The organism is Agarivorans sp. D1326 (assembly GCF_056958115.1).
In genome coordinates, this window is record NZ_JBTWEN010000005.1 from 173,014 (window position 1) to 230,684 (window position 57,671).

Here is a 57,671-nt window from a genome sequence, read left to right on the forward strand (position 1 = left end):
TTGCATTGTGGTGGTCACCATATGCAAGTGAAACTAATTTAATTTCTACTTCTGGGTGAAGCTTCTTGTATAGCGGAATTGCTGAGTTTACCGCTTGGTCAAAGCTTGGGAATGAAGCAACTGTTAGGGTAGTTTTTGCCCATGCTGACGTTGCGGTTAACGCCAGCGTGGTGCCTAGGGCTAACGCTACTGTTCCAAGTTTCTTTTTATTAAACATCCTATTCTCCTAAGTACATGAACTTTATTATTATTCAATGTCGCAATTGGCTAGTGCGCCTACGCTTTTACAAGCGCTGGGAGTAACTAGTTCATTTTTGGCAAGATTGCCTTTCCGGTTTCATTGTTAAACAAGTGGATCCGCGAGATATCGAAGAACAACTCCACTTTATCGTCCATATCAGCGTTTACATCATCAGCAATTGCCACTTCAGCAATAAAACGTGCACCATCCAGCTCACACTGCACGTGGTAGGTAGAACCAAGAAGCTCGACGCCGATAACATCAGCTTTCACGCTACCAATTGTTTCTGATTCAATAGAACGTTGATGTAGATACAGGTCACTTGGACGAATGCCCAAGGTACATACTTGGTTGTCTTCGCTGTACATCGCAGGTAAGTCGATGTGTTGGTCAGAGAATACCAAGCTTGATACTGTGCCAGCTTTCTTAATAGTTGCTGGGATCATATTCATTTCTGGCGCACCAATGAATGAAGCCACAAACTTGTTGGCTGGCTCTTCAAAGATTTCTTTTGGTGTACCAACTTGCTCAATGTAACCGTCTTTAAGAATCACGATGCGATCGGCCAAGGTCATAGCTTCTACTTGGTCGTGGGTTACATAGAGAGTAGTTGTGCCTAGCTTGTCGTGCAGAGTTTTAATCTCAGCACGCATAGAGCCACGAAGTTTGGCATCTAGGTTAGATAAAGGCTCATCAAATAAGAATACTTCTGGAGTACGTACCATTGCGCGGCCCATTGCCACACGTTGACGCTGACCACCAGATAACTCTTTTGGCTTACGTTGCAGCAACGGTGTTAGCTCCAACATGTCTGCCGCGTATTTAACACGCTTAGCAATCTCATCTTTTGCTACGCCGGTCATTTTCAAACCAAAGGCAATGTTTTGCTCAACGCTCATGTGTGGGTATAGCGCATAGCTTTGGAACACCATGGCGATGTTACGTTCCATTGGGTGTAGGTCGTTAACTAATTCATCGGCGATGAAAATTTCACCGTCTGAAATATCTTCCAAGCCAGCCAGCATTCTTAGCGTTGTTGATTTACCGCAACCAGAAGGGCCAAGCAAAACCACAAACTCGCCATCATTAATGTGCAAGTCGAAGCTTTTCACTACTTCCGTTTTACCAAAACGTTTTTTCAAATTATTAAATGTAACTGCTGCCATGATGTTTCATTTCCATAAGTTTTAATGTGGAGAGGCGTTAATATGAGCCAACAGATTCGCTCCGTTTCAAATCCCATGTAAGCGCTTTCTTGGAATCAACTTTAGCTAAGCCTGAAAAGGTCTTCAAACGAATAAAGGTTAAGATTTGAGGCCTGTCATAAAAAAAGCCAGTATCATGACAAATAGCAACAATTAAACTATAAAACATAATATTTACTGGCTAAAACCGCAGAACTGGCGGGAAACAGCCACCAAAAAAAACTCAATTATTTGTCTTAAGAAAGGCTTTCATAGTGTGAAAAACTATGTCAGAGGGGTATCACGCAAACTTTTGTCTGTATTGATTGGGTGTCATCTCCATCTCCTGCCGAAACAAATAATATAAGTAGTGCTGGTTAGAGAAGCCCGCAGCATCGGCGATGGCATCCACTGAAGAAGAGGTTGAAGTCAGCTGCTGCTTAGCAAATTCCATACGTACTTGGTGTAATTGCTGGTGTACCGTTTTACCAAGAACCTGTTTGAATCTTGTTTCAAGAGTTTTGCGAGATACCGCACAATAGTCGACAACTTGCTCCACTTTGATCCGGCGGTGAAAATTGCTATTTAAAAAGAATAGGGCCTTAGTGATCAAGGGATCGGTTTGGGTAACGTTGTCGGCAGAAGCGCCACTCACCAACTCGGTAGCGGGTACCAAAACTTCACGTGCTGGCTTACCTTCGATTTGTTCTTGCAGCACCGCTAAGGCTTGTTCACCAATTTGTCGAATGGGCAATACCGCAGAGCATAATGAAATGGGTGATAAAGCGCTTTCAGTAGGGTCTGCATCAATACCAATTAACGAATAGTGCTCAGGTACACTGATGTTTTGATCGTTGCATAGGCTGGCAAACTGCCTGGCCTGAGTATCAGAAGCTGCTACCACACCTACCGTGCTCTCTGGCGTCACTAATTCAGGAACGGTTAACTCTACATATTCGAGGCGATATTTAAGGGCGATTTTGGCTAAAGCAAATTTACGCTCCTTTACCCAAGGTGCAGTAAATGCTGGCACCCCGCTAAAGAAGCCAACACGACGAATGCCTTTAGCCAAAAACGATTGTACGATGAGTTCTACAATGGCGAAGCTATCGGGGCTCACTCTCGCTAAATGAGCTTGAGAAGGAAGGCTTAAGCGAGAACCAGAAATAGCCACTAAGGGCAGTGAAAGTTTTTCACAAAAGGCGGCCACTCCGGGCTTATCAAAATCGGCAATCACCCCACAAAAGCGATCAAGTTTCACCAAATTGGCTTCTGAAATAGTCATTACTTCAGGCTGCATCCAACGAGCCATAGGACTAGGGTTATGCGTAATGCCCTGCAATATCTCTCGGTCATAGGGATGTTTAACATCCAATAATAACAATACAGCGTTATCTTTACGCATTTAAAGGCTCCTTTGCTCCACACTAGCGGCCAATACCAGTATAAGAGTATTAGTACCTGTAACTTGGCTTAGCGGCTAGCGCTAAGCCAAGAATATTTGCAGTGGTACTAATTATTCGTTCAACCATAGGATGTTGGTCACACAGCGCGGATAATACAAACTACCAATTGGCTTACCCGAACTGAACTGATCACAACATGCGTGTTTGCTTGCACCTAGTGTTTGCCAGCGTTGGTGAGCTGCATCAGCTTCCACGCTATTGGCTAGATCAATGTTTAATACTTTACGCGCAACGTATTGGTTTAAATAAATTTTACTTACCCAAGAATTATCTGCGGTTGATGAGAGCTTCCATGCGCCATCAGGGTACAAACAATGCTCATCGTTTAATATGTATTTTAGATGAGTTTTAAGTACTTTAATGTATTCCCCATAAGGGCCTTGTTCTGACACAGCTTCTAACAAACCCATCTCATAAGGGTAAACCAGGGCTTCAATAGCTGGAATAATCGCACTGGTGGAATGCCCATCAAGCACTGCGGGAATATAACCTAGTTGTGTATCAAAGCTGTTGCTTAACTTATCCGCGCAACGTTTAGCGGCGGCGAGAGCAATCTCTGCTCGCTCACTTTCACCCAGTTCTTGTAACACTTTAGCAATGGCTAAATACGCCGCCCAACTCTTACCTGCAAGGTAAATGTTGCCACGCGCTTGGCCTAAACTGTGATCGAGTGAATCGTAGGTGGTAATCTCGCCGCCTTGCTCGGTGCGAGCTGACTCAAAGCTCATGATGCCATCGCGCTGCTCAGCATCTGGGTGGTCACGATTAAGCAAAGACTGTAAACAATCAATTAAAGTACCGCGCTGCTCAGTGGCAAAGTCTTGGTCATTGGATTTGCTTATGTAAACCCCACAACACAATACCCAATTGGTTAGCTGCTCATAGGTCATATGACTAAAGCACACACGATCTAAACCAGCGACCTCATAAGAACTATGGCCTTTTGGACTCCAGTTGTTTGATACACCCATGTCGTGAGTGAATGAGATACCGCCCTTGTAGTTTTGTTCTGGATTAGTCGGATCGAAGATCTCGTCATAAAAACTATATTGCTTAAGGAACTGCTCTAAGGTGTTTTTCACGGTCCACGGGTTTTGCTGCATCTCAAAAAACAGCATATCAACGGTTAGGTCGAGAGTATTCATCATCAAATACTCGCCTTCATTAACCACCCAAACTGGCTCGGTGCCATCAAATAACCACTGAGTAGAGCCATAATAACTGCGGGTAGCATGCGCTAACAAAAACTGTTGATGGCTATTTAGCTTGCTCGCACGTAGTTGCTTGTCTGACGCTTCAGCGATAGCTGCATAGTTGTCAAAGTGCTTTAGGCCGTAAGCAAGCACATCGGTTAAGCCAGTAAAATGCTGGGTGTAGTAATATTGCATAGCGCGGTTAAAAGTAACATTTCCGGCCAAGTAAAAGCCTAGCGCTAAACGCAGCGTAACTGTTTCACCGGCTTTCACGTCAATCATTACCCCAGCTGTGGGGCCCAACATAAAGCAGTCATTATTTCCCATTTTGCTCAAGGCACTTTGCACAGAAAAGTGGCTAAAAGCACGAGCGCCCGGGCTTTGTGTAGCAATACCTATGCTGTCACGGCAAGTTACCCCTACCATGCCATTGGCATCGCCATCTAATAGTTTGTTCCAGCGTAACTCGTCACCCTGCAAGGCAAAAAAGCCGGTCCAGTCTTTATCGGAAGCATTATTAAAACTCAGCTCAACATATACTGCAGGACAGCTAGCTTGTTTAAGCTTTTTGTGTTCTGCCAAGCTAGGATCAGGCACTTCAAAAAACGGACTCAACACCTTAAAAGAAATACCAGGTGCGGCAAAAGTATCGCTAGCCCAAGCATAATCACGCTGGATATCGTCAAACAAGCGTTCCGTTAAGCTAGAAGTATCATCCTTTTGCACATAGCGTTCACTTTGGTCGTTGGCGCCTTTATAAAATGGAAACGCGTTAACTACACCTTCACCGTCTTGATAACCCACAAATACGTTACCGGCAAAAGGCGCACCTAACTCCAGCCCCATTCCTCCATGCTCGCCAAACTCCCCTACTGTAAAACTCGCTAACGCGCCCATAGGCGAGTGGTGTGCATGAAAAAACTGCTGATTTTGTTCCATAATAACTCCCAAGGAATTAAGGCGCCGGCAAGCTAAACCTCACCAATTACTTTAAATAATTAGCGAAATCCACGCATTTTAGCGACCAAGATTAGTCAAAACTGTTAGCGCTAACAGAGCTACAAAACAGTGTAAGCGCTTTCATGAGATTTAATCTACCCAAGCTAGATAAGCGATTCAAAGAAATAAGCGGCAAGATTTGAGTTCTGTCATAAAAAGCTGAGGCTTTATGACATAAGGAAATAGCAGATTGAAAAAACGTAAAGGCATGTGGCAAAACAAACGCCGCAAGCGACTTCACTTTAGCCCAGAAATAAGGTGTTAAATAGTAGCTAGAGATTGCTAAGCACAGCTGACAAAGCCTTACAATAAAGCCTCTGAAGCCATAATCAAATTTCTATCAGTACTGTATATTGAAGACCTCAACCTTGCTCGGACGCATCAACAGGCTAAAAAGGATTCTGCGCCAATGCCCCTATTCAACAAATACTTATCGATAAAAACTGCTGTTAGCCTGCTAAGCGCCTTAGTACTCGCTGCTTGTGGCGGTGGAGGGAGCGAAACTGCGGCCCCAGAGCCTGTGGCTCAAGTGCCGCAAAACAATATTGGCAATGCCTATATTCTTGATACTCACCCGGATGCAGGTTTGTTAACTGGCACTATAGCCATCACGCTAAACCAACAAACTGAAAATCCTAATGCAGCTGCAGATTCGGTGTGGGTTTATTGGGCCGATGAACATGGACAAGCCACTGGTGAAGCGTGGTTTAAAAGCAGCTCGAATAATCCCTATTCTATTGCACTACCACCACAAAGCAGTATTCCAGCAAATACCAGCGCGCTAGTATTGCACCCAGCTAATGCTCAAGGTCTGTCTGAGCAAGGCACACTTGTTCAATTTCACGACTTTAAAGGTAATGCACAATTATCCGGACCAGGGGGGAGCTACTTAACCCCATGGCAATATGGCGACGACCGCCCATACATTGCAGTGCAACGCATTGATCATCAAGGTGGAGTATGTATTTTTGATAATGGCTTAGTCAGTGTGATTGATATGCAAAATCAAACCGACCCTCGCGCCCACGATGGCGCGCAAGCGGCACTCACAGCCAACGAGCAAGCCTACCCGGCCTATGAGTTTTTGTGCAGCGACAACCCGGTTAATACTCACAAACCCTTAGCCGATGACCAGGGCATATGGACTTACTCGGCCATTAATGACGCCATGTTCTACGGCACAGTTGTATACAAGGTATTCTTAGAGCAACTCAAAGAACCGCCTTTGGCAGACAAATTACGCATTAGAGTGCATTACGGTAGCCAGTCCTCCCAGTATATTTTTTGGGATGGCGCTTACGCCAACTTTAGCGATGGAGTACCTCTGTTTCTAAATTTAGCCACCCTCGATCATATCGCTCATGAAGTAGCCCACGGGGTGTTAAATAGAATTAGTCCACTTGATGGATTTGAGCAGAACATTAGCGTAGACGCACAAACAGTGCATGAAGCCTTTGCCGACATATCAGGAGCAATGGTGAAACATGCCTTTAGCGGCGGTGATGATGTATGGGTTCATGGTGAAGAATCTGCCGGTTATACCCGCCAGTTAGATCAAATCGAAACAGAAGGTGGTGCGATTGCCAGTTATCTAGATTATGAGGATGCAGGAGACAACTACTACCTGCGTATTGGCATGCTAAGTTACCCCTTCTACCTTCTAGCAAATAAGTGGGGAATTACGCCAACTTACCAAGTTTATGTGAATGCTGCTAAACATTGCTGGCAACCAAACTTAAGCCTTGAAAGTGCCGCCCAATGTATCAAACAACAAGCACTAGCGGCAGGTTATGCTGCTGATGATGTGAATCAAGCTTTTAAAACGGTGAAGATAAAACTGTTTGATGAAGGTGTATTAAGCCACTATCGCTATCAAGCAAATGAGCAAGGCATTCAGTTTAGCGACAACAGTCGCAGCACCAGTGAGGTTGTGAGTTGGCATTGGGACTTTGGCGATGGCAGCAGCTCAAACTTGGCTAATCCTTCGCATACTTTTACAGAAGGCCGCTACCAAGTGACTTTAACCGTCACGGATCAATCCAACGACCAAGACAATTTTACCCGTACCTTAGCGGTAAGCTCTAACTAAAAATGACCAAACGCTAATAGAAAAAACTCCCCGCAGGAAGGAGGCGGGGAGGAAACAAAGTTGTAGGCTGAACCACTGATAGAGTCACACTAACAGCGATTGTTGTTGTCGGAGTTTGCTATGGGATTATGAGCAAGGCGCCTACAACTTGTTCAAACTTAATTCACACTCGTTAAACGAATGTTCTTAAACGTATAACTCACGCCCGGCTCTGCTCCTCCAACAAAAAACGCAAAAGCCGTTTTAGGATCAGAGTGGTCGGCGGTAAAACTAATATCAATTTGTTTGGGTGTATTATTTACTGCAACATCTTCGGCAAAATATGTTGCGTAATCACCCGAATCTTTTTGCAACATGATAGTCAGTGGGCTTTGCTTGCTTGCGCTTACTTCAGCCACTATTTGATAAGCCTGCCCTTTTGTCAGGTTTACTCTTGGACGCTTTAATTGGATCTGCCAAGGGTTACTGGCTTTATCTTCTATGGTAATAGTGACGCTATTGCCGCTAAAATTAAAACGGCCAGAGCCATCGCCCCAACCATCGGTTCCGGCATTCACTGGTTCCCAACGTTTACCTCCATCTAAGGCAATGTCTAGGCTTGCGGCGTAGCCCGATGTGGCCACGGTTACTAAGCCAAACGCTAAAATACAAGGCTTTAAAAAATTCACAATTGGTTCCTTAAGTTGGGTGCCCAACGCTCTAATAAGTTGAATTAAACTTAATATTGTTAAGGCTATAGCTCACACCCGGCCGTCCTTCGCCAAACATAATCGCAAAAGCAGCATGTTTCTCATCGTTAGGCATAGTGAATTCATAGCTATATAGTTTTTTCTCTACACCAACTAATTCGGTGCGCTGGAAGTAAGTTGTGTACTCTCCGCCATCTTGCTGTACCGTAAAACTAAGGTTGCTAGGTTCACTGGCCGAAGCCTCCACAGAGATTTCGTACGTAGTATCTTCAAACAAATACAAAGGGCGTTTAAGCTGAATATGCCAAAGATTACTGGCTTGTTTCTTTATTCGAACATTGGCCTGTTCATTAGCTAAACTAAAATCTGCAACACCATCTCCCCAACCTTGCAGGCCTGCGCTTATTTTCTCCCAGTCTTTGCCATCATTGAGGGTGTAAGTCACCATGATTGACGGAGAAATCTGTGCTTCTGGCTCTGAGGTGGTACTTGCACAAGCCGCTAAAAATACAGCGCTAACAACAGCAATAAAAACATAAAAACCTTTCATCTTCATATTCCTCTTTGTTAAACCACGCTAGCACTTTAGCTTGCGTGGTTAACTAGCAATTAGTTACTCACAAGACCACTCAACCGCGCCAGCTGGCACTGTTACTGTTTTCTCAAAAGCCACTTTTCCAATTTCGTAGCTAACGCTCTCGTTACCACGAATATCAAAGCTCATTAAATCGTTCACTTTTGTAATATCAAATGCACCGGTGGCGTCCTGTATCGAGAAACAGCTCATAGGTACCGCTACAGTTGTCCAACCGTCGGCTTCAAGGTCGGCTAATTGCGCTTGGCTAAAGTAAAAAGCTTGGCGATTTTTGTAGTCTTCGCCGGCATCAGTATTGGTTTGCATGAAGATCTGGTGAGAAGTTTCGCTAGTGGTAGCCACCAATACCGACAGGTCAATTAACAACAACCCATTTTGGTATTCGCTAAGATCTAGCTGGTTCTCTGCGCTACCCACAATAAAGTACACTTCAGCTGGGCCATCTTCGCCAGCCGAGAAGGTATCAACTTGCCAAGTTGCAACGCCGCCAGTTTCTTTTGCAGTTACCTGTAAAGAATCCGTTTTAGGGTAGCCTTCACCACGTGCCAATACTTGGCGGTTATAGGAATCTGAGTTTGAGCCAACCATAACAGAGAAGTTGGTGGCTGCTGTTCCATCATTAAGAATGACTAAAGCTTCACTTACAGGTGGCTCTACCGGCGTCTCATCTACTGGTGGCGCCACTGGTGTTTCTTCAATAGCATCCGTACAACCAGCCAATGCAACAGCACCCGCTAACATAGCTACTTTAAAAACTGTTTTTTTACTCATATTCATTTCCCTTTGAAATTGTTAAAGGTCAATTGGTGAATTCACCAATTGAGCCAGCGGGAGCCATGTTAACGAGGAAAATAAAATAAAAAACAGCCTAAACGCTATATGAAAAGGGATTCATAAAGAATCATAAAATAATACAAAGCGGGTCAAATAATCCAAAAAAATGTCGAGCAATAAACTCAACAAGTACTTATAGGAGTGATGTTAACCTTACCAACAACCAATAAAATCAGGCTGCAAAGAAAGCTGTAAGCCTTTGTTATTGGGTGACTAAAGCTGTTTCATAAAAAAACCCCGCAGAAGGTGCGGGGAGTAAACAAAGTTGCGAGCTAAGCAACAGCATGTAGCTAATCCAGCTGTTACTTAAGTTGTCGGAGTTTGCTTTTGGGATTATTAGCAAGGTGCCCGCAGTTTTGTTAAAAACTAATTCGCACTCTTTAGGCGAATATTTTTAAAGCTATAAGTTACACCAGGTTTTCCACCACCTACAAAAAATGCAAAGGCCGCTTTGGAATCACTTTTAGGCGCTTTAAAAGTTAAATCAAATGTTTGAGCATTAGGGCTTACTGATAAATCTTCTGCGTAATAAGTTGCATAATCGCCGGAGTCTTTTTGCACAATAATAGTTAATGGGCTTTTCTCAGTAGCGGTTACTTCAGCAGTAATATTATAAGTTTGGCCTTTCTCTAATTTCACTCTTGGGCGCTTAAGTTGAATATGCCAAGGGTTACTGGCTTTATCATTAACGGTTACCGTAGCGGTTTCACCATTAAAACTAAAAGCACCAGAGCCATCACCCCATCCGTCGTCACCAGCATTAACCTGGTCCCATCGATTTCCACTATCCAAGCTAATATCTAAGCTTGCTGCTGTTACACCTGTTGCAACGGTAAACAAACCGGCTGCTAATGCTAAGGATTTAAGTAATGTCATGATTTATTCCTGTACTGTAAAAAGCTGTCTAATAAAAATGACTAGTAGGTGGAATTCAGTTTGATATTACTTAGGCTGTAGCTCACCCCACGGTCAGCCTCGCCAAACATAATAGAAAAAGTTCCCTTCCTCTCGTCATTGGGCATGGTGAATTCGTAGGTATACAGTTTGCTATCGGTGCCAACCAATTCCGTACGATAGAAATAAGTAATGTACTCACCGTAATTTTGTTGAACAGCAATCACCATATTGCTTGGCTCACTGGCAGAAGCCTCAACACTTAACTCATATTTCATATCTTCTAATAAAGCCACGGGACGCTTTATTTGAATATGCCAAGGATTACTCGCTTTCTTTTTAACTCTAATATTGGCTTGTTCATTCGCTAAACTGAAATCAGCAACACCATCTCCCCAACCTTGCAAACCGGCACTTACTTTGTCCCAGCCTTTACCATTGTTAAGGGTATAGGTGACCATCATTGGAATTGCGAATTGATCATCTTCGCTGCCGCTCCCGGAGTTTTCTGTATTGGCACACGCCACTAAAAAACAACTAGCAAGGACAGTGAAAAAAACATAAAAACCTTTCATTTTCATATTCCTTATGAGCCATATATCCATAAAACGCGCACGGTAAAAATACTGTGCGCGCTCAATCTAGCTGTGATTAACTACAAGTCCACTCAACGGCGCCGTCTGGTATCATCGTTTCATCAGCTTCATACTTCACAGTGCCTAGTTCATAAGTTACTGATTCGTTGCGAATATCCATACGGAAAACTTCGTTAACTTTAGTGATGTCGAAGTTACCGGCATCATCTGGAGAGAAACAGCTCACCTTAACGGCGAAGGTTTTCCAACCTGCCGATTCTTCAGCCGCTAGCAGATCTTGGCCAAAGTAAAATACATTACGGTCTAACCAAGGGGTTGAGCCACCACCGGTTTCCATTACGATCTGGTGGCTAGTGCTACCAGTCGCTGTTGCGTTAGTTACAGACATATCAAATAACAATACACCACCAGCATAGTCAGTCATGTCCATGGCTGTATCGTTACTTACGATAAAGTAAGCTTCACCCGCACCATAGGTATCTACTTTCCAAGCGTATTCCTCACCATTAGCACCTGGGCTAACTGTAATACCATTTGCTTTGGTATAACTCTCGCCTTTAGCTAAAGCGCTTTTATCATAATCTTCACTACTACCAGCAAGAACACCAAATCCAGCAGCTGCTACACCATCATCAATAACAACAAATACATCACCTTCTGGTGGCTCTACTGGCGGGTCAACTGGATCTTCAATTGAATCGGTACAACCGGCTAATGCAACTGCGCCAGCTAACATCGTGATTTTAAAAATTGCGTTTTTGCTCATGCTCATCTCCCTGTGAATTTGATAAGGCAGTAGGTCCGTGTTCCTTGTTGCCTATGGAAATTATCCTAGGGTTGGCCAGCAGCCAAAAAAACGATAATGATCACAATGTAAGCGCTAACACGACATAAAATTCAATATCGATGATTACATCAACAAATAACTAAAAGTAATGAATCAAATTACAAAGCTATTACCGCAAACATAACATGCTGTTTTTTAAAAGCTTTAATTCACTCATGCAAGCGATTTCATTAACATGTTTGATATTTAATCATCAAAAACCTTGAATAAAGTAAGCATATAAATTCACAACGCATTTACTAAAAATCACAGTATTCTAGAGGGTATATTTCGCAACTTTCATAGTGTGAAAGAATTTTCATAAGCCCAAAACAAAATCAAGAAACAAAAAAGCAGAACTAATAGTTCTGCTTTATCAAAGACTTAAAAATCTCTATTTAATCTTTAGCGTTAAGTTTTTCTTCCATTTCCGCGACCTTTTGCTCCAATGCAGTTAGTTTTTCACGAGTACGTAATAACACCTGAGTCTGCACATCAAAGTCTTCGCGATTAACCACATCAAGTTGACTCAACTTTGCTTGAATCACTTGTTTTACTTTACGCTCAAACTCATCGCCGGCATTTTTCAATCCTGGCGGCACCATATCGCTAACTTGCTTAGCAATCTCTTCAATTTTGGCCGGGTTAATCATGGTTATCTCCTTTATTTGGCCTCATTGTATAGAAGCTGTTTTATCGGCTCAAGCTAGCAAGCTGACTATTAGTTCTGTTTAGCCAGCACTGCATCTATAGCAAATATATCATCGAGTACGCCTTGCTCTCGCAGGCGACTAAGCGCTGTTTGCAAACGCTTAGCTTGCTCCATTTGATTAGACGCCCGTGACCAGTACAAATTGCCGTAACGAGTAGCAAGATGATACACAGGAGTAATACGTTCTGGCTCAACGTAGAGCTCTTGCAAAGAATGATTGATCGAGTAATTGGTGGCTACCATTACGTCTATACGCTCCAGTAATAACATCTGAATACCTTGCGCAGTATCATTAAAGCTTACTCGTTCAATATTGGGATTATCGTCAATATCAGGGCCATAAGCGGCGCCGCGAATCACCCCCACCCTTTTGCCATTTAGCTGTTTAATGTTATTTATTGGCTGCTCTCCAGCATTGGCAATAGCAACCACTTTCACTGTAACCACTTGACCTAAATCCACGGCAATTTGTTCAGCCTTAGGGCTAGCAAACATTACCGCAAAGTCGGCGGTGCCAGATTTAATTTCTTTAATTACTCTTGGGTAGGGCCGCATAACATTATTAAAGGGAAGCTCAGCTTCGCTGGCAAGCGCTCGCGTAAACTGAACTAACAGGCCCTGTTCATGTAGGTCAGTGCTTTTGTAGCCCCAAGGCTTTACTAAGCTGGTCGAAAACTTGGCAGGTGCAAGATCTGTGGCCAGCACATTCCAATTCACTAACAGTAGTAAGCAACACAGTAGCCGCATCCAACCCCTTATATAGCTATATCGCCTGTTATTGGCTAAGTTTAGCAAACTGCGCTCCCAACACGGTTTGCAACACACTGGCTTTAAGTTGCAAAGACAATCCTCGCTTACCAGCACTTACCACTACTTCAGCAAATTGCTCGGCACTACTATCAATAAACGTAGGCAGTCGCTTTTTTTGACCAAAGGGGCTAATGCCTCCTTTAACGTAACCCGTGGTTCGCTCGGCAATTGGCACTTCTGCCATGCGCATCTTCTTAATGCTAGCTGCTTTCGCCAGCGCCTTTAGATCAAGTTGGCCGCTTACCGGAACTATCGCCACCACCATGTTTTTGGGGTTGCTGTCATCACAGGCTACTAAGGTTTTAAATACCAGCTCTTCGGCTAAACCCAACTTTTCGGCGCTGGCTTGGCCAAAATTGGCTTGCTGCGGGTCACTCTTGTATTCCAGCAACTGAAAATCTTGTTTAGCTTTTTTAAGTTGTTGTACTGCGGGAGTCATCGCTACTACCTTAGTTTCGTGCGGCTATTTGCCAAAATCGCTGCATCAGCGGCTCGTGCAACCTTCTTGATAACATACAGATCCCCAAATCAAAAGGTTCAAGCTCTACCCCTACTGCAATACTTTGAATACGCTCGCGAACTGGGCTGTTATCTACCACTACCTCTGGTGCAATACCCACTCCACTGCCCAAGGCCACCATGCTCACAATCGCTTCATGACCAGCAACCTTGGCATACACATTAGGCGTTATACGCATTGCCTTAAACCAATGATCAATACGTGCTCGTGCTGGGCCATGCTCCGGTAAAATAAAGGGGACTTGATCCCAAGGAATAGGGTTACGCTCTAACAACTTACGCACATTGCACGACACGGTAGGGCCAATAATCGATAAAGGAATTTTACTAATACTAGCAAAGGCCATGTTTAAGGGTAATTGCTCGGGTCGCGCCGCAATAGCAATATCGACCTCGCCATTGGCTACCTTATCTACCGCCATAGCAACATCACCCGTGGCCAACTTAATGTCGGCATTTGGGCAAGATAAGCGGTACTTATCTAGAATATCTGGCAAGTGGCTATAACTGGCAGTAACCGAACAATATAAGGTGAGTTCACCAGCCAACTCGCTAGATTGCAAAGATAAATCCATTTGCAACATACGCCATTGCTCTAACCAATTTTCGGCAAAGCTACGAAAACGCTGCCCCGCTTGCGTGAGATGCACACTACGCTTATCACGAGTAAACAAGGCACTGCCTAACTCATCCTCAAGCCGCTGGATCACTCGGCTTAAAGTTGACGCACTCACATGCATAGACTGGCTAGTTTTAGCAAAGTGCAAGCTGTGGCTTAAATGCAAAAACAGCTCTACGCTTCGAACATCCACGGCATACTCCTTAACTAACTCATAAAATCACTATTTCACTTTCTGCAATACAATATCCCAAAATCATCATTTTACGCAATGCACCTTTCGGTTTATATTGAGCCCATCACGAGACAGGTATAAAGAAACGCGCTCATAAAAGAAGTGCATCGGGATCTCGTAAACACAACAACACCATCATCATTTGATTAACGCTATTTTTACGGAGTCGAACATGGCTAATTATTTCAACACCCTAAGCCTACGCCAAAAGCTAGAGCAATTAGGTAAATGTCGTTTTATGGATCGCAGCGAATTTGCTGATGGTTGTAACTTTATTAAAGACTGGAACATCGTAGTTGTTGGTTGTGGCGCGCAAGGCCTAAACCAAGGTCTAAACATGCGTGATTCTGGCCTAAACATTTCTTACGCTTTACGCGATGCTGCTATTAAAGAGAAGCGTGCTTCTTTTGTTCAAGCTACCGATAACGGTTTTAAAGTAGGTACTTACGAAGAGCTTATCCCACAAGCGGATATGGTTCTTAACCTTACTCCAGACAAGCAGCACAGCAACGTTGTTGAAACTGTAATGCCACTTATGAAGCAAGGTTCTACCCTAGCTTACTCACACGGCTTCAACATTGTTGAAGAAGGTATGCAAGTACGTGAAGACATTACCGTAGTAATGGTTGCACCTAAGTGTCCAGGTACTGAAGTACGTGAAGAATACAAACGTGGTTTTGGTGTTCCAACCCTAATCGCTGTTCACCCAGAAAACGACCCTCAAGGTAACGGCCTTGCGATTGCTAAAGCTTACGCTTCTGCAACCGGTGGCGACCGCGCAGGTGTACTAGAGTCTTCTTTCGTAGCTGAAGTTAAATCTGACCTTATGGGTGAGCAAACCATCCTTTGTGGTGTGCTACAAACTGGCGCTATCTTGGGTTACGACAAAATGGTTGCCGAAGGTATTGAGCCAGGTTACGCCGCTAAACTTATCCAGTTTGGTTGGGAAACAGTAACCGAAGCCCTTAAGCACGGTGGCATCACCAACATGGTAGACCGCCTATCTAACCCAGCTAAAATCAAGTGTTTCGACCTAGCCGACGAACTTAAAGATCTAATGCGCCCATTGTTTGAAAAGCACATGGACGACATCATTGAAGGTGAGTTCTCATCAACCATGATGAAAGACTGGGCCAACGACGACGTTAACTTGCTTAAGTGGCGTGAAGAAACTGGCGAAAGCGGTTTTGAAAACGCACCAGTATCTGACGTAGAAATCACTGAACAAGAATTCTTCGACAAAGGCATCATCTTAGTTGCCCTAGTTAAAGCCGGTGTTGAACTAGCATTCGAAACGATGGTTGCTGCTGGCATCATCGAAGAAAGTGCTTACTATGAGTCACTACACGAGACTCCGCTAATTGCTAACACCATTGCTCGTAAGCGTTTATACGAAATGAACGTAGTAATCTCTGATACTGCAGAATACGGTTGTTACCTATTCTCTCACGCTGCTGTGCCACTATTGCGCGACACCGTGAACAACATCAGCCTAGAGTACATCGGTAAAGGTTTTGAAGAGCAAAGCAACGGCGTTGATAACGCTCGTCTAATCGAAGTAAACGAAGCACTACGTAATCACCCTGTAGAAGTTGTAGGTAAGAAACTACGCGGCTACATGACTGACATGAAGAAAATCGCCGTTGGTGGTTAATCTTCTCCCTTTTGGCTAATGACGATTAGCTAATGGTGGATATAAAAGCCCTGAGCAATGCTCAGGGCTTTTTTGTTTTATATTAATTGGCATTAGCTAAAAGCTTTGGCGTTCAGCGCCATTCAGCCTATCTGCAGCCAAGGCGAAACCCGCACGACCAATACGCCACGATGTGTAACCTGAGTTGCAATCTAAAAGCAGAGCTTTCGCCTGCGGCGACGTCATTAAGCTTTGAGCGAGTGAAGCTCAACGAAGCAAAAAGAAAACTCGCCCTGCATTATCTTCTTCCTGCGTTGCTCGCGGCTAAGTGCGTTGAAAAATAACAACGCGGATCAATCCCCATCATCTTCGCCGAGTAGCGCAGTCAATCAGCGATAAAGCCGAGCATTGATTGAGCGAAGCGAGTTGCGCAGGCGCGCTGATTGATGAGCAACGCAGGATGCGAGAAGATGCGGGGTGGCCTTTCTTTTGTGTACTTTTCTTTGGCCACGCAAAGAAAAGTACATCGCCGTCCAGGCGAAACCAGCACGACCAACACACTCTTATGTGCAATTAGGGTAACAATTGAAAAGCAGAGCTTTCGCCTGCGGCGACGTCATTTTTCTTTGACGAGCAAAGAAAAACGAAGCAAAAAGAAAACTCGCCCTGCATTATCTTCTCCCTCCGTTGCTCGTATCCAAGTGCGTCGAAAAACTCGCTACGCTCAAACAGGTTTCGACTTATTCACTTGGACACTTGCGCTACTCAGCGATAATGAAGGATCTCTACCTTAGAAACCGAAAACCAAACAGAACACAAACCACCAAAGTAACACTTTGTTTTTAAATACTTTTACAATAACACGCGTTTTTGAAAACCATAAACTGTAGTGAGATAATATCACTACAGTTTGACCTAAAGAGCGCACGTAAATTGCAAATAGAAAAATGCTTGAATACTGCTACTGCTATATTTTTCCTTATAGGAACATTATGGTATTTGTTTGGTTGTTGGAGCAGTTCAACTACACCAAAATTGGAATCATTGATCATCAATTCTTTTAGTGCTGGCTTAGTGCCCGTAGCGGCAATTCTTATCGTTGCTGGATTTTACCCCGAGGTCATCCGTAACCTTAGTGGGTTGAACATATACTTCACTCTCGCCGGGGTATGCCTATTATACATAGTAATGGGACCGCCCCTTTAAACAAGCCGAACAATTCCCTTCATCTTCGCCGAGTAGCGTAAATAAACAAGGGAATAGAGTTGAAGTCTGTTTGAGCGCAGCGAGTTACTTCAACGCCCTTGTGAATGAGCAACGCAGGAGTTAAGAAGATGCGGGGCAGCCTTTCTTTTGCAACGTAAGCTTCGGTTGATCAAAGCTTATGACGTCGCCGTCAAGGCGAAATCAAGGCTAACAACCTGCCAAATAACTAACTAAGACTTATGAATTACCAACATCACCGTTCCCCATAAGCCAGTTAGCCAACTAAGGGCAAAGGTTAGCAACATAACTACCCTAACTATTACGGCAGTACATTAATCCGCTCTCGCCCATTAGACAAATTCTCCACCACTACTTTCGCGCCAATTGGCTGGCGTTTAGTTTTGGTTTCCAAAATGAACTTTTCACCGTCGTCCATTTGAACAACATATTGATAATGCAACTCTTCAGTTTTTGATACTTGGTGCCCAGCAGCGCCACCAGCTACCGCGCCAGCAACAGTGGCCACAGTTTTACCGCGCCCGCCGCCAACTTGGTTGCCTAACAAACCTCCAATGGCTGCACCACCAACTGTCGCTAAACCGCTAGATTTAGTTTTAGAAACCGTTTGTTCACTAATCACTTCCCCGTAAGAGGTGCGCAATACGGTAATCGGCTCAGAGGCACAACCTGCAAGAACAAAGCTACAAAAAAGCGATAAGATTAAGTTTTTCATGGTGTTAAGAGTCTCGTTTTTTTGCCGATTATACCCAAGCCAAAAACCAAGAAAGGCAAACAATAATCATATTTAGCTCACCTAAGCTCAAAACAATAGCAGGCTAGTTTTTACGGCAAAAAAGCCTAGTGATTTAGCCACTTTTTTCCGCTGCAGCAAAGGCAAGTTCTATTTGGCTGCACGGTGATTACCTAGCCATTATAAGTGCGCGTTTTGTGACTAAAACCTAGTTGACCCTAACTCAGTAATCACTGTCACAAATTCTGTATGACACATAGAAATTATGGGTTTATTGGTTATACCTAAAGTAAGGCTATTTAATAGCGAGACACCATTAGTGCGATTATTATCCAAACGGAAAACAATTCATCTACGCATTGCTTTGGTGTTTGTTCTCTTTAGTTTGTTAATAACATTTTTCTCATCGTTGGTTGGCTGGCATTACCAAAAACTAGCCATCTCATCACTGCTGGACGAGCGCGAGCAACTGGAAGATTTGCACACCAGAGAAGCCATAGAAGACATTATCTCTAGCTTTGAAAATACCTTAATCGCTATAAGCTCAAGTGATGCCTTGGACGCGGTATTAACCGCTAACCAAGCAACCACGCTTCCCCGCCTTAAACTGCGCCAGCTATTCATAGCCTTAGCCAAGGCGCGACCAGAGCTATTGCAACTGCGTTATATCGACCAGCTTGGTCATGAGCAAGTAAGAGTTAATCATTCCCCGCAAAGTCGCGACTTTCAACTGGTGCTAGATGATCAATTACAAGACAAATCTCAGCGCTATTACTTTCAAGAAACTAAGGCGCTGCTGGAAGGCGAGATTTGGCACTCTCATGTAGACCTAAATTTCGAAAACGGTGAACTACAGCGCCCTCTTCAACCAACTATGCGTGTAGCCACACCGGTTTACGTAAACCAGATGTTTCGCGGCATCATCATCTTGAATATTGACGCCGGCCCACTCATCGAAGCCTTAAAATATTCGTCGGTTTTTTTGGTTAGCCTAATCGACGCTCAAGGTGAGCTTTTAAGTCATCCCGACCCTAGCAAATCTTGGAGCGCTTATTTTCCCGAGCGAGGAGCATTAAGCGAAGTATACCCAGAGCTAATTGGCGAACTAAGCCCAGCCTTAATGGCTGCTAAACACAACTATCGTATGGACTTAGAAGACAGCTTTAACAACCAACAAGGTTTGTGGGTACTTAAACAACCTAAACAACATGCGCTTGAAGAACTCTATAAAAATAGCCGTTATGCGGTGTTAACCAGTACGTTGATTATATTGGTGATAGCTTTACCTTTAGCTTGGCTGGTCTCCATCTACCCGACTAATTTGCAAACCAAGCTGGTTGACACTCTGCATGCGCTGCGTGCTAGCCGCAAACTGTTAGACCAACACATTATGTCTAGTACCACAAACTCTAAAGGAGTTATCACCGAGTTTAGTAGCGCCGCAGCCAAAGCCTTTGAAGTAGATAGAAAATCGATGATTGGAAAAACTCACGCGGCAATTCGCCACCCTAGTACTTCAACCAAAGTACATAGAGATCTTTGGGACACTATATTAGCTGGCAAACCTTGGCAGGGAGAGCTAAAAAACCAAACCAGTTCAGGAAAAACCCTTTGGATAGATACCGTGATAACACCAAGAAAAGATAGCCACGGTGAGATTTACGCCTTTACTCAAATCTCTCACGACATTACTTTGCACAAAGCCATGGAAGCCTTAAGCAGCACCGATAGCCTTACCGAGACTCACAACAGAAGAAAGCTCGATCAACTGTTAGAGCAACAAGCTCAACGCTATAAGCGAGCAGATGAAGAATTTGCCATAATCATCATCGATATAGACCACTTCAAACAAATCAATGACATTTATGGCCACCAAGCTGGTGACAATGTGTTGATAGATGTTGCCGCGAGCCTAAAAGAAACAGTTCGGCAAATAGATGAAGTTGGCCGCTGGGGAGGCGAGGAGTTTTTGGTTGTCTGCCCACTTACCGATCTTGAAGGCGCATACAAATTGGCAGAAAAACTACGCGCCGCTATCGCAACCAAATTGTTTTTACCTGATAAGCAAATCACTGCCAGTTTTGGCGTGGCTCAATACCTCTGTGACGAAGCCACCAACCACTTAGTGCATCGAGCAGATTTAGCCTTATATGAAGCTAAAAGCCAAGGACGAAATAGAGTGACGACCGCTCCACAAGAGCTTGCTGAACAAGTTCAAAACAACCGATAAACCTGCTAGTTTAGTAACGCAGGATATTGATCGGTATACAGCCAATCATTATCACGACGTGGAGCATGACAAGCTTGGCATTGAGCGCGACTTTCGCTCACGTTTACCGTTGGTGTCGCGTCAAACATCGCCCACCCCCAACCTTCACCCCAATGAGGGTTATTAGCAAAACGGCCTTGCGTATCTTTTATCATGACAAAAAATACATCGTTAGCTTGCTGGTGATATACCAAACCAGTGGTTAAACGCTCACTACTGACTAACTTCACGTCTTTCACAAATAAGGTGCCATCGGGCCATTTCCCGGTACTGTTATATGCTTCGACAGCCGCTGCTTGAGTATAAATACCATTCAAATTTTGCACACGCATGGATTCACTCATTACCGCCGTTGTACCTAAATGAACCAGGTTACGCTGAAAATCAGCTGGAAAAGCAATCTCACCCTGCGTACCAACTAACTCAGCGTATACCTGATTTAATGCATAACTATTGGCATTAGCCATTCCGCTAAAACTAATACTCAAACCCAACAGCCCACTTACTATATATTTAAACATGCTTATTCCTCGGCAGTGACCAACACCACAACGCTTAACGATGGCGCTACTATTCCACACCTACTAAAGAAGCTGTAATTATCAGCTTTAAGTTTTACTTACAGGACTGAATTAAGCAGCCCCAAAACAACGGGGCCAGATAAAACCCTCACCAGCGCATTCGTACCAAAGTACGAGAAGAATGATTAGTTAATGATGATTTAACCAGCAAGCCTGTTAGCCATTGCTATATTCAACGTGCTCGCAGCAGTATTAATGGCGAGTTCATCTCAAAAACAATCCAAGGAAGGCAATATGAAAAATAAATCACTAAAAGTGATAGCTGGTTGGGTTTTGCTCTCGGTTTTCAGCTTCGCAGCGCAAGCCGCCGAAGAAGTAAGACTAAAGCATGCTCACTTCACCCCATACTTCGAAAATGGCTTTGATAGCGCCGAATTAGAGGGCGCAATTGAGGTAAAAAACATTGGCCCCAATAAACAGGTTTGGCTGCATTACCAATCATCCAACGGAGAGTGGTTAGATCACCCGGCCTTTTATGTGGGAGCAAGCCATAGCGGCTACGAAAATTTTGCATTTAGGCTGCCACTCGCCGGATCGGTTGCCGCTACCCAATTTGCCATTAGGTATCAGGTGAATGGGCAAACCTATTGGGACAACAACCAGCAACAGAACTACCAATTTAACGACTACCTGCAAACAAACCTCAGCCATCAAGCAATAGCACTTGATGACGCCTACCGAGCCAGTAGCTTAATCTCTGTTACAGCGCGCGCAAAATCACATAGCGAGCAAGATAAAGTGACCATGGTTTACTCTGACAACAACTGGAAAACCAGTTACCGCCGAGCGCTAAGCTTAAGTCACATTGTGGCCGACGAACATGGCCTTAGCGGAGTATGGAGTGGCCAACAGTACATCGAATACTACCGACATCTTGAGTTTTATTTAGAGTATAACGATGGACAAGATATCCATATTGATAACTACTACGGCAAAAATTATCGACTGTTTGATACCGGAGAACAAATTGGCCAAGGCCTGCTGTTACAGCGTTACCCACAGGTATATTTTCGTGGTCAACCAAGCGGCTGGAATTCGATTCCGATGACCTTAATCGACGACTACACATGGTCTATAGTGGTGTATTTTGATGGTACCACCGACTTTAAGTTTGACGTCTACGATGACTGGTCACGTAACTTTGGAGACAACAATAACGATGGTATTGTCGACTTAAACGGCGCTAACCTAAAGGTAAACAGTGCAGGCTCAACCAGAATCACCTTTAATAGCCTCACCGGCGCTTACCAAGCAACATTGCTGTATTAATACATCGTAAACACAAAAAAGCCTCGCTCTAGGGCGAGGCTCTATCATCACTAATTTGTCTAGCTGCTAATTATTTAGCGCTTAACTCAAACCAGTTAATGTTAAACAAATAGCCTGATGAACCTTTAAAGTTAAAGCGTAAGGTTTGCGCACCGGCTTCTAAATTAAGGGTATTTTCTAGGGTAACCCAGTTTTGCCAGCCACCTGTTCCTTTTACTTTTACCGTGGCTTTTTCGGCGTTGTTAGCCAGCACAACAAAGCGCCCGCCATTAGTATCACTGGCTACTCGCGCAGAAAACGTGTATTCGCCAGCAGCTGGAACATCGATGGCGTATTCCACCCAGTCACCATTTTCAATATAACCAACATTGTTTCCGCCATCAGCATCGGCCGTAGGTTCTGTTTGTACCCCTTGCTGTTGGCTAAAGTTTTCAGCTTTTACTTTAATCGCCGCATTAGCCGCTGTGCTTAGGCTAGCCATGGCAACTAGGGCCGATGTCAGCAGTAGATTTTTAATATGCTTAGGTAATACGCTCATTGATTTGCTCCCTCATTATCTCTATCAAATTATGTTCTACGACCAAATATCGATAAGGCTTGATACTGCGCTAAGCGGATGTTCAAAATTCGGCCTAAGGCCAAAACTACTCGAATTTATTTCATCAGTTAAATTTATTTAGCAGAGATTATGTGAACGCTCACACTAGTGGGTAATTTAGTTAACGCTTATAAAAAAACAGAACAGCATAACGGGATCAAAAAAGCCCCAAGTAAACTTGAGGCTTTCAATCAGGTTTAAGCGAGAGAAACTTAGATGCGACTACGACGACGCGACACAATGACTAAAGCTAAGCCTAAAATAAATAGCATAAAGCTTGAGCTTTCGCTTACCACTGCGGGTACTTGCGGTGGAGTCCAATCAAAACCATGGCTATGAAACTCTCTACCACCTGTATAGCTCTTGGCTGCTACACTTCCGTCAAATACAGCGCCACCAGTAATATCAGCATCTAAGGCTAGCACCGAACCTACAGTTGCTAAGTTATTGAAGTTGATTGATTCCGCTTCATAGAAGTTCCACAAAATATTCTCTGCGCCAAGGTTGCCTAAACCCGCATCAATGGCAAAGCCGCTCCCGGTAAGGTTTACCCCACCAGCAATATCTACAATGCTACCAGATACGTTAATGATCACTGTTTCAGCTAAACCGGCATCTAAAGACAAAGAATTGTTTTGGGCGAAGATACTAGAAAAATCAACATCAAACACCGCCACGCTATCGCTACCGGCATAGGACAAATGACTACCACTTAATACTGCGTTACTGGTTAGGCCAGCGAAGTAAGCAGAGTCTGCTCTTAGCTCCGCTTCTACGGCAGCAAAAGTAGCCTGCATATCCAGTTGATTCTTAGCGCTGATGCTTTGAACTGCTGAGCCGCCACCGTTAAGGTTAACATTGCCATTTACATTGTAGCTGCCGCCATAACTTAAGCTGCCAGCATTAAGGTTAATATTGGTAGCGTTAACGTCACCAACAACAGTCACGGTGTCTTTATTAATAACCGTGGTTTCTCGGGTTGCAAAAGTAGGCGAATGACCAGTAGCATTTAGATTGCCGCCAAGAAGAGTGCGACCTTCTACTTCTCCACCTTGGTAGTTGTAATCACCGGTAAGAATTAAGTTGTAGTCACTTAATACGCTGGCTTGAGAAGCAACAGACAAGGCCAATGAAAAGGTCACAAGCGTAAATCGACTTAACTTTGCAAAATACATAAAACATTTCCTACTACTACGGCAACGACCGAAAACTGATAACTATTTGACCAAGTTTATATTTTTCAAATACTTATAAATACAAACTATTAAAACTGACAGCTTAAAAGCAGGAATTAGGCCAACTAAGTAAAAGCTTTAATTTTCATAGCTTTATTCATCTGTATATATTATTAAACAATACAATAAGAGTTTAGTTGTAAAAAAATTCGACAAGATTAAAAATACAGTCTAGCGAACAACGATACTCCGCTGGAAACCTTGCTTAAAGCTAGGCGAGAACTACGCTTAATATACGCTTTAGCTTTTTTACTCAGCTGTGTTTATTACCAATAGAGAGTTACCATTATTTATTTGTTCCGTACCCTTCTCTGTTTAAGCCTACTGGTAGTCAGTAACCAGAGCGCTGCTGAAAGCATCACTATAGCCAGCGGTGAGCATCCACCCTTCACCTCTCAATACCGCGATGATGAAGGTTTAATAAATGCCATTGTTAAAGCCTCGTTTGCTGCCGTAGAAACAGAGGTGAGTTTTCGTTACTTGCCCTGGCAACGAGCATTAAACTCCAGCCGAGTAGGTAGTTATGTAGCCACTTCTTATTGGGCGATTAAATCTGAGCGTCAAGAGCATTTCTTTCACTCCGAGCCACTTTGGTACGGCGGAAGCGTATTAGTTAGCTTAAATTCAACCGGGGAGTTCACCAGCCTAGCCAGTTTGAAAGGCAAAGTCGTAGGCGCCGTGCGAGGTTACACCTATACCGAAGATTTTTGGCTAAATGGTGACAAAGGCCTATATGAAATCGAAGAGGTGAATTCAGACTTACAAAACCTAAAAAAGCTGTTTGCCAAACGCATCGATGCATTTTTAATTGATAGAGTCGCCGCAACTACCCTTATAAACCGTTACTTAAGTCCTCAACAACAGGCAGTTTTGTGTATATCTAATAATGATGTAATGAGCAGTAGCGTGCATTTGCTCATATCGCGTAAAACAGAAGGCGCCGCTAAGCTGCTTGAATCATTTAATCGTGGTTTAGCAATAATTGTTAACAACGGCCAATACCAACAAATAGCCGATCGTTACCCAATGATCACCCATGGCTTCTTAAAATAGTCCTTTCTCTGTCAGCTGTCGCTAATGAGCAACAGCTTAAACCCTCATTCTCAGCCCTTAAATAATATGAGATTAAAATTGATTGAAAAAATCAATTAAAACAATTAATTACAACTTTACATATTGATAATTAATTGCTCAAATCCTCGCTGACAAAAAACATTATAAAAAGTTAATCAATTTAAATACTCAACGCTAAGTACAAACGTTACAGACCAGACGACTGGTTTATCACTGATAAAGATAAGCCTTCTTTGCACTTTGTTGATCAAACAAACACAAGGAAAATCCAGTGAAACTACATAAACACAAAGCGAGAAAGACCAAGGATTTAGTAGGCTTCTTATGCCTTGTCTTTTCTTTATTTGCCAATGCCGGAACAGGCAGCCAAGGCATCAACTTAAATCAATTGTTAGATAGCTTCAGCGCTCAGCCTGCGTCAATACAACTTACTACGGTAAAAGGCGATGAATGTAATTTAACATCTGAATGTAAAAGCCTTTATGGTGAAACCGCATATGACTGCGTTAACTCGCGCAGTAACCAAAGCTATTGTATGTGTGAAGATGGAATATGTGCCGATCTTCAGCCTACTGCGCCGCCAGAACCCGAATATGGCGACGAATGTGATACTACCGCCCAGTGTAAAAACACCTACGGTAACATTGCCAACGACTGTGTAAATTCACGCAGCGACCAAAGTTACTGCCAATGTGGCAGCGAAGTATGCCGGGAAATGGATAGTAACGGTGGTGACAATGGGGGCGACACTGGCGGTGATAATGGCGGTGATAACGGAGGCAACAATGGCGGTGACAACGGCGGCAGTACTCCTTCGGTAAACACCCAATACCAAGAGCTGAATGGCCTAATTGTTATTGAAGCTGAAAATACTCAGTCAGAGTTGGGCGAGTGGCAACAAAAATCTGACCTCGCTGGTTACACCGGTAACGGCTACTTAGAATTTAACGGCAATAGCTATATTTCAGGTCCGGTAAATTCACCTTTAGAGTATACGTTTACCGCTGCCCAAACCGGCACTTATCACCTACATATGTACGTGGCAAGAGAGACCATAGACAACCGCAGCGATGTAGCCAACGACGGTTATGTGCGACTAGATGGTAACTATGAAGCCGTTGCAGGCGAAGGTAATGCCACTAAAGACATTTTAAGCTCAGATACTAAGTTTTATGGCGGTGCCGATCAGCAGTTTGTGTGGGCATCAGGTAAACGTTTAGATAAAAACCACGCTAAGCATAATGCGATATACAATCTGAAAGCAGGTGAAGAATATACCTTTACTCTGTCGGGGCGTTCTAAGTTTTTTAAAGTAGACCGCATCGTTTTTCGTCATAGCTCTGTAGCTAATGGCGAAGCTCAAGATTTAGAACTGCCAGAAACGCTCGCAACTACCACAGCAAAAACCTGTGAAGTTAGCGACCAAAACCAACAATGGCATCGCGTAGAGCTTACCTGTAAAGGCTATTTTGCTGATGAAGGTAACGACGCTACCTTTACTAATCATCGTTTTAACGTGACCTTTAGCCAAGGCAATCAACGCTTCGTTGTACCTGGGCACTTTGCAGCCAACGGTAACGCAGCCGATACTGGTGCTGGCCAAGGTGACGTTTGGCGCGCTTACTTTATGCCTCCAAGCACGGGTGATTGGAACTACCAAGTGTCTTTCCGCAAAGGTACTAACATCGCAGTAAGCGAACAGCTCAATGCTGGTCAGGCAATTGCTGATATTGATGGGCAACAAGGACAGTTCTCCGTTGCAGCGTCTACCGCTGATAGCCAAGACTTACGCAGCCAAGGTTTATTGCAACACTTAAACGGCGAACGCTACCAACGCTTTGCTGGAACAGGCAATATCTACATTGAAGCCGGCTTAGGTAGCCCAGAAAACCTATTAGGTTATGCTGACTTTGACAATACCGTAAAAGGCAGCGGCGGCTCTTGTAAGGGCATTTTGCACCAGTTTTCTGAGCATGAAAGTGACTGGCAAAGCGGTGACCCTAGTTGGGCCGGCGGCAAAGGCAAAGGCTTAATTGGCCTAGTTAATTACCTGGGTTCACGCAAAGTAAACAGCGCCTATATGATGCTTAACACGGTGAAAGGTGACGGTTGTGACGCTCATCCTTGGTTGGTTTACCAAGAAAATGGCAACAACAAACGCACCTTTGACGTAAGTAAGTTAGACCAATGGGAGCGCGTATTTGCACATATGACCAAGCAAGGTCTAATGCTGCATATGATGACTCAAGAAACTGAAAACGAAACCTTACTAAACAATGCCACTCTAGGTTTAGAGCGTAAGTTATATTACCGTGAGTTAATATCACGCTTTGCTCACCACCCTGCAGTTCAATGGAACCTAGGCGAAGAGCAAGATGCCACTTCAATTGCAGCGTTAAAATCTTACTCGGATTATATTCAAAATCTCGACCCTTATAATCATGGCATTACCCTGCATACTTACCCAGGCCAACACGATCGTTACGATGATATGTTAGGTCACGCTAGCTTCGGCGGGCCAACCATTCAATATGGCAGTATTCCCGAAAATGCGAGCGCTACAGCCACGCGTAATTCGGTATACGGCGAAACGATTAGTTGGCTAAACAAATCCGCTGCTGCCGGTAAGCAATGGTACGTTACGTATACCGAAGCCTCGGGTAGCCATGCGCCTAAACCTTATCAAGATGTAAGCTCTCGCCAGCGTATTTACTGGATGTGGGCAAGTGTTATGTCGGGCGGTGCGGGTTTCTCTTGGTACTTAAAAAATGATGGTACCCACGCCTATGACTTAGCGGTAGAAGACTTACGCGAGTTTGACCAACTATGGCAACAAACTGGCCATGTTAACTACTTCTTTAGCAATATATTGCAACAGCAGTTGGGTTTAAACCTGCAAGATCTTCAAGTAGACAACGGTGCGACGTCAAGCACTAACGATTGGGTACTATCCGACCTACAACACAACTACATTATTAACCTGCGTAACGGCGGAACTACCGATATTCAGCTAAACAATAACCACGTTTACCAAGTGTATTGGTTCAACCCTCGCAGTGGTGTATTAAGCAAAGGTTTAAGCCTAACCGGTGGTGCAAAACTCAACATTGGCACTGCGCCTAGCCAAGCAAACCAAGACTGGGTTGTGCTTATTACAAACCGAGAGCTAAACGAAGATGGTCAAGGCGGTAATACACCGAACCTGCCGCCAACAAGCAAAATTAGCTTAGATATTAATAGCTTTGATATTTCACAAGTGAGCGGTTTTGTTCCAGCTTATAAAGACAATGCTAATAATGCGCTAGCGGTAAACGCAGGTGCCTACAAGGACAAGTACGCAGCGGCCCGCTATACCTTTAATAGCGAAAGTGGAAACTACGATATTACCATTACTACATTGACAGAAAATGATGGTGAAAGCAGCTACCGCTTAGTGGTAAATGGTCAGCAATTAGCTGAGTACACTAATCCTAAATCAGCCAATAACTATCAAGCCACTAAACATACTTGGAACAATATTTCTTTAACTCAAGGAGATGTGATTCAAATTGAGTTCAACTCCACATCTAATGGTGAAGTAATCTCTAGCAATGGGCAGCCAGATTATGCTCGTGGGCGCTGGCGTTTACTTGAGCTAACAGCACAATAAAAACCAACAAGGGTTAGCTTAGCTAACCCTTTTACATGCCAACCTCAGCTAGCCTGCGCGCCAGTAAGTATTTACTCTTTTAATGTAAAAGCTAAACGGTCAATTTCTTGCCCGTTCACATGCAAAGCCACAAAGTGCTCACCAGGGTAGTATTTGCGAGTAGAGATAGCTTTGAAAGAATGACTCTTTTCTATCGCAAACATCTCTCCTTTGTTTAAGCTAAGGTTCTTTAATTTAAAGACTTTACTGGCGGTTTTACCGTTAGCTTTCATAAAGTGCACAGCGTAATCTAAAACAAACTTTTGCTGCATTTCTTCAGCCCGCAGCGCTAACGCAAAAGTGAGCGAGTCACCCATTGTCACTTGCTGATCTAATACCGCAAATTCTTCAAGTTTTAGCTGAGGATCAGCGGTATAACCCAGTAATGGGAAGCTTTTAGGATGACCTTGTTTTACCAAACTACGCGTAGCATGTTTTATTAACCACTGTAGATCGGCATTTGCACCTTTTTGCCACACTTGGCAAAGATCCAGAACTAACTCTGGATGGTCTTTAGCGATGTCATTTAGATTATTTGCCACTGAACGACGAACATACAAACTACTATCATTTTTAAGCACTTCGAGGATCGGTAAAATTGGTGCAGGGTCTGCGATCAGCTCTTTTAGTTGTGCTCCCCAAGGGAGGCGCGGCCTACAACCTTCGCTCGCTAAGCGTCGCAAGTGTTCATCGTCACTGGTTGTCCAAGCAAGTAACTGCTCCCAACTTTGCTCAGGATACTTTTCAATGAATGGGCGAATAGCAAATTCCGCACTAAATAATGGGCTTAATGCAGCCAAAGCCTTAAAGGCCTGCTGAGGATGCGCTATTCCTGCCACTGCCACAAAATCGGTTACTGGCCAAATAGCAAAACCACGTAAGCTGTCGTCTGGGTCACCACGATCCCAATGCTCAGGAAGCGCAACCAGTATCTTAGCCGTTTCAGTGAAGTCTTCTGGTAGGGTTTGTTGTAACACCGCAATCAAATGCATAACCCGCTGCTTTAGCTCTAAGGCCTCCAAACCATCAAGAGCTAAATCAACAAATTGTTCACGGTCAAACTGCGGATAAACTGCCGCTATACCGTGAGCAATACGTTGCACTGCGGGTTCGGCTAAACCATTTTTCATGAGTTCCACTCTATTCTCCCCAAGATTATTCTTCAGCAGGTATAAACGATTCTTCGTTGGTTTCAATAAATCAGTAAGTATTTAAATCTAATTAACAAAACCACTATTGACACAAATCACAATTAAGGCGTCGCCAAGTATTTATATAAGGTAGAAAAGAATACATTGAACAAAAAATAACTCATCTCAAACTAGAAGGCTTTAAATGGAATTATTACCCTCTAAGCAAATGCTTACAATAGCGCTGCTATCTCTGTCGGTGATAGCTTGTGGCGGCGGAGGCTCGGCTAGCTCCCAATCGGATCAAGTAGAAGAACCGATACCAGAATTTCCTGAGATATTTGGCGAACAAAAATCAAAAAAAACCAGCGGCTTTATTTACCCAACCAACTCAATTTCAATGTATGACAGCAGTGTTTGTCGAAACTACGATGCTTACTATGAAACAGAAAACGTATTGGTATTTGGTAATAGCGGGACAAGTAAAGAGCTATTTGAACGCTTTGCCACTTGGACTGAATTTGGATTGCAGGAGCTGAAAAGGCAAATGGGGGTTGATTTAATTGCTTTTCAACAGCGTTACCCATTTAGTTTAGAAACATACTTAGTTGCTACAGATTACTTGTATGAACGCTTAAATGAAGGGGGTGGAGAAACACTGTTCATGCAAGTTACAGGCGATGAGCTCCCTACATTTTATCAAGACTTAACTACCGGCACTTCCAAACGTCATTATCTATATCAACAAATTCGCCATTTAAACCCAGAACAAATCAACAACTTAATTGCTTTAGTCCAAGCGCACTATTTGCCCAGTGAACTCTCCACCAGCTTTGGGCAAACCTTACCCGGAAAATCGTTGGTTTGCTTAAACACTGCCTTTAATAACAGTAACTTATGGGCAACAGGAAACTTAGTAGGCTATACAGCGAGAACCAACGACTCAAGACCTAGCTCAGCTTACATAGTTACACACGAACTTATGCATACTCTACAACATCAATACCTAACTTACTTAAGCCAAGTAGATCGTTGGTTTTTAGAAGGTAGTGCTGAGTATGCGATGGGCCATATTGCTAGCCCATCGAGCCACAACCAGCGTGACCCCTTAGACGATAAGTGGGAAAGCACATTAGGTGCGGTGGCCTACGGCCACTACAACATTGCAGTATCCTACTTAGAAGCAACGTCTCCGGGATTTATCATTAACGTGCTCAAACATATTGCAGATAACGGTGTGTATCATGTTGTTGATTACGCTGAATATCCTGAATATCAATACGACAGAATAAATCAACCTAACCCGGACTTTAGAAATGCTTTCAATGCTTATGCAAAACGCCCTGACGGAAGCGCCTTAACTTACCAAGATTTTGAAAGTGAGTACCACCAACTAATAGACCAATGGATAGCACAGACACCAAGTTTATTAATGCGGAAAAGTACACAAAAATTAGAACAAAAAGACTGGTTCGAATTACAACGGTAAACTGAGCGAAGTCAGCCCCTGGCTGACTTCTATTTTTACATTAAGGCACCAACCAGCGGGTTAGCGACGAGCGAGTCAACAACCAACTCAGCACAAAGGCGAGCCCCAAAGCAGCAGCGCTAATTACAACGAGCGCAATGCTAGAGTGGCCAAACCACTGATAAATGCCATAGTCGGGATTACGCACCGGGATAAGAAACAAAGGATGGACTAAATAAATCCCAAAGCTGTACTTAGAAATTGTTTTAATGAAAGGACGTGCTCCTTGAGGTATCCGCTCAGCATAAGCTTTTATCAATACAAATAAGCTCATGGCTATTACCGCAGTGTTCAAGCTTTTATAGCCCATAAACACGCTACTGTATTCCCCCTGCTGCCAAATATAAAAGGCACTGCCTAATACATTAAATGCCAGCATCGCCCCACCGGTTGCCAACCAAAACTTCAAGTGGGCTTGCTGGTCGTTATTAAATAAATACCAGCCCATTACTAGGTAACCGCTATACAAAATAATGTTTTGGCGAAGTGGCGTTTCTACTTTGAGCCAGTGCATTAAAGTAAGCACTAACCAAGCCGCTAGTAGCAGCAAAATACGTTGTTTTTCCATCTTATAAAGTAAGGGAGCAAGCAAGGGAATCACAAAATAGAGAGGGATGAAGTCGTAAAAGAACCATAGGTGGTACCAAGTATGCTCGTTAGGCGAATGCTCCAACAAAGTCGCGGTAGCCTCCCAAGACCAAGCCCCTTCTTGATAACCACCAACAAAGGCATAAATAACCGTCCAAGCTAAAAATGGTAAAAGCACCTTGGCAAGTCGCCTTGGTAAATAATGGGCTGCATTAAATGGCCGCTGATCCGACATCAGCAAAGCGCCACTAATCATGATAAAAATAGGCACTGCCCAGCGGCTAATAGCATTAAGAGAAATGGCTGGAAGCCACTCGTGCCAAGCCAGTTCGGGCACCAATTCGCGATAAGGGCCAAGTACGTGAATACCCACTACTGCTATGGCAGCGATAAAGCGTAAACACTCTATATAGAACAGCGACGGCTTAGCCACTTGATTATTAGCCATAGCAATATTAACCTTTTTATTATTAACGAGAAGACCAGCAGCAGTTTGGTTGCCTAAGCCTTACATTAACTTTACACTAAGATCTTGAATAAAGGCCAGTTTGCAAGGAGTGCAGGTGCCAATTTATAGCCCATGGAATGACAAACGAAAGTTTGTTTTCGGCTTATCTTTTATGCTGTTGTGTGCCTTTTGGCTAACCTCATGGTTAAGCTACCAAGTTGCACATAACTCACTAAGAGACCAAATTGAATCTAATCACCTGCCTTTAACTAGCGATACCGTTTATTCGGAAATTCAACGAGACTTATTGCAACCGATCTTTATTTCATCATTGATGGCGCAAGATACTTTTGTTCGTGATTGGGCGATTTCCGGCGAAAAAGATGCCCAGCCAATCATTCGTTATCTGGATAACATTCAACAGCGCTACCAAACCATTACTAGCTTTTTTGTCTCTAGCCACAGTGGCCGTTACTATCACCCCTCTGGCATCATTAAGACCATATCCAGTGATGAACCAGATGATGCTTGGTTTTATCGCGTCAGCCAATTACCGCCTTCCCAAGAGTACGAAATCAACATCGATTACGACACCGCAGACCAAAGCAGAACCACGGTCTTTGTTAACTACAAAGTATTCGATTTTGAAGAAAAGTTGATTGGCGTAACCGGAGTTGGGCTTAACATCGAGTTTGTAAAAGAGCTTATTCAAGTCTACCAAACACGTTATCAACGCAGCGTTTATTTCATCGATGCCTTAGGCAATGTCACCTTAAGTGGCACTAACTTCCAAGGCCCGCGCAATATTAGTTTACGTAAAGGTTTAGCCTCTCAAGCAGCTTCGTTGCTTAGCGCGGCCAAAAACAACTATCGCTTTAGCGAAGACGGTCAACAACACTATTTGAATGCTCGTTATATCCCAGAGTTTAACTGGTACCTAATTGTTGAACAGCAAGATGTTCCAGCGATTCAAGATCTAAAACACACGCTTTGGATAAACTTAAGCATTAGCCTGTTAGTTACGGTTTGCATGTTAATTGTGGCTAACTTTACCCTAGGCCGCTATCAGCGCCGCTTAGAAACGCTGGCATCCACCGACAAATTAACCGGTATCTATAATCGTCAAACCTTTGAAGGTCGCTTAGAGCAAGTAATAGATATTCAACACCGGGCCAACAGCCCCTGCTCCATCATCATTTTCGACATCGATCACTTTAAGCAAGTAAACGATAAGTATGGCCACTTAGTCGGTGATAAAGCCTTAAAAAAAGTGGCCGAAATAACCCGCCAATATATTCGCCAATCAGACATTTTATGCCGTTGGGGCGGTGAAGAATTTATTGTTTTGCTGCCTAACTGCGATGCTTTAGCGGCACTAGAAGTAGCTGAAAAGATTCGTTTAGGGGTGAATCAAAGCGAACTCGATATTGATGGCAACCTACTTACCATGAGTATTAGCTGTGGCATTGCCCAAATAAAAACCCATGAGATCCTTGCCAGTCTATTGGTCGATCGCGCCGATAAAGCAATGTATCGTGCCAAGCAAAATGGCCGAAATAGAAGTGTATTGGCGGAATAAGGCTTACCCGCTAAATAGGCTATTTAGCGGGTAATTGAATCTATTATTTAGATTTTGGTGGGTAGTTCTCTAACATCAATGTTACTTGTTTATTGATGAACTCTGCGCGACTTTCTGGCCCCATGGTCTCACGCAGCTGGCTTTGTGAAATTGAGCGCCATACCAAGGCATTAGTCGCGGGGTCAAAAAACTCTACAACTAACTTACCGTACTTACGTTCTTTATAGCGATCAGGCGAGCTTACGCCAATTGCGCCGTGTTTGCGGCCTACGCCCACTGAGAACGAACCGCCGTATGATTCTAACTCCGTTGCTATATCGACCCGGTAGTCGACCAGCATATCGGCTTCTTCAACCGCTACCGCAGGTATACCTTTAGCCTGCAATTGGGCGGTTAATTCACGTTCAATTCGTTGACCATCAATGGTTGCCACTGCATCTTCTGGCATTGGCACAAAGGCAAAATCTTTGAATTGAGAGAAGTCTTGATCAACATTGTAATCTAGTGCTGGTTTTACCGTGCATGCGGCGGCCATAAATGACAAACACGCAATCGCAAAAATTCGAAACATAGTTCACTCCAAGTGCTTATAAGCACAAATTTCAATACCTTAAATCTAACACAAGTACGCCAATTTACCCCACCCATTATTGCTGTGACTAGGGGCTGTTGATCTTTGGTGTTGAAATTTTGTTCGAGATAAGCGGGCTTTAATCGCGGCGAGCACTTAGAAGCCTAGTGGGCTAAGCAAGAAGTGCTTAACAAAGAGTAAAGTTCGCTTATCCGAACCCTTCGGGCAGCATTTCTTAGCCGTTTATTCAGCGTTAGCGAGTGATTATTAAGCCCACTTAACTGCACACTCACTGCCTTGCCTAAATGGCTAATTAATTGCTGCAAAAACCATCAGCAAAGATCAACAGACCCTAATGCTTAACCAAGTACCAAGGCTTTGTTATAATCGCCACCGTTATTTTTATAGTGGTTTATCATGTCTCAATTTGAACAACGCTTTGGCGGCATTGCCCGCCTTTATGGTCGCTCGGCGCTCAACACCTTCCAACAATCTCATGTATGTGTAATTGGCATTGGTGGCGTTGGCTCGTGGGCAGCAGAAGCTTTAGCTAGAAGTGGCATTGGTAAAATCACCCTGATAGATCTCGATGACATCTGCACCACGAATACCAATCGTCAGATCCATGCTATTGCTAACACTGTTGGTCAGTCAAAAACCGAGGTAATGCGTCAGCGTATTTTGCAGATCAACCCAGATTGCGAATGCCTAGAAATTGAAGATTTTGTCACTAAAGATAACCTTAGTGAATACATCACCAAAGACTTTGATTATGTGATTGACGCCATTGATAGCGTAAAAGCTAAATCAGCCTTAATTGCTTACTGTAAACGCAACAAAATCAAACTCATAACGGTAGGTGGCGCAGGCGGGCAAATAGATCCTACGCAAATTCAAATTACAGATTTGGCCAAAACCATTCAAGATCCCCTAGCAGCCAAAGTCCGCAACGAGCTGCGTAGATTCTACAACTTCAGTAAAAATCCGAAACGTAAGTTTGGGGTAGATTGCGTATATTCTACCGAGCAACTCATTTACCCAAGCAGTGATGGTGAAACCTGTATGGCTAAACCCGATGCGGGCGGAACTATGCGTATGGATTGCAGCAGTGGCTTTGGTGCGGTCACTCACCTCACCGCGAGTTTTGCCTTTGCAGCCGTGTCTCGAGTGCTGAAAAAACTCGCTGCCAAAAGCCAGTAAATTGGCATATAAGCTAAAACATTCAAAGACTTAGCTTTAAAGCCAAACTATTTTTTGCTTTTTTTACTACTCAAGCCTCAATAATTACTGGCTAAACCGCAAAAAAGTAAGGTTTTCTAGTATTTTAAGTTTGCTGTTCTATGCTTAATTCAATAGCAAAGGAGAGCAAAAATGTCTTGGGATAAAACCAGCCTACGCTTCAAAATACTGTCGGTTCTTGTTGCTTCGTTAGTGCTGCTTATGGCAGTAGCCATATACACTGCGCTGCACCTAAGAGAAACCGCAAACAGCTTTGATAAACTCACTCATAACGAAGTACACCTTGAAGAAGTGGCTCTGCTGTCCCACATCGCCTTTAAAACTCAAATCCAAGAATGGAAAAACGTGCTTCTGCGTGGTCACGACCCAGAGCAAAATAAAAAGTATTGGGATCGCTTCCAAGATAAGCAAAAAGAGGTTCAGCAACAGGTTGGCAAACTGGTCACAGAGCTAAGACAAGCCAATTACCCAGAACTGGCAAAACTTGCAGAAGAATTTTTAGCTTCACATAAACAACTCGGCACCGCTTACGCTAAAGGCAAAGCCGAATATGAAGCAGCAGGATTTGATTTTAAAGTTGGCGATAAAGCGGTAAAAGGCATTGATAGGGCCCCCTCTAAATCAATGGCGCAGCTTAGCGACCAACTTAAATCGATAACCGCCGAGCAGGTCGAACTAAACACTGTGCGCGCCCACAAGGTGAGCAATATCAGCTTCATCATCATTGGTATTAGTGGCCTGCTAGTGATTCTTGTTAGCTTCTTATTTATGGAGCGCCAATGCATTACGCCCATTAACTCTCTAGTAGAAGACATAGATGTGCTAGCCAATGGCAAACTCAATATTACCGTGCAGCTAGAGCGTGGCGATGAGTTAGGCAAGCTGGCCAATGCCACCCGCAAATTGCAGCAGTTTTTACTCAGCACCGTGTCTGACTTAAGCCAATCGGGTGAACAACTGCATAACTCATCTAACATGTTAAACAACATGTCAGAAGATCTCGCGAAAGGAACTCACCAACAACGTGAAAGCTCTGATTTAGTGGCCACAGCCATTCAAGAGATGTCGCACTCGGCCAACGAAGTATCAACAAATGCCGCCAATACCGCCGATACCACCCACAATACCGACTTAACCGCACACAATGGCGCCGAAGCGATGAAGCAGGTTATCACCAGCATCAATACTCAAGTTGCTGATATTAGCCATGCAGGAGAAGTGGTTAAAGATTTAGCCGCCGATACCAATAATGTTGGCGCAGTATTGGATGTGATTAAAGGCATTGCCGAACAAACTAACTTGCTGGCGTTAAATGCAGCGATTGAGGCAGCGCGTGCCGGTGAACAAGGCCGAGGCTTTGCTGTGGTAGCCGATGAAGTAAGAACTTTGGCGCAAAAAACCCAACAAAGTACTAGCGAAATTCAAAACATTCTCGAGAAGATTCAAGGTGGCGCTAACAATGCAGTAACAGCCATGGAGCAAAGCCAAAGCCGAACCGACGAAGTTGTAGAACAAGTAGAAACAGCAGAAAGCCTGCTATCAGAAATTGTTACCTCTATTGGCAGCATTAATGAAATGAACTTACACATTGCCTCTGCCGCAAAAGAGCAAACCACTGTTGCTGGCGAGATTGCTTCACTGATCGAGCGCATTGCCGATGTTGCCGCGCAAAACTCTCAGCAAGTGGATGAGTCTAATCAAATTAGTGCTCAGCTTAATCAATTAGCCGATGACTTTAATCAGCAACTTAAACGCTTTGTTTATTAAGCCATTTGTATCGCGATTATAAAAAAGCCCAAGCAATTGCTTGGGCTTTTTACTAGCTACAGTATTGGCTTAGTCGGCTACCGTATCACCTACCAAGTGATCAACACTAGGAACAGGTTTATGGTTTGCACCTAGGTAAGAGTAAATCACTGGTAATACAAACAATGTAAATATTGTACCAATAGATAGACCCGCACATATAACCATACCAATATCAAAGCGTGCTGCTGCACCTGGACCAACAGCGAGTAGCAATGGTACCAAGCCCGCAACCATAGAGATGGTGGTCATCAAAATTGCACGCAAACGAATTCGGGCAGCATGACGAATCGCGGTGATCTTATCTTCACCTTTCAAGATTTGACGCTCTTTAGCCACTTCACACATCAAAATACCGTGTTTAGTAATCAAACCGACTAAGGTAATCATACCAATCTGGGTATAGATATTGAGTGACGCTAAGCCCCAGCCCATCATCAGCAAGGCACCACAAATCGCCAGCGGTACCGACACCATAATCACAATTGGGTCGCGTATGCTTTCGAACTGCGCAGCCAATACCAAGAAGATAATCGCCAATGCTAAACCAAAAGTGGCATACAAGGCCGAACCTTCTTGCACAAACTGACGAGATTCACCTTTGTACTCAAAGCCATAACCCTTAGGTAAAATCTCAGCAGATTTTTGCTCTAAGAACTTAAGCGCGTCACCCATAGTTTGGCCTGGCATTAAGGCACCGTTTAAGGTTACCGAGTTGGTTTGGTTCATTTGCAATAGCGAACTTGGCTGGCCGGTTAAATCCCATTCAATCAAGTTAACCAAGGGTACCGGGCTGCCATCAACGGTTTTCACATAGAACTGACCAATTGCCTCAGGGCTTAAACGGTCTTCGCGCTTAACCTGAGGAATCACCTCGTAAGAGCGACCATCATAGTTAATGTGGTTGATGTAACCATCGCCCATTAAAGTGCCTAGTGTGCTGGCAATGTCTGCCATTTTCACCCCATAGGCACCAGCTTTATCACGGTTAACTTTAATGTCTAAGGTTGCCGTTTGGAACTTGGTGTCTAAGTCGGTAAAGACAAAGTAACCACTTTGCATAGCAGCTTGTTGTAGCTCCTGCGCTAGGCTCACCAAAGTGCGGTAATCACCGGTACCTTGCAATACAAACTGTACCGGGAAACCACCACTGGCACCGGGCAAAACCGGCAGCGGGAACGAAGCGACAGATACACCAGCGATGTCGGCGGTTTCGGCTTGAATCGCTTTAACCAGCTCATCTTGGCTCATGGTGCGATCTTCCCACAAAGTGGTGTTCAAGAAGCCTAACCCCTGGGTCGCACTAGGTATACCCGCTAAGGTAAATGCACTGGCAATATCGTCTAAGGCCATGCCGCGTCGACCCACTTCGGTGGTGTATTGATCCATGTAGTCAATGTTTGCCCCAGCCGGACCATTAGCCATAATCATTGCAGCGCCTTTATCTTCGGCAGGTGCAAGTTCAGTAGGAATAATCTTCAGTAGCGGGTACAAAGAGCCCATCACAATAATGGCGAAAATCACCACCACAGGGCGGTACTTTAATACTCCACCAACAAGTTTGTCGTAGCCACTGTCTAAACTGTCTAGGAACTTATGAACACCTACTTCAAAACGGCCCGGATTAGGGTTGTGCTTAAGCAGTACCGAACACATCACCGGCGATAAGGTTAAGGCAACAAAACCCGATACCACAACCGCACCCGCAAGGGTAAGGGCAAACTCGGCAAACAATACGCCGGTTAAACCTTCTACCATGGCGATCGGCGAGTACACTGCAGCTAAAGTAATGGTCATCGAAATTACCGGCAAGGCAATTTCGCGGGTACCAACAATGGCAGCATCAAAGGGTTTCATCCCTTGGCGAATATGCCGGTCCACGTTTTCCACCACAACAATGGCATCGTCCACCACCAAACCAATAGCCAGCACCATCGCCAACAAGGTTAATAGGTTTAGCGAGAAACCTAAGGCTTGCATCGCCAAACACACACCAATCAGCGATAGCGGAATCGCAATAACTGGAATGAGTACCGCGCGCAAGTTACCCATGAACAAGAAAATCACAACCACAACAATAATGGTGGCTTCCACAATGGTGGTAAGTACTTCATTAATCGACGATTCAATATATTCCGTTGAATCATAAAGTACTTGCATACCCATGCTATCTGGAAGGTTAGCTTCCAAGTCGGGTAGCATTTCGGTAATCAACTTGGCAACGGTTAGCGGGTTGGCAGTAGGAGTTGGGTCAATGGCTACCACAACTGCGGTTTGTGCATCGGCTTTCGCTCGCACGGTTTCACGTGCTGCATCCAGCTCCAGCTCAGCCACATCGTTTAAGCGTACAATGCCACTTTCGCTGCGCGCAACAATCAACTGCTCAAACTCGGCACGGGTTTTAAGATCGGTATCAGCTTCTACGTTGTAGAGGAAGAAACGGCTTTTAGCTTGACCCGGTGCCGACCTAAAGTTGTTGTTTTGCAGAGCGTTAACCACTTCTGCAGCGGTAAGTTTATGGTTCGCCAGTTTTACTGGATCTAACCATACCCGCATCGACAACTGCGGCCCGTAAACATTGGCCTTGGCAACGCCCGTTACCGTCACCATTTGCGGCTGCACGTTACGGTTTACATAATCAACAATTTGCGCCGCTTTTAGCTCATCACTGCTAAAGGCGATGTACATAATCGAGGTACTAGAACCGGTTGAACGCGAAATGTTGGGATCTAAGGCTTCACTGGGTAAACGCGCACGTACAGCGTTTACTTTAGCCATAATCTCCGACAGTGCAGCATCTGGGTCGGCACCTGTTTTCATGTAAGCGGTAATGGTACTGCTACCCATAGAAGAGTTAGATTCCAAGAAATCTAAGTTATCCGCCTCAGCAATCGACTGCTGCAATGGCTGGGTAATAAAACCCTGAATAACTTCTGCAGGCGCACCATAATAAGCGGTGCTCACAGTAATAACCGTGTTGGTTAGCTCTGGATACTCGCGAATTTGCAGCTTAAATACTGATTGAATACCAATAATCAGCAGCAGCAAACTTAAAGACAGCGCTAATATCGGTCGCCGAATAAAAATATCGGTAAATCTCATGACCTACGCTCCTAATCTTTTGGCAAGTTTTGGTCGCGTTGTACGAAGCTATCTTCAACAATACGAACCACAGCCCCGTTACGTAAACGCACTTGACCAGAAACCACTACTTGCTCGCCGGCGTTCACGCCTTTATCGATCACAGCAACATCGCCGCGACGTTCACCCACCGTTACTGAACGTTGCTTAGCAATTAAGGCTTCGCTGCCGTCATCTGCGGTTTCACTTTCTAGTACGTAAATAGATTCACCGTATAAGGAAAACGAAATAGCCTGCTGTGGCACCACAATTTGATTAGGCTGCACCGCTTGCCAAATACGTACACTGGCGTACATGCCAGAACGTAAAAGCCCTTCAGCATTTGGAATGGTAGCCTGCACCTGAATCACACCACTTTGTGGGTCAACGGTAGGTTCAATGGTAGTGATTTTGCCTTTAAACCACTGCGCAGGATAAGCATCAGAGTTAAGCTCAATCTCGGTACCAACATTGATAAGCGATATGTCTTTTTGCGGCACAATAAAGCGCAGCAACATATGATCGAGGTTCTCTAAACGAGCAATGTCGTCACCCGCTTGCAAGTATTGACCAAGGTTGATTTGGCGAATGCCCATTACACCGTTAAACGGAGCGCGAATATCACGGCGCTCAATAGTGGCTTTAAGTGCTTCAATATCACTGACCAAAGCAAGGTAGTTAGCTTCCGAGTCATCAAACTGGGTTTGCGAAACCGAACCACGATCCAGCAAGGTTTTATTACGCTCCATTTGGCGCTTAACCGCTGGAAGCTTGGCCTTAGCACTAGCCAGGTTAGCTTTTTCAACGTCAGCTTCTAGGCTCACCAATAGTTCACCCGATTTTACTGTGTCACCCGAAGTAAAGTGAATTTTAGTCACCAATCCAGCCACTGAGCTACTAATATTTACACCTTGGTAGGGCTCAATAAATCCAATTGATTCAATTGCTGGCTGCCAGTCTTCTGCATTAGCTGTAGCAACTTCCACAGGCATTTCTGGCACCGGTCGATTAGCCATAAATTCGGCAATCATCTTTTGTTTGAATAGGTAAAAACCAAACACGCTACCAAACAGAATCACTGTTATGACTAGCATGATTGCCATCCATTTTTTCATTTCCCACTCCAATCACTAAGGGTGTATGGTAATAGCATCCCAGCTAGCTAAAAGCGCGGCATCCATGTCTTGCTTTGTAAAATTCGCTTCTCGAAGTTGAGAAAAGCGACAAATTTCAAGTATTTGGCCAAAGGCCAAGGCGTATAACATTTCGCCTGGTAAAGGTTTAAAGCAGCCTTGTTCGACACCACGGCTAAAAAAAAGTTTTACCGGTTTAAATAATTCCTGGATAAGCGCTTTGTGACGAGCATTTTTAGGCAAGGTCTCTAAATGGACCCACAAGCGTTGCACATTCACATTTTCTTGATGGTAGTGTAGTGCATTTAGCCACAAACGACTGTGGCACTCTTGTAAGCTCTGTGCCGTATTGACATCTGCCAAAAAGGCCTCGGCAAACAAACGCAAATTACGCTCGTGAAGCTCCGCCATCAACTCGTCTTTATCTTTAAAATACAAATAGATGGTACCGGTAGCTACTTTTGCCTGCTTGGCCACGCGGTGAATAGACACAGCCTCAAGCCCTGATTTGTTAATCAGCGCCTCAGCAGCCATCAATATACGTAAGCGTTTATCGGAAATCATAAAAATGAACATTTGTTCAGTATTTTTCGCGATTATATTCCTCATCAAAAAACAATCAATGAATAATTGTTCATTTTACGAATTCTTACCTTTGTTAAAGAATATGAAAGCGTTAAAGCGGCGTAGATCAGCCCTCTCTGATCGGCTAAAATGCACGGCCCGTTTAGAAGGAAAGCTCCGTGAAGTTAAATCCCGCACAAGATAAAGCCGTTAGTTATGTATCTGGCCCCTGCTTAGTATTAGCAGGCGCAGGCAGTGGTAAAACACGGGTTATTACCAACAAAATTGCTCATTTGATTCAAAACTGTGGCTATAAGGCAAAAAACATTGCCGCGGTAACCTTCACCAACAAAGCCGCCCGCGAGATGAAAGAACGTGTCGGCCAAACCATGGGGCGCAAAGAATCTCGGGGATTACGGGTATGTACCTTCCATACCTTGGGTTTAGACATTATTCGTCGTGAATACCGCAGCCTAAAGCTAAAACCTAACTTCTCGTTATTTGATGACCAAGACCAAATGGCCTTGCTTAAAGAGCTCACCGAAAAACAACTCGAAGGCGACAAAGACTTATTAAAGCAACTACTAAGCTGCATCTCTAACTGGAAAAATGATCTGGTGCTACCAGCGCAAGCGGTGGCAAGGGCAACCGGGCAGAGCCAACAAGAGCAACTGTTTGCCCACATGTACGAAGCTTATCAGCGTCAGCTTACCGCCTATAACGCACTAGACTTTGATGACCTAATATTAATGCCTACGCTGCTGCTCACGCACGACGCAGCAGTACGTAAACGTTGGCAAGATACCATTCAATATTTATTGGTAGATGAGTATCAAGATACCAATACCAGCCAGTATCAGCTGGTAAAACTAATTACCCAGGAACGCGCCTGCTTCACCGTGGTTGGTGACGATGACCAGAGCATTTACTCTTGGCGTGGTGCGCAGCCTAAAAACCTGATGCAGCTGCAAAAAGATTTCCCTGCTTTAGAAGTGATCATGCTGGAGCAAAACTATCGCTCAACCCAGCGGATATTAAAGTGCGCCAACATCCTTATCGAAAACAATGAACATATTTTCGAGAAATCGCTGTTCTCCGAGTTAGCCTACGGTGAACCGCTTAAGATTCTCTTTGCGAAAACCGAAGAACAAGAATCTGAGCGGGTAGTAGCCGAGTTAATTGGTCACCGCTTTATGAATAACGCTAATTACCAAGATTACGCCATTTTATACCGCGGCAATCACCAGTCTCGGTTGCTCGAAAAAACCTTAATGAACAACCGTGTTCCCTATAAAATTAGTGGCGGCACCTCGTTTTTTGCCCGTGCCGAAATCAAAGACATAATGGCCTACCTGCGGGTATTGGTGAACCAAGACGACGACAACGCCTTGCTGCGTATCATCAATACACCACGTCGCGAAATTGGCCCAACGACCTTAGAAAAAGTGGGTACCTACGCCAACGAGCAACAAATCAGTTTGTTTGCTGCCACCACTCACATCGCTATGACCAGTATTCTGCCTACCCGCGCACTTAATGCAGTGAATGAGTTTAGTCAGTGGTTACTGGCATTGGCCAAGCGTGTTGAGCGAGGAGATGCTCAGCAAGCTGTACGCGACATGATCCGCGATATTCACTATGAAGACTTCCTTTACGAAACCAGCCCCAGCCCTAAAGCTGCAGAAATGCGCATGAAGAATGTCTCAGAGCTATTTCGCTGGGTAAGTGGCATGCTCGAAGGTGATAACGACAACGAGCCAATGACCTTGCCACAAGTGGTTAATCGGCTGATTTTACGCGACATGATGGAACGTGGCGAAGAAGACGAAGAAAGCGATCAGGTTCAATTAATGACCTTACACGCCTCAAAAGGTTTGGAGTTTCCTTACGTGTACCTCATCGGCATGGAAGAAGGTTTATTGCCGCACCAAAGCAGTATTGATGAAGACAATGTAGAAGAAGAACGTCGCCTTGCTTATGTAGGGATTACTCGGGCCCAGCGCGAACTCACCTTCACCTTAACGAAAGAGCGTCGCCAGTTTGGCGAGCTAATCAAACCAGAACCAAGCCGTTTTTTATACGAGCTGCCACAAAACGATTTAGTGTGGGAGCAACGCCGTAAAAAGGAAACCGCTGAAGAACGCCAAGAAAAAGGCAATAAAGGCATTGCTGCGTTGCGAGCCGCGCTCAACAAAAACAACAGCTAAATTTCACCATCCTTAGTTAATTAACATCATTTGGTCATATTTAAGATCAACGATCTTAAATGTGATCCTGCGCTAATTACCTTCTAAAGGCACAACATATTTGTGACCGAAACGGTTTTCATCCCATAAAAGCGCCTTACTCCAAGGTTTTATGAGAATAAACTCACAAAAAAGTAATCAAGGATGGAGAGTACTGATGAATGCATTAGTTGAACAACGTCAACAAGCTCAACTGCATTTTCAACAAGGTGGGCAGAATATTATAGTGGGTGATGCCGCTGCCTGCCCCTTGCCGCCAGAACAATTGGCTGCGCTAGACGCAGACTCTCCCTACGTAGTAGAAGTATTCGAAGGTGGTTTAACCGCTGTTGTATATCATTTGTGTATTAATGGCCGCCATTACAACCTCAAGAAACGTCGCGCTCAAGCCTTAGTGCACAATGTGGATGGTGAAACCTCTTTCCTCAACGAAGTACAACGCCGCCGAGATATTCAAGCGCTTAAAGACAAACCAAGCACAGCTAAAGCCTACCAACACATCGTAACCACCTTGTATGCCAACTATCGCCTTGGTTTTATGTTGTCACCTTGGATTGACGGCAAACCATTATGTAGCTTTAGTCGTGAGATTTTTAGGCAGATCTTCGACACCCAATTTGCCCTAGAACAAGCAGGTTTAATGGAGTGGGATTTATCTCCTGGCAACATTATTTACGACGGCCGACAAATCCACTTGTTCGACTTTGGTTACATGTATCCTTACGATCCATTAGAGCACTTTAATAGTGATGGCTTAGCAGCACCGGATTTTCACGCAGTAGAGCGCTTAGAAACGCGCAATGTATTTGGTTACCTGCTGCGCTATCAAGACGTAATGACCGCTGCAGACCAACTCGCGATTTATCGTGAGCTAAAAGAAGCCGCATTAGATGTTTATACCCAAAAGCTCATTTGGCTAAAACAAAACTATGCTCAGCCTGCAATTATCCAATGGCAAACAGAAATTATTGAACGCTGGGAATATGCGTTAGACAACGAGCGTTCACTGAAAAATCTATTTATTGCAGAAAGCTTCCGCTCCCACTGTTTAGACATTGCCGACGACATTAGTGGCAAGAGTTGCACCCCAATGACCTTAAAGCGCATCGACAAAGTCATCACCATGGCTGCCACTGTTTATTTACAACTTCAAAACAACGGCGCGCTGTTGTTTGACAACGCAGAGCTCGAACAGGTCGACCTAATCAAAAAATACCAAGATTACCGTCAACTAGCGGCCCAGTACCAACAGAAATAAATCCTACAATTCAAACCGTTAAGCTTTATTTACAAAGGTATCAACTTATCTTGATACCTTTGTGATGACAGGTTCACATTTCTGTACATTTTTTATCCTTCCTTTATGTTTTTTCTCTAACATTGCTATAGCCATGGCCAGCAGAATGATCTGCGCCGTGGTCGAACAACTATAACAATGATTAAAAACCACTAGCGTTGAGCGAATTTACAAAATTTTCGCCATAACCGGGTGGTTAAAAATACAGCAAGAAAAACAGTATAAGGAAAGGATCCATGAACAAGTTAACAATCGCTCTCGCGGGGGCGACGTTGCTGTCTGCGCCTGTGGCAGCCGAATGGAACTTTAGGGGTACGCCAAACCAATGGCAATCCACTCCCCTTGCGGTAGTTTCAGGAACCGAATACACCACTTGCCAAAGTTTTGGTAGCAATGACCCTCGCTTTAAAATCGATCGCTTTGGCGACTGGAACGAAGCCTACCCTAGCGCCGATGTGCGGGTTGATGCTAACAAGAGCTATAACATTAGTTTTTTTAGCGACAGCAAAAATATAAGCACTACAGAAGTTGCAAGCTGTGGAGAGATAGAGCCACCAGAGGATAGCTGGTTCTATCGCGGTACTTCCAATGGTTGGGCTGCCACAGCCATGACCAGTAGCGATAACCTAAACTTTTGTACTACCCAGAGTTTTGCTAACGATAACCCTCGTTTCAAAATCGACCATTATGGCGATTGGAACGAAGCTTACCCAACAGCAGACTTTATAGTAACTGGCAACGCTAGCTACCAGATTTGTTTTAACGCCGATTCAAAACAAATCACTGCAACGCCAACCACCACAGAAGATACTCAAGCTCCTACAGTAAGCGCTAATCCTGCAGCGGGTTCTTACACCCAAGCTCAGCAAATCAGCTTAACTGTTAGCGATAATCAAGACAGTGCGCCCAATATCTACTGCACTACCGATGGCTCAATACCTACTCAAGCTTCACCGCTATGTAACAATGCAAGCTTTACTGCTAGCGATGTCGTGGCCAGCGGCGTTGATTTAAGCCTAAAAGTGCTTGCGGTTGATGAAAGCAGTAACTCCGCAGTGAGTAGTTTTGATTACACCATTAGCGACGCCCCAGCAGATACTTGGTACTTCCGCGGCACACCTAATGATTGGCAAACCACTGCAATGACCACCAGCGATGGCAATAACTATTGCACCACTCAAAGTTTTGGCAGCAATAACCCTCGCTTTAAAGTGGATCACTTTGGCGATTGGACAGAAAATTATCCAAGCGCTGATGTAACGGTTAATCCAGATACCACTTACGATATTTGTTTTGATGCCAGCAGCAAACAAATCACCACAACAGAGATTGAAGGTGAAGACACGAAAGCCCCTGTGGTTAGCGCTTCTCCATCAGGCGGCCGATACGCCACCGCGCAACAAATTAGCTTAAGTGTTAGCGACAACCAAGATCCAGCGCCTAAGCTTTATTGCACCACCGACGGCAGCATACCTACTACAGCACTCAGTCAATGCAACCAACAGAGCTTTACCGCCGAAGATATCCTAGTTGATGGGATTGATTTGGTATTAAAAGTATTGGCTGTAGATGCTAGTGGTAATCAAGGCGTAACTACCTTTAACTACACCATCGACCCTAACATCACCACCAGCGGCGACTTCCGTGAAGAAAATGTTTACTTCATCATGACCGACCGTTTTGCAGATGGTGATACGAGCAACAACAACATTTGGGGTGACGAGTACTTACCCAATGGTGAAGCCGATAAGTACAACACGAATACCAGCAAAACCGGTCCTTTGTCTTACTACCATGGTGGTGATTTCCAAGGCATTATCGACAACCTCGATTACATCCAAGACATGGGCTTTACCGCCATTTGGATTACCCCAGTGGTTAAACAGCCTGAAGGCCGCCGCTTTAACGCCAACGACGACTACGAGGCTTCGGCCTTCCATGGTTACTGGGGTTACGACTTCGATAAAATCGACCCACATCTACACTCTTTAGGTAAAGACAATGATGGCTGGGCAGGTTTTGACGCCTTAGTGGATGCTCTGCATTCGCGCGGTATGAAGATCATGCTCGACATCGTGGTAAACCACGGTCAACCGGGTCAATCGGTAGTGGGCTCGAAGAGTAAATGGGCTGACCGAGCGCTAGAGATTAAAATGGATGGCCAAACCTGGAATTGGGAAACCAATGACCCTTACATGGATGGCGCTAAAAATGGCTTCTTTAGCTACGCAAGTACTGGGAATACCTGGTTGATCGACTTGCTTGATTTTAACGAACATGGTGACGATGACCAAAACGCGACTAAACATCTAATCAATGTTTATAAGCGCTTTATCGACCATGGCGTAGATGCTTTCCGTATTGATACGGTATCGTATATGACTGCTGATTTCTGGGAACGATTCACCCTAGAAATGGATGCTCATGCTCGTAGTTTAGGCAACGACAACTTCTACATGGCAGGCGAAGCGTGGACAGGTGATCGCAAGTCGGCGGTTGATCTAATCTACAATGGCCAAGGCAAAAAATTCCACATGTTGGACTTACATGGTTCTTCCATGGACTTCCCTGGTTGGATGGGCAAAGCCTTTAGAGGGGAAGCCGGGTTTGACGACGGCAATGGCTACGCCCGTATTGCTGGTTCCGATGGCGATGCCTCTGGCATTTACGACCCAACCTATCTAGCTACCTTTGTAGATAACCACGATGTTACCCGAGCTAACGGTGTATTGAGTGAAACGCAGTACCTCAATAACCTAAACTTTATCTACTTGTTCCGTGGTCTGCCGGTGGTGTTCTACGGCACCGAGGTGCTGTATTCAAGCTGGCCACACTACATTACCACCACTGAAAAAGATGATGTAGTAGCACGTTGGATGCTGGGTTCAGAAGGCATTAACTACGCCAAAACTAACCAGCCAACGCTCTATAAGCACTTAAAAATGCTAAATAGCCTGCGCAGCTCCTCTGAAGCCATTCAAAAAGGTCAGCAAATCGACCTATTGCTAGATGGCGATCATGCAGCATTTGCTCGTGATAACGGGGCAGCTGTAGCTTATGTAGCTCTCACTAAAGGCAGTGGCTTTAGCTACACCTTTAATAACATGGCTAATGGTAGCTATCGTTTAATTACGCCAAATACCGACGCCGCCAGCTACAACGAGCAAACCATTACTGTGAGCGGCGGCAGCCACTCAGTAACGGTGCCAGCAAACAGCTTTGTGATTTTAGACAAACTATAAATCTCAATATTCCCACCTAGCCATTTTGCTCTGTGCGGAATGGCTGGGTGGATTAACTATGGAACAGTTAATATCATGAAAAAGATAGCATTAGTCATCAGCTTATTGGCAGCAAGCTCTGCCGCTCAAGCTGATTGGTTTTATCGAGGCACCAGCAACGGCTGGGCAACTAGCGCTTTAGAACTTGTTTCGGGCAGTGAATACCGAACTTGTCAAAGCTTTGGTGCTAACGATCCACGCTTTAAAATTGATCGCTTTGGCGACTGGAACGAAGCTTACCCAAGCGCAGATGTTCGGGTAGACGCCAATAAAAACTACGAAATTCGCTTCTTTAGCGACAGCAAAAACATCACCACCACAGAAGTAGCCACTTGCGGAGATGTTGAGCCACCAAAAGATAGTTGGTTCTACCGCGGCACTTCTAATGGCTGGGCAACAACAGAAATGACCAGCACCGATAACGTCAACTTCTGTACTACTCAGAGTTTTGCCAACGATGACCCTCGCTTCAAAATCGACCACTACGGTGACTGGAACGAAGCTTATCCAAGCGCAGATTACACCGTAACCGGCAACGCCAGCTACCAAATTTGCTTTAACGCTAGCTCAAAGGCGATTACGGTAACGCCAGACGATATTACGGATACTCAAGCACCGGTGGTTACTGCTAACCCAGCAGCTGGCTCTTACACCGAAACTCAGCAAATCAGTTTGAGTGTGAGTGATAATCAAGACAGCTCACCGTTGATTTACTGCACCACCGACGGCTCTACACCAACAGCGGCTTCCAGCCCCTGTAACGATGCCAGCTTTACCGCTAGTGACGTAGTAAGCGATGGGGTAGATTTAAGCTTGAAGGTATTCGCCATAGATGCCAGCGGCAACTCTGCCTTAAGCACCTTTGACTACACCATTAGCGATGCACCCGCCGACACATGGTACTTCCGTGGAACCCCGAATGGCTGGCAAACCACCCTTATGACCAGCAGCGACGGTAATAACTACTGCACCACGCAAAGCTTTGGCAGCAACAATCCGCGTTTCAAAATTGATCATTTTGGCGATTGGACTGAAAACTACCCAAGTGCAGACGTATTAGTAGACGCTAACTCTACTTACCAAATCTGTTTCAACGCCACCACCAAAGCAGTAAGCACCGTTAAACAAGGCTGCGAGCCCAACTGCGGTAGCAACAGTGAAACCTTAGGCGCGGTTTACTCCGCAGAAAGCACCACCTTTTCAATATGGTCGCCAGAACATAGCAATGTAAAAGTGGTGGTTGATGGGGTTGAACACACGCTGCAAGCAGTGCCTGACTTCGCCGGTTACAGCCAAGTTTACCAAGTAACCGTAGCAGGCGACCTGCACTTAAAACCTTATACCTTCCTTATCAATGGCGTTCAGGTTCGTGACCCATATGGAAAGATGTCACAACCAGGTACTGGCGATTACGAAGCCATTAACATTGTGATGGACATGTCGCGCACCGAGCCAGTTGGCGGTTGGGCAGCACGCCCAAGCTTAATTGAGCGTGAAGATGCCGTAATTTACGAAGTGCATGTTCGTGACTTTACTATCGACCCAAGCTCAGGGGTAAGCGCTGGCAACAACGGGAAGTTCTTAGGCATGGTGGAAACGGGCACCACAATTAATGGTGTAAAAACCGGTATTGACCACCTAAAAGAGCTAGGCGTTACCCACGTACAGCTATTGCCAGTGTACGACTTTGCCACCTGTGATGGCCTGCCAGACAGCGACCCTTGTTACAACTGGGGTTATGACCCTCGCAACTTTAACATTCCAGAAGATCGCTATTCAGCCGTTCCAACTAACTATGAAGAGCGAGCGCGTGAGTTCAAAACCATGGTGAACGAGTTCCACAAAGCTGGGATTCGAGTCATCATGGATGTGGTATACAACCATACTTTTGATGACGAAATGTTTGAGAATATTTCTGGTCAATACTATACCGCCAGCGACTTGTCTGGCACTGGTAACTCGATTAATGCAGATGTACCAATGGTAAGCCGTATGATCCAAGACTCCTTAGAGTATTGGGTAGACGAATACGGCATCGATGGTTTCCGCTTCGACTTAATTGGTATTTTCTCTTATCAAGAAGTTGAAAAATGGGGTCGCCACTTAAACGATACCTTTGCAGACCGTAAGCTATTGATTTATGGCGAACCTTGGAACGGTTACGCAACAGATCCTCTAGAAGGTCAGCGAGTTCGTTACGGTACCACTCACCACTTAGCCGATGAAAACATTGGGGTATTTAATGGCGCTTTCCGCGAATCATTAAAAGGTTCAAATGACGATACTCGCACTGGTTACATGTTTAATAATGTAGATGCTGCTGAATCTGGCTGGGCGATTTACGATGGCTTTCAAGGTTCGCCCTACAATCCAAACGATGGTCGTAACAGCACCTGGTTCCGTAATTACGCGGCCGATCCAGAGCAAAGCATCAATTACATTTCGGCCCACGATAACTTTGGCCTGTGGGACAAGGTGTATTTAAGTACTTCAAGCAATGTGCAGCAAAATAGCTCGCATCAGGTGATTAGCTTTAATCCACCTAGCGATTTAACCTACCCTAAACGAGTGGTTAATTTTGGCATGGGCATGATACTTACCAGCCAAGGCATACCTTTTGTGCATGCCGGTGACGAGTTCCTGCGCACCAAAACTAATAACCAGCAAATTAGTAACCCATCAGCTTGGAACTATGGCGCCCATGGCGGAACACATAATACCTACAACGCACCAGATAGTTTCAATGCAATTCGTTGGTCTAACAAAGCAGATAACATCGCTACCTTTAACTACTTTAAACAACTTATTGAGTTGCGCCATAAACATGCGGGCTTGCGCATGAATACCAGCCAAGAAGTTGCACAGTACTTAAATGTTAGCCGCCCAGACCAATTTGGTGGACAGGTGATAACAGGCCACATCACCGACCCTAGCGACAGCCATAACCTGTTTATTGTATATAACAGTGGGAATAACCAAACGGTAAGTTTACCTGCAGGTAACTGGACTAAGGTAGCCGATGCCAATGGAGCAGTTAACGCTGGCAACGTGTCTGGTAGCACCGTGGTAGAAGGCACAGCAGTTACCATGTTTACTCAAGCCAAATAAGTAACACTAGCCCTTATAACTCAAAGCCCAAGTGATTCACTTGGGCTTTTTACTTGCAATACTATTTGTAAAACAACGAGTCAAACTACCTACAAACATCTAAAGCAGCGTTGAATCGTTGTAAAAAATCCGGCCGCTGTTCTAGCCATTCGGCAGAGAAATAACTCGATAGATTAGCTTGGCTTAGGTGCCGGGTTTCAATGTTGCGAGTAACGTGCCCGTGGCTTTGTTCATGGGCATAAATTTCGTGGGGCGCCACTATCGCGTCAATACGCTCTAACTGCAATAATTCGAACAAAATGTGGTAGTCATAGCGGGTGTGTATATTGGGGTACTCGTGCTTGGTTAACCAACGGTGCATCGCCGAACCATGCAATACACCTATTTTCAGCCCTTTCATTTCAGGGCTGTGCACTTCGGTATCTATAGTTTTCACACTAAAAAGACTGCGATAAGTAACAATCAAGGGCTCACTGGCAATGGCAAGCTGGTCTCTTTCTGCGGTACGGTTTAACACAAAAACACCATCAAATTTTCCCGCCTGCAGCTCCTTAAACGCACGATTAATCGGCCTAACGTCAACCTGATAAGGCTGACCCAATTCAATTAAACTGCATTGCATCACATCAATCGTTGAGCCACTTAAAGCATCACCATTCACCACTTGATAGGGAGGCAAGTGATGAGTAGCCAAGCGCAAGGTATCCGCTTGGCTTAGCGCAGAGCCAGCTAGCAACAATCCTAAGCAACACCATCCTATGCACTTAACCAAACAATCATCCTTCAAAATCCAGTTGGTAGCTCTTAAATATTAGTCGTTTAAGTAAGCACCTATGGCTTTTTTTTAAGCTCAAGGGCTTTTTTTCAGAACGTGACCGCAGACACGCTTAAAAAATCTGTTAATAGAACAACCAAGTTTCATAATTTCTTATAACAAATTTAACGAATAAGCTTTAAGCATCTTGAACATTTTTTCAGCAAATGTGAGCTGTAGGGCTGATATGTTCAAGGTAGAAGTGAACGCCGTTCTCTTCAGGCCTAGTAATGTGTCAGTGCATTACTAGTAGCATTTTCCTTTCCTTTCTGGATGAATTACCAAGACCCGCCTTTTACGGCGGGATTTTTTTGCTTGAAGCACCGCATTAATTACAATATTGTCATTATAATCTTTGAGACGCTTAACTCAGCCTTTGACAAGGAATTTAGATAAGCGTGACAGAAATAACAAATCACCAAGAAAGAGATTCTTATTCCCTTTAAAACGCGTATTTTTGAAATGGAAGTAGTTACTTAGCCGATTCAGTATGAAAAAAATCACCGATACCGAACTAATTAGAAGTGCCAATCGCCGAGACATTATTCAAACTCTGCGCCTCCATGGTGAACTGGCACGTGTAGAAATTGGCGACCACACCAAATTAAGTCCCGCAACCATCACTTCAATCACCTCTGAGCTGGTTCAACAAGGCTTAATTATTGAGCAGAATGTAGTGTTAGATCCCAGTGGTGGACGCGGTAGGCCAAAAGTAAAACTACAACTTAATAATCAAGCGGCCTTCTATCTAGCCATAAAGCTATCGATTAACGAAGTGCGCTTTATGCTGGGAGATACCTCTGGCACCATCGTTGCGCAAGCGACTCAAGCAATGTTAACGGTCACGCTAAACCAAGAACAGTTGGTTGACGCCTTGTCTAAAGCCATCGAAGAGTTTATTCAGCATTATGAGGTTAAACGCAGTAAACTGCGCGGCCTTGGCTTAGCAGTGCAAGGGGTTATAGAAACACAAGGTAAGGGCATATTGTGGAGCCCAGCCATCAAAGGTAAGCAACTAGAACTGGTTGAGCAACTGCAGCTAAAAAGTCAGCTACCAGTGTTTATTGCCAACGACGCTAATTGCCTCGCCGTTGCCTTAACTCAACTGCCTAAATACAGCAAACTGGATAATCTAGTTGCTATCCAACTCGGCTATGGGGTTGGCATGGGTTTGATTGTTAACGGCGAGCTTTATCAAGATGCCAGTGCAGCCACTACCGAATTTGGTCATACCAAATTTAGTTTAAATGGCCCGCAGTGCCGTTGTGGTGGTCGAGGTTGTATCGAGGCCTATGTGGGTGATTACGCCATTTACCGCGACGCCAGTGCCATTTACAACTTGCCACCTACCGACATGCTGCACCCTTCAGAAAAACAAATGCTCGACTTAAACCAACTGACCGAGCAAGACAATCCAGCAATGGCGCAGATTTTCTCCCAAGCTGGTACCGTGTTAGGCATGGGTTTGGCCAACATAATGGCACTATTTAACCCACAAAAGATTGTTATATCTGGTCCGGGAATTCGCGCATACGAACACATGAAAGAGTCGATGCTGCGCACTTTACACGACAACTTGTTGCCTTACCACCAAGCTGAGAACGTGGTGGAAAAACACAATTGGGACGAAGATATGGCGGGTCTTGGCATGATAACCATCATGCAGCAACATACCGACTAAACCACTAAGCAGAAAAAAGGGAGCGGCAAGCTCCCCTGTTAGTTGCATTTCGTTTAAGCGCGAGAGAATAGGCGTTTGCTTAAGTAATGCCCCAATAACATGCTCAACAAAAACCAATAAATAGCGGCTTCTCCGCGCAGCAAACTGGCCACCGCAGGCCCAGGGCAAATGCCTACCATTCCCCAACCTATGCCAAAGATAATCGAGCCAATGATCAGTTTAGGACTAATCGTCTTAAGCGTAGAGCATTGAATAGGCTCGCCATTTACCGCATGGCTTCTTGGTTTAATCAGCAAATGATAAAAAGGTACAAATACCAATAAGGCACCACCTATAACAAAGGCCAAGCTAGCATCCCAATTACCACTTACATCTAAGAAGTTAAGCACTTTATAAGGGTTAACCATTTGCGACACATTCATGCCCAAACCAAATAATAAACCGGTGATTAAGCCAACCACTACTTTAAACATAAGCACCTCCTGCTAACCAAACCACAGCCGCAGCGCTAAGCATAAATACCATCGTGGCAACGATAGAGCGCAGCGAAAAACGGCCAATACCGCAAATACCGTGACCACTGGTACAGCCATTTGCTAGCTGAGTACCTACGCCAACCGCAAAACCACCAGCCAGCAGCCAAGTTAAGGAATAGTTGGGTAAAGCGGCTTCGCTTAAACCCATTAAGGGGTTAAACAATAAACTCGCAGCCATCGCAGCAATAAACGCTACTCGCCATGGCCATTCACTCTTTGATGCACCAACAATCCCGCCTAATATGCCGCTAATACCACCTGTACGGCCACTAAGCAGCATTAGTAATGATACCGACAGGCCTAACAACATTCCGCCAACTAAGGCGCTCCCAGGGCTAAATTCGGTCATTAATTTCTCCACTATTTAATCAATTACAAAATTGCTGCTGCAAACTAGCTAACAAGCTTTTCACTCGAGTGTCAGCCAAGGAATAAAACACCGTTTGCGCCTGTTTACGCACCGCTACCAAGCCTTGTTCTCGCAGCACTTTTAAGTGCTGAGAAAAAGCAGATTGACTCTTGTTACTGTGAGCCAATAGCTCCCCTACACTCATTTCCCCATCGCACAATAAACACAAAACAACTAAACGATCTGGATGAGCAATGGTTTTGAGATAGTCGCTAACCACACTAGCTTGCTCATGCAACACTTCATGACTTTGCATACACACCTCCTCGATAGGCTGAATTATACGAGTACCATTAAATTAGTCAAATCTAATTTAAATAAAACTTAATTAGATAATTGCAATTTAGATATGCCTAATATATGGTAATAACCAATGACTAATGAGCAAATCTGTCACTAACGATCCACATCAATAGCTTAGTGAGAGAACTTGATTAAGCTTTTGCTCATTCTCTAACAGAAAAGAGTTTTTAATACTGGAGACAAACATGACAAAGATTTTGATCATAGGCGGAGTAGCAGGCGGTGCCTCGGCTGCAGCACGCGCAAGACGTTTAAGTGAAGACGCAGAAATCATTATGTTTGAAAGAGGTCCCTACATCTCTTTTGCTAACTGCGGTTTGCCCTACCATATTGGCGGCGACATTGAGCAACGTGATGCTTTGTTACTGCAAACTCCAGAGAGTTTTAAAGCACGATTTAATGTAGATGTGCGAGTAATGAACGAAGTGGTAAGCATTAACCGCCAAGACAAAACCCTCACTATTCGCAATCTAAATACTCAAGAAAACTACCAAGAAAGTTACGACAAATTGGTATTAAGCCCAGGTGCGTCACCCATCGTTCCGCCAATTCCTGGTATTCAAAACTCACGCACTTTCTCGCTGCGTAACATACCTGATATGGATAAAATCATAGCCAGCATCGAACATAACCAACCAAAACATGCCACGGTAGTTGGCGGTGGATTCATTGGTATCGAAATGGCCGAAGCCCTTATTCAACGTGGTATTAACACCAGTTTGGTTGAGTTATCACAACAAGTGATGGCGCCGGTAGACAGTGAAATGGCCGCGCCTCTTCACCAAGAGATGCAACACCATGGAGTAGATTTACGCCTCGGAGTAGCGTTAGAAGCCGTGTTTCCTAGCCAACAACAAGCCGCCGATGAGCTAGCCAGTGTTGACGAACAAGGTTTAGAACTGCGTTTGAGCAATGGCGACCTATTAGAAACAGAATTACTGATTATGGCCATTGGTGTAAAACCAGAAACCAGCTTGGCCCGCCAAGCTAACTTAAACATCGGCGAGTTAGGTGGAATACAGGTAAACAGCCAACTGCAGACCTCTGATCCCGACATCTACGCAGTGGGCGATGCCATTGAAGATCCAGAATTTGTTACTGGTGATGCGGCACTTATTCCTTTAGCAGGCCCAGCTAACCGCCAAGGCCGCATGGTGGCTAACAACATTTTTGGCGCAGGCGAGCATTATAAACGCAGCCAAGGTACCGCCATTTGCAAAATCTTTGATTTAGCTGTTGCGTCTACAGGCCTTAATGAGAAAACCTTACAGCGCAAAGGCTTAGATTATGAAAAAGTGTATGTACACGCAGCCAGTCATGCCGGCTACTACCCTGGCGCGCATCCCATCAATTTAAAGCTACTATTCAATCCAACTAGTGGTGCAATTTTGGGCGCACAAGCAGTAGGTAAAGATGGCGTAGATAAACGCATCGACGTAATCGCAGTGGCCCAGCGCGCCGGTCTTACAGTATTTGACTTGCAAG

Annotated in this window: 45 protein-coding genes (2 of these 45 only partly in view); 17 read left to right on the top strand and 28 right to left on the bottom strand. The window is 44.4% G+C overall.

All coding sequences use genetic code 11. The features are described 5' to 3' along the window. From ACYFDN_RS11630 to ACYFDN_RS11645, 4 genes are all read right to left on the bottom strand, one after another. A protein-coding gene (locus ACYFDN_RS11630) for an ABC transporter substrate-binding protein (protein WP_016401912.1) crosses the window boundary here: on the bottom strand, window positions 1–217 show its 5' portion. It extends 1,043 nt beyond the left edge of the window; only the first 217 of its 1,260 coding nucleotides appear in the window; its start codon is at window positions 215–217; the stop codon falls past the left edge of the window. 86 nt (window positions 218–303) lie between these two features. Then, window positions 304–1,407 (bottom strand): ABC transporter ATP-binding protein, encoded by a 1,104-nt coding sequence (locus ACYFDN_RS11635; RefSeq protein WP_406609730.1) that lies wholly within the window; start codon window positions 1,405–1,407, stop codon window positions 304–306. Window positions 1,408–1,726: 319 nt separating this feature from the next. After that, window positions 1,727–2,830 (bottom strand): helix-turn-helix domain-containing protein, encoded by a 1,104-nt coding sequence (locus ACYFDN_RS11640; protein WP_338622421.1) that lies wholly within the window; start codon window positions 2,828–2,830, stop codon window positions 1,727–1,729. A 111-nt stretch (window positions 2,831–2,941) separates the two neighbouring features. After that, window positions 2,942–5,023 carry a glycoside hydrolase family 52 protein gene (locus ACYFDN_RS11645; RefSeq protein WP_483511229.1) on the bottom strand — a complete coding sequence of 694 codons (2,082 nt, stop codon included), beginning with the start codon at window positions 5,021–5,023 and terminating at the stop codon, window positions 2,942–2,944. Between the two features lie 469 nt (window positions 5,024–5,492). On the opposite strand from ACYFDN_RS11645, the gene ACYFDN_RS11650 reads away from it, so the two are divergent. Next, complete coding sequence (locus ACYFDN_RS11650) at window positions 5,493–7,172, top strand: PKD domain-containing protein (protein ID WP_483511230.1); 1,680 nt, start codon at window positions 5,493–5,495, stop codon at window positions 7,170–7,172. Between the two features lie 158 nt (window positions 7,173–7,330). On the opposite strand, the gene ACYFDN_RS11655 is transcribed toward ACYFDN_RS11650, so the two are convergent. The 10 genes from ACYFDN_RS11655 to ilvY form a co-directional block, all read right to left on the bottom strand. Further along, window positions 7,331–7,840 carry a carbohydrate binding domain-containing protein gene (locus ACYFDN_RS11655; protein WP_483511231.1) on the bottom strand — a complete coding sequence of 170 codons (510 nt, stop codon included), beginning with the start codon at window positions 7,838–7,840 and terminating at the stop codon, window positions 7,331–7,333. A 31-nt stretch (window positions 7,841–7,871) separates the two neighbouring features. Next, window positions 7,872–8,411, bottom strand: a complete 540-nt coding sequence (locus ACYFDN_RS11660) for a carbohydrate binding domain-containing protein (RefSeq protein ID WP_152783189.1) — start codon at window positions 8,409–8,411, stop codon at window positions 7,872–7,874. A 63-nt stretch (window positions 8,412–8,474) separates the two neighbouring features. Continuing rightward, entirely contained in the window at window positions 8,475–9,227 is a 753-nt protein-coding gene (locus ACYFDN_RS11665; protein WP_152783187.1) for a hypothetical protein, read from the bottom strand. A 429-nt stretch (window positions 9,228–9,656) separates the two neighbouring features. After that, window positions 9,657–10,166 carry a carbohydrate binding domain-containing protein gene (locus ACYFDN_RS11670; protein WP_016401920.1) on the bottom strand — a complete coding sequence of 170 codons (510 nt, stop codon included), beginning with the start codon at window positions 10,164–10,166 and terminating at the stop codon, window positions 9,657–9,659. Window positions 10,167–10,207: 41 nt separating this feature from the next. After that, entirely contained in the window at window positions 10,208–10,759 is a 552-nt protein-coding gene (locus ACYFDN_RS11675) for a carbohydrate binding domain-containing protein (protein WP_152783183.1), read from the bottom strand. A gap of 76 nt (window positions 10,760–10,835) precedes the next feature. Beyond that, a complete protein-coding gene (locus ACYFDN_RS11680) occupies window positions 10,836–11,546 on the bottom strand; it encodes a hypothetical protein (protein WP_483511232.1) in 711 nt (236 codons plus the stop codon). A gap of 458 nt (window positions 11,547–12,004) precedes the next feature. Beyond that, on the bottom strand, window positions 12,005–12,259 hold the full coding sequence (ubiK, locus tag ACYFDN_RS11685) for a ubiquinone biosynthesis accessory factor UbiK (protein WP_016401923.1): 255 nt from the start codon (window positions 12,257–12,259) through the stop codon (window positions 12,005–12,007). Window positions 12,260–12,327: 68 nt separating this feature from the next. Next, complete coding sequence (locus tag ACYFDN_RS11690) at window positions 12,328–13,065, bottom strand: substrate-binding periplasmic protein (protein ID WP_483511233.1); 738 nt, start codon at window positions 13,063–13,065, stop codon at window positions 12,328–12,330. Window positions 13,066–13,093: 28 nt separating this feature from the next. Further along, entirely contained in the window at window positions 13,094–13,567 is a 474-nt protein-coding gene (ybaK, locus tag ACYFDN_RS11695; RefSeq protein ID WP_016401925.1) for a Cys-tRNA(Pro) deacylase, read from the bottom strand. Between the two features lie 10 nt (window positions 13,568–13,577). Beyond that, window positions 13,578–14,459 (bottom strand): HTH-type transcriptional activator IlvY, encoded by an 882-nt coding sequence (ilvY, locus tag ACYFDN_RS11700; RefSeq protein ID WP_220720040.1) that lies wholly within the window; start codon window positions 14,457–14,459, stop codon window positions 13,578–13,580. Window positions 14,460–14,673: 214 nt separating this feature from the next. On the opposite strand from ilvY, the gene ilvC reads away from it, so the two are divergent. Beyond that, window positions 14,674–16,155, top strand: a complete 1,482-nt coding sequence (ilvC, locus tag ACYFDN_RS11705; protein ID WP_016401927.1) for a ketol-acid reductoisomerase — start codon at window positions 14,674–14,676, stop codon at window positions 16,153–16,155. A 425-nt stretch (window positions 16,156–16,580) separates the two neighbouring features. Beyond that, window positions 16,581–16,928, top strand: a complete 348-nt coding sequence (locus ACYFDN_RS11710) for a hypothetical protein (protein ID WP_483511234.1) — start codon at window positions 16,581–16,583, stop codon at window positions 16,926–16,928. A 731-nt stretch (window positions 16,929–17,659) separates the two neighbouring features. Here ACYFDN_RS11710 and ACYFDN_RS11715 read toward each other — a convergent pair. After that, window positions 17,660–18,073 carry a glycine zipper 2TM domain-containing protein gene (locus ACYFDN_RS11715; RefSeq protein WP_483511236.1) on the bottom strand — a complete coding sequence of 138 codons (414 nt, stop codon included), beginning with the start codon at window positions 18,071–18,073 and terminating at the stop codon, window positions 17,660–17,662. 337 nt (window positions 18,074–18,410) lie between these two features. On the opposite strand from ACYFDN_RS11715, the gene ACYFDN_RS11720 reads away from it, so the two are divergent. After that, window positions 18,411–20,321 (top strand): sensor domain-containing diguanylate cyclase, encoded by a 1,911-nt coding sequence (locus ACYFDN_RS11720; RefSeq protein WP_483511238.1) that lies wholly within the window; start codon window positions 18,411–18,413, stop codon window positions 20,319–20,321. Window positions 20,322–20,326: 5 nt separating this feature from the next. Here the strand turns inward: ACYFDN_RS11720 and ACYFDN_RS11725 are convergent, their stop codons facing one another. After that, the gene (locus ACYFDN_RS11725; RefSeq protein WP_338622433.1) at window positions 20,327–20,881 is read right to left on the bottom strand and encodes a cytochrome P460 family protein; all 555 of its coding nucleotides are present in this window, start codon (window positions 20,879–20,881) and stop codon (window positions 20,327–20,329) included. 294 nt (window positions 20,882–21,175) lie between these two features. Between ACYFDN_RS11725 and ACYFDN_RS11730 the strand changes: the two genes are divergently transcribed. Continuing rightward, window positions 21,176–22,210: a hypothetical protein gene (locus ACYFDN_RS11730; RefSeq protein ID WP_483511240.1), complete on the top strand. Its 1,035-nt coding sequence runs from the start codon at window positions 21,176–21,178 to the stop codon at window positions 22,208–22,210. 70 nt (window positions 22,211–22,280) lie between these two features. On the opposite strand, the gene ACYFDN_RS11735 is transcribed toward ACYFDN_RS11730, so the two are convergent. Together ACYFDN_RS11735 and ACYFDN_RS11740 are read right to left on the bottom strand one after the other, a co-directional pair. Further along, window positions 22,281–22,748: a carbohydrate-binding protein gene (locus tag ACYFDN_RS11735; protein WP_016401933.1), complete on the bottom strand. Its 468-nt coding sequence runs from the start codon at window positions 22,746–22,748 to the stop codon at window positions 22,281–22,283. A 272-nt stretch (window positions 22,749–23,020) separates the two neighbouring features. After that, entirely contained in the window at window positions 23,021–23,983 is a 963-nt protein-coding gene (locus ACYFDN_RS11740; protein ID WP_483511241.1) for a choice-of-anchor A family protein, read from the bottom strand. Between the two features lie 354 nt (window positions 23,984–24,337). On the opposite strand from ACYFDN_RS11740, the gene ACYFDN_RS11745 reads away from it, so the two are divergent. Further along, window positions 24,338–25,096 carry a substrate-binding periplasmic protein gene (locus ACYFDN_RS11745; protein ID WP_483511242.1) on the top strand — a complete coding sequence of 253 codons (759 nt, stop codon included), beginning with the start codon at window positions 24,338–24,340 and terminating at the stop codon, window positions 25,094–25,096. 292 nt (window positions 25,097–25,388) lie between these two features. Further along, on the top strand, window positions 25,389–28,766 hold the full coding sequence (locus tag ACYFDN_RS11750; protein WP_483511243.1) for a DUF5060 domain-containing protein: 3,378 nt from the start codon (window positions 25,389–25,391) through the stop codon (window positions 28,764–28,766). A 71-nt stretch (window positions 28,767–28,837) separates the two neighbouring features. Here the strand turns inward: ACYFDN_RS11750 and ACYFDN_RS11755 are convergent, their stop codons facing one another. Beyond that, a complete protein-coding gene (locus ACYFDN_RS11755) occupies window positions 28,838–29,935 on the bottom strand; it encodes a DNA alkylation repair protein (RefSeq protein ID WP_483511375.1) in 1,098 nt (365 codons plus the stop codon). Window positions 29,936–30,140: 205 nt separating this feature from the next. Here ACYFDN_RS11755 and ACYFDN_RS11760 point away from each other — a divergent pair, with 205 nt between their 5' ends. Continuing rightward, on the top strand, window positions 30,141–31,424 hold the full coding sequence (locus tag ACYFDN_RS11760; RefSeq protein ID WP_483511244.1) for a hypothetical protein: 1,284 nt from the start codon (window positions 30,141–30,143) through the stop codon (window positions 31,422–31,424). A 40-nt stretch (window positions 31,425–31,464) separates the two neighbouring features. Here ACYFDN_RS11760 and ACYFDN_RS11765 read toward each other — a convergent pair whose 3' ends face one another. Then, window positions 31,465–32,499 carry an acyltransferase gene (locus tag ACYFDN_RS11765; protein ID WP_338622439.1) on the bottom strand — a complete coding sequence of 345 codons (1,035 nt, stop codon included), beginning with the start codon at window positions 32,497–32,499 and terminating at the stop codon, window positions 31,465–31,467. A gap of 172 nt (window positions 32,500–32,671) precedes the next feature. On the opposite strand from ACYFDN_RS11765, the gene ACYFDN_RS11770 reads away from it, so the two are divergent. Further along, window positions 32,672–34,078 (top strand): sensor domain-containing diguanylate cyclase, encoded by a 1,407-nt coding sequence (locus ACYFDN_RS11770; protein WP_483511376.1) that lies wholly within the window; start codon window positions 32,672–32,674, stop codon window positions 34,076–34,078. A 43-nt stretch (window positions 34,079–34,121) separates the two neighbouring features. On the opposite strand, the gene ACYFDN_RS11775 is transcribed toward ACYFDN_RS11770, so the two are convergent. Next, window positions 34,122–34,649: a DUF4136 domain-containing protein gene (locus ACYFDN_RS11775; RefSeq protein ID WP_483511245.1), complete on the bottom strand. Its 528-nt coding sequence runs from the start codon at window positions 34,647–34,649 to the stop codon at window positions 34,122–34,124. 417 nt (window positions 34,650–35,066) lie between these two features. Here ACYFDN_RS11775 and tcdA point away from each other — a divergent pair, with 417 nt between their 5' ends. Together tcdA and ACYFDN_RS11785 are read left to right on the top strand one after the other, a co-directional pair. Continuing rightward, a complete protein-coding gene (gene tcdA, locus ACYFDN_RS11780) occupies window positions 35,067–35,849 on the top strand; it encodes a tRNA cyclic N6-threonylcarbamoyladenosine(37) synthase TcdA (protein ID WP_483511246.1) in 783 nt (260 codons plus the stop codon). A 171-nt stretch (window positions 35,850–36,020) separates the two neighbouring features. Beyond that, window positions 36,021–37,655 (top strand): methyl-accepting chemotaxis protein, encoded by a 1,635-nt coding sequence (locus ACYFDN_RS11785; protein WP_016401943.1) that lies wholly within the window; start codon window positions 36,021–36,023, stop codon window positions 37,653–37,655. Between the two features lie 69 nt (window positions 37,656–37,724). Here the strand turns inward: ACYFDN_RS11785 and ACYFDN_RS11790 are convergent, their stop codons facing one another. From ACYFDN_RS11790 to ACYFDN_RS11800, 3 genes are read right to left on the bottom strand one after another with little or no spacing between them, the layout of a single operon-like run. Next, on the bottom strand, window positions 37,725–40,796 hold the full coding sequence (locus ACYFDN_RS11790) for an efflux RND transporter permease subunit (protein WP_016401944.1): 3,072 nt from the start codon (window positions 40,794–40,796) through the stop codon (window positions 37,725–37,727). Between the two features lie 11 nt (window positions 40,797–40,807). Then, complete coding sequence (locus tag ACYFDN_RS11795) at window positions 40,808–41,929, bottom strand: efflux RND transporter periplasmic adaptor subunit (protein ID WP_483511247.1); 1,122 nt, start codon at window positions 41,927–41,929, stop codon at window positions 40,808–40,810. 15 nt (window positions 41,930–41,944) lie between these two features. Next, entirely contained in the window at window positions 41,945–42,511 is a 567-nt protein-coding gene (locus tag ACYFDN_RS11800; protein ID WP_483511249.1) for a TetR/AcrR family transcriptional regulator, read from the bottom strand. A gap of 179 nt (window positions 42,512–42,690) precedes the next feature. Here ACYFDN_RS11800 and rep point away from each other — a divergent pair, with 179 nt between their 5' ends. The 4 genes from rep to ACYFDN_RS11820 all read left to right on the top strand — a co-directional run bounded on the left by rep (window position 42,691) and on the right by ACYFDN_RS11820 (window position 52,443). Further along, window positions 42,691–44,718: a DNA helicase Rep gene (gene rep / locus ACYFDN_RS11805; RefSeq protein ID WP_483511251.1), complete on the top strand. Its 2,028-nt coding sequence runs from the start codon at window positions 42,691–42,693 to the stop codon at window positions 44,716–44,718. A gap of 196 nt (window positions 44,719–44,914) precedes the next feature. Further along, entirely contained in the window at window positions 44,915–46,015 is a 1,101-nt protein-coding gene (locus ACYFDN_RS11810) for a phosphotransferase (RefSeq protein ID WP_483511252.1), read from the top strand. A 275-nt stretch (window positions 46,016–46,290) separates the two neighbouring features. Next, window positions 46,291–49,296, top strand: coding sequence for an alpha-amylase family glycosyl hydrolase (locus tag ACYFDN_RS11815; RefSeq protein ID WP_483511254.1), 3,006 nt, complete (start codon window positions 46,291–46,293; stop codon window positions 49,294–49,296). A 75-nt stretch (window positions 49,297–49,371) separates the two neighbouring features. Beyond that, window positions 49,372–52,443: an alpha-amylase family glycosyl hydrolase gene (locus ACYFDN_RS11820; protein WP_483511255.1), complete on the top strand. Its 3,072-nt coding sequence runs from the start codon at window positions 49,372–49,374 to the stop codon at window positions 52,441–52,443. Between the two features lie 85 nt (window positions 52,444–52,528). Here the strand turns inward: ACYFDN_RS11820 and ACYFDN_RS11825 are convergent, their stop codons facing one another. Then, window positions 52,529–53,215, bottom strand: a complete 687-nt coding sequence (locus ACYFDN_RS11825; protein ID WP_483511257.1) for a substrate-binding periplasmic protein — start codon at window positions 53,213–53,215, stop codon at window positions 52,529–52,531. Between the two features lie 532 nt (window positions 53,216–53,747). On the opposite strand from ACYFDN_RS11825, the gene ACYFDN_RS11830 reads away from it, so the two are divergent. Next, window positions 53,748–54,938, top strand: a complete 1,191-nt coding sequence (locus ACYFDN_RS11830) for an ROK family protein (RefSeq protein ID WP_483511259.1) — start codon at window positions 53,748–53,750, stop codon at window positions 54,936–54,938. A 53-nt stretch (window positions 54,939–54,991) separates the two neighbouring features. Here the strand turns inward: ACYFDN_RS11830 and ACYFDN_RS11835 are convergent, their stop codons facing one another. Genes ACYFDN_RS11835 through ACYFDN_RS11845 form a run of 3 tightly spaced genes read right to left on the bottom strand, consistent with a single transcriptional unit; the run spans window position 54,992 to window position 56,139 of the window. After that, on the bottom strand, window positions 54,992–55,411 hold the full coding sequence (locus ACYFDN_RS11835) for a DUF6691 family protein (protein ID WP_152783137.1): 420 nt from the start codon (window positions 55,409–55,411) through the stop codon (window positions 54,992–54,994). Then, on the bottom strand, window positions 55,404–55,823 hold the full coding sequence (locus tag ACYFDN_RS11840; RefSeq protein WP_483511261.1) for a YeeE/YedE family protein: 420 nt from the start codon (window positions 55,821–55,823) through the stop codon (window positions 55,404–55,406). The genes ACYFDN_RS11835 and ACYFDN_RS11840 overlap by 8 nt, the downstream gene beginning before the upstream one ends. Window positions 55,824–55,842: 19 nt before the next feature. Continuing rightward, the gene (locus ACYFDN_RS11845) at window positions 55,843–56,139 is read right to left on the bottom strand and encodes an ArsR/SmtB family transcription factor (RefSeq protein ID WP_016401955.1); all 297 of its coding nucleotides are present in this window, start codon (window positions 56,137–56,139) and stop codon (window positions 55,843–55,845) included. 232 nt (window positions 56,140–56,371) lie between these two features. On the opposite strand from ACYFDN_RS11845, the gene ACYFDN_RS11850 reads away from it, so the two are divergent. Further along, window positions 56,372–57,671: the 5' portion of an FAD-dependent oxidoreductase gene (locus ACYFDN_RS11850; protein WP_483511262.1), read on the top strand. The gene runs 383 nt beyond the window's last position; 1,300 of the gene's 1,683 nt are visible here — the first part of the coding sequence; its start codon is at window positions 56,372–56,374; the stop codon falls past the right edge of the window.

Excerpts from the sequence above, each read along its gene's own strand:
- ACYFDN_RS11775 (WP_483511245.1), bottom strand. The coding sequence starts at position 34,649 with ATGTTTCGAATTTTTGCGATTGCGTGTTTGTCATTTATGGCCGCCGCA.
- ACYFDN_RS11730 (WP_483511240.1), top strand. The coding sequence starts at position 21,176 with ATGAAAAATAAATCACTAAAAGTGATAGCTGGTTGGGTTTTGCTCTCG.
- ubiK (WP_016401923.1), bottom strand. The coding sequence starts at position 12,259 with ATGATTAACCCGGCCAAAATTGAAGAGATTGCTAAGCAAGTTAGCGAT.
- ACYFDN_RS11735 (WP_016401933.1), bottom strand. The coding sequence starts at position 22,748 with ATGAGCGTATTACCTAAGCATATTAAAAATCTACTGCTGACATCGGCC.
- ACYFDN_RS11835 (WP_152783137.1), bottom strand. The coding sequence starts at position 55,411 with ATGTTTAAAGTAGTGGTTGGCTTAATCACCGGTTTATTATTTGGTTTG.
- ACYFDN_RS11755 (WP_483511375.1), bottom strand. The coding sequence starts at position 29,935 with ATGAAAAATGGTTTAGCCGAACCCGCAGTGCAACGTATTGCTCACGGT.
- ilvC (WP_016401927.1), top strand. The coding sequence starts at position 14,674 with ATGGCTAATTATTTCAACACCCTAAGCCTACGCCAAAAGCTAGAGCAA.
- ACYFDN_RS11670 (WP_016401920.1), bottom strand. The coding sequence starts at position 10,166 with ATGACATTACTTAAATCCTTAGCATTAGCAGCCGGTTTGTTTACCGTT.
- ACYFDN_RS11845 (WP_016401955.1), bottom strand. The coding sequence starts at position 56,139 with ATGCAAAGTCATGAAGTGTTGCATGAGCAAGCTAGTGTGGTTAGCGAC.
- ACYFDN_RS11795 (WP_483511247.1), bottom strand. The coding sequence starts at position 41,929 with ATGAAAAAATGGATGGCAATCATGCTAGTCATAACAGTGATTCTGTTT.
- ACYFDN_RS11840 (WP_483511261.1), bottom strand. The coding sequence starts at position 55,823 with ATGACCGAATTTAGCCCTGGGAGCGCCTTAGTTGGCGGAATGTTGTTA.
- ACYFDN_RS11665 (WP_152783187.1), bottom strand. The coding sequence starts at position 9,227 with ATGAGTAAAAAAACAGTTTTTAAAGTAGCTATGTTAGCGGGTGCTGTT.
- ACYFDN_RS11675 (WP_152783183.1), bottom strand. The coding sequence starts at position 10,759 with ATGAAAGGTTTTTATGTTTTTTTCACTGTCCTTGCTAGTTGTTTTTTA.
- tcdA (WP_483511246.1), top strand. The coding sequence starts at position 35,067 with ATGTCTCAATTTGAACAACGCTTTGGCGGCATTGCCCGCCTTTATGGT.
- ACYFDN_RS11645 (WP_483511229.1), bottom strand. The coding sequence starts at position 5,023 with ATGGAACAAAATCAGCAGTTTTTTCATGCACACCACTCGCCTATGGGC.
- ACYFDN_RS11765 (WP_338622439.1), bottom strand. The coding sequence starts at position 32,499 with ATGGCTAATAATCAAGTGGCTAAGCCGTCGCTGTTCTATATAGAGTGT.
- ACYFDN_RS11740 (WP_483511241.1), bottom strand. The coding sequence starts at position 23,983 with ATGTATTTTGCAAAGTTAAGTCGATTTACGCTTGTGACCTTTTCATTG.
- ACYFDN_RS11785 (WP_016401943.1), top strand. The coding sequence starts at position 36,021 with ATGTCTTGGGATAAAACCAGCCTACGCTTCAAAATACTGTCGGTTCTT.
- ACYFDN_RS11830 (WP_483511259.1), top strand. The coding sequence starts at position 53,748 with ATGAAAAAAATCACCGATACCGAACTAATTAGAAGTGCCAATCGCCGA.
- ACYFDN_RS11680 (WP_483511232.1), bottom strand. The coding sequence starts at position 11,546 with ATGAGCAAAAACGCAATTTTTAAAATCACGATGTTAGCTGGCGCAGTT.
- ACYFDN_RS11660 (WP_152783189.1), bottom strand. The coding sequence starts at position 8,411 with ATGAAAGGTTTTTATGTTTTTATTGCTGTTGTTAGCGCTGTATTTTTA.
- ACYFDN_RS11770 (WP_483511376.1), top strand. The coding sequence starts at position 32,672 with ATGCTGTTGTGTGCCTTTTGGCTAACCTCATGGTTAAGCTACCAAGTT.
- ACYFDN_RS11640 (WP_338622421.1), bottom strand. The coding sequence starts at position 2,830 with ATGCGTAAAGATAACGCTGTATTGTTATTATTGGATGTTAAACATCCC.
- ACYFDN_RS11815 (WP_483511254.1), top strand. The coding sequence starts at position 46,291 with ATGAACAAGTTAACAATCGCTCTCGCGGGGGCGACGTTGCTGTCTGCG.
- ACYFDN_RS11800 (WP_483511249.1), bottom strand. The coding sequence starts at position 42,511 with ATGATTTCCGATAAACGCTTACGTATATTGATGGCTGCTGAGGCGCTG.
- ACYFDN_RS11690 (WP_483511233.1), bottom strand. The coding sequence starts at position 13,065 with ATGCGGCTACTGTGTTGCTTACTACTGTTAGTGAATTGGAATGTGCTG.
- ACYFDN_RS11790 (WP_016401944.1), bottom strand. The coding sequence starts at position 40,796 with ATGAGATTTACCGATATTTTTATTCGGCGACCGATATTAGCGCTGTCT.
- ACYFDN_RS11710 (WP_483511234.1), top strand. The coding sequence starts at position 16,581 with ATGAGCAACGCAGGATGCGAGAAGATGCGGGGTGGCCTTTCTTTTGTG.
- ACYFDN_RS11635 (WP_406609730.1), bottom strand. The coding sequence starts at position 1,407 with ATGGCAGCAGTTACATTTAATAATTTGAAAAAACGTTTTGGTAAAACG.
- ybaK (WP_016401925.1), bottom strand. The coding sequence starts at position 13,567 with ATGACTCCCGCAGTACAACAACTTAAAAAAGCTAAACAAGATTTTCAG.
- ACYFDN_RS11760 (WP_483511244.1), top strand. The coding sequence starts at position 30,141 with ATGGAATTATTACCCTCTAAGCAAATGCTTACAATAGCGCTGCTATCT.
- ACYFDN_RS11820 (WP_483511255.1), top strand. The coding sequence starts at position 49,372 with ATGAAAAAGATAGCATTAGTCATCAGCTTATTGGCAGCAAGCTCTGCC.
- ACYFDN_RS11810 (WP_483511252.1), top strand. The coding sequence starts at position 44,915 with ATGAATGCATTAGTTGAACAACGTCAACAAGCTCAACTGCATTTTCAA.
- ACYFDN_RS11725 (WP_338622433.1), bottom strand. The coding sequence starts at position 20,881 with ATGTTTAAATATATAGTAAGTGGGCTGTTGGGTTTGAGTATTAGTTTT.
- ACYFDN_RS11650 (WP_483511230.1), top strand. The coding sequence starts at position 5,493 with ATGCCCCTATTCAACAAATACTTATCGATAAAAACTGCTGTTAGCCTG.
- ACYFDN_RS11715 (WP_483511236.1), bottom strand. The coding sequence starts at position 18,073 with ATGAAAAACTTAATCTTATCGCTTTTTTGTAGCTTTGTTCTTGCAGGT.